A 57,671-nucleotide genomic window follows, 5' to 3' on the forward strand; every position below is an offset into this window, starting at 1 on the left:
TTGCCTTCCGAGCCGCTGTTGCAATAGAAGAAGTGGTTGAAGCCGGCGGGCGTCACTTCCGCGAGCATCGCGGAGAGTTCGATCACCGGCGGATGCGTGGTCTTGAAGAACGTGTTGTAGAACGGCAGCTCCTGCAGCTGGCGATACGCGGCGTCGGCAAGTTCCTTGCGGCCGTAGCCGACGTTCACGCACCAGAGGCCGGCCATCCCGTCGATCACCTTGTTGCCGTCCGAGTCCCACAGGTAGACGCCGTCGGCTTTGACGATCACGCGGCTGCCCGTGCGGTTGAGCGCGCCCATGTCCGAGAACGGGTGGATGTGGTGCGCGGCGTCGAGCGCGCGAAAATCGGCGGTCGAGCGCGGCGAAATAGCTTCGTTACGATCGGTCATGTTTTCTCCGTCAAACAGCGCCGCACGCTCACACGTGCAGCAGCAGATGCCTACGTTCCCACGAGCTGATCACGCGGAAGAACGCTTCGTATTCGGTTTCCTTCAACGCCAGGTACGCCTTCACGAACTTGTCGCCGAGAATGCCGGCGAGCGGCTCGCACGCGGCCATCAGCGAGATGCCTTCCTCGAGATTGCGCGGCAGCTGGTACGGCAGGTCGTAGCCGTCCGATGCGATCGGCTCGGTCGGCGCGAGCTGCTGCATCATGCCGAGATAGCCGGCGGCGAGCGTCGCCGCGAACGCGAGGTACGGGTTGCAGTCGACGCCCGGAATCCGGTTCTCGATGCGCCGCGCGACCGGCGTCGACTGCGGAATCCGGAACCCGACCGTACGGTTGTCGTAGCCCCACTGCACGTTGATCGGCGCGGCCATGAAGCGCGACAGGCGGCGGTACGAATTGATGTACGGCGCGAAGATCGGCATCAGCGCCGGCGTGTACTTCTGCAGCCCCGCCAGATAGCTGTGGAACAGCGGCGACACGGCGCCGTTTTCGTCGGCGAACAGATTGCGCCCGGTGCGCAGATCCGCAAGGCTCTGATGAATGTGCATCGCGGAACCCGGCTCGTTTTCCATCGGCTTGGCCATGAACGTCGCGTACATGTTGTGGCGCAGCGCGGCCTCGCGCACCGTGCGCTTGAACAGGAACACCTGGTCGGCCAGCGACAGCGCGTCGCCGTGCATGAAGTTGATCTCCATCTGCGCGGCGCCGACTTCGTGAATCAGCGTCTCGATATCGAGGCCCTGCATTTCGCAGTACTCGTAGATGTCCTCGAACAGCGGATCGAACTCGTTGACGGCCTCGATCGAATACGACTGGCGGCCCGTTTCCGCCCGCCCCGTACGACCGACCGGCGGACGCAGCGGCAGGTCGGGATCGGCGTTCATGTCGACCAGATAGAACTCCAGCTCGGGCGCGACCACGGGCTTCCAGCCCTTCGCCTCGTACAGGTCGAGCACGCGCCGCAGCACGTAGCGCGGCGAGATCTCGACCGGCGAGCCGTCGAAATGCACGCAATCGTGGATCACCTGAGCGGTCGGATCGACCGCCCACGGGATCAGGCAGATCGTCGACGGATCGGGCACGCACACCATGTCGGGATCGGTCACGCCGGTCAGCGTGCCGTCCTCCGGATAGTCGCCGGTGACGGTCTGCACCATCACGGCCTGCGGCAGGCGCATCGATTCGCCGGATTCGAATTTGTTGCGCGGAATGATCTTGCCGCGCGCGATGCCGGCCATGTCGGGAATGATCGCTTCGACTTCGGTGATACGGTGCTGTCGCAGGAATTCGCTCAGTTCGGCTTGCATGATCGGCCTCGTTCAGTCGATGTCGGATGCGGCCGGCGTCGCGCCGCCGGCCGCATGAATACGGTGCGTCATGTGCGCGCGGCACGCCGAGCCGAATGCCGCGAAGATGTCGCGCGACAGCGACTGCTCCGCGTAGCGCCACTCGGGATGCCACTGCACGCCCAGCGCGAACGCGCGCGCGCCGCGCACGCTGACGGCCTCGACCAGTCCGTCGGGCGCGCTCGCCTCGATCGCGAGCCCCGCGCCCAGGCGCGCGATACCCTGGTCGTGCAGCGAATTGACCGTCGCCTCGTGCGCGCCGCGCGCGATCCGCTGCAGCAGGCCGCCGGGGGCGAACTGCACGACGTGCGCGGGACCGTACTGCCGTTCGAGCGGATCGTCCGACCGTTCGCGATGGTCGTCGAAGCCGGTCGTCGCATGCAGCCGCTGATGCAGCGTGCCGCCATACGCGACGTTCAGCTCCTGCATGCCGCGGCAGATCGCGAGCACGGGCACGCCCGCGTCGATCGCCGCGCGGATCAGCGGCAACGCGGTCGCATCGCGCGCCGGATCGTGCAGCGTGTCGGACGTGCTCGCGGCGCCGCCGTAATGATGCGGCTCGACGTTCGAATAGCTGCCGGTCAACAGCAGCCCGTCGACGGCCGCGACGATCGCGTCGGCCGGCTGCCGCGCGCCGAGCGCGGGCAGCACGAACGCCAGCGCGCCGGCGCCGTCGACGACGGCGGCGAGGTACTTCTCGCCCGCCGCATGGTTCGGATGCGCACCGCGCAGGATGCGGTCGGCGGTAACGGCTACGATCGGTCGCGCACGCATCGGCGTCTCTCCGGTGATGGCGCGCGACACGCTTGCGCGCACAACGATGCAGGTTCGCGGGTGCCCCGCACGCGCGCGCCATCGCGAAACGCAGGCGCATTCGCAAGCGCATACGCGAGCCTGCCGCGCGGAAACTGCGGCAACAGGCGGTGCGGGCCGGGACGGAAGCGGAACGGGACGCTAGGGCAACAACGATGCGCTGCCGTCGCACTGCACCGCGCTGAACACGTGCGCGGTCACGAGATTGAAGCGGCGCGGGCCGCGATCGGAAATGGCGAAGAAGCGAGGCTCGCGTAACGGGGCGGCGCGCGTGCCGCGATCAGCATGCCGGTTCGGCCCGGCCTGAGGCGGCGCGCCCGCCGACGGACTTCGCGTCCGGCGTATCGAAGGGCTGGCGGCTTTCACGATCGTACTCGACTGACTGATGAAGGCAGGACACGTGTCGCAATGCCGCGTGGCGGCACGTGAGCAAGATGTCTTGCGCGCATTCCGGCGCAGTCCGGCCATCGTCGATGGCCTCGCCGCCGGTACGCGCGTGACGACTTCCTGACATTCAGCTTATATCACTTAAAAATTGCGTCAAATTTTCAGGTGCCGATGACGCCATCGGTCAGACGAGAAAAAACGGCATCGACCGCGCGGATCGATGCCGTTTTGTGCATTGCACCGGCTTGCCTGCTACGTGTCGACGGGGCGGGACGCACGGTCGCGCCGCGCCGCCGCATGCAGGCGGCCCGTGCTCAACGATGTGCGAGTGCGGTTTCGACGAGCGTCTGCAGCAGCGGCACGATCCGCGCGGCACGCGCTTCGTCGTACGTGTACGGACGCGTCTCTTCCATGTAGGTGATCTGCGACAGTTCGAGCTGCACGGCCTCGACGCCGGTATCGGGCACGCCATAGTGACGCGTGATGTAACCGCCCTTGAAGCGCCCGTTCGCGACGGCCGTATAGCCGCCGTGCGCGAGCACGCGCGCGGCCAGCGCCTCCGCGAGGCCGGGCGCCGCGCTCGCGCCGCTCGACGTGCCGAAGTTGAAGTCCGGCAGGCGGCCGTCGAAGAAACGCGGCACGTGCGAGCGGATCGAATGCGCTTCCCACACGAGCACGCGGCCGTGTTCGCCCTTCAGGCGCGCGATCTCGCGTTGCAGCGCGTCGTGATACGGCAGCCAGTAGCGATCGCGGCGACGCATGATCTCGTCGTTGTCGGGCAGCGCGTTCGCCGGATACAGCGGCGCCTTGTCGAACGTATCGACGGGCACGAGCCCCGTCGTGTCTTGCCCCGGATACAGGTTCTCGTTGTCGGGCGGACGGTTCAGGTCGACGACGTAACGCGCGTGCGACGGCACGAGGATCGATGCGCCGAGATCGGCCGCGAAGCCGTACAGCCGCTCGAGATGCCAGTCGCAATCGTCGACGAAACGCGCGTCGGGCGTCATCGTCGCGGCGATGTCGTCGGGGATGTACGTGCCTGCGTGCGGAATCGAGATCAGCAGCGGCAGCGTGCCCTGCTTCAGCGTGAATACAGCCGGTTGTTCAGTCATGTCGCATCACCGTGTAAGAGTCTGCCGGCGCACGCATGCGGCGTGCGCCGGTTGCCGCGCATCAGCGCAGCAGTTGCGCCAGCGCGGCGCGGTAGTCGGCATACGCGGCGGCTTCGTCGCGATGGCGGCGGCCGCTCACGACGCGCTCGCCGCCCGTGTAGACGTCGAGCACCGGCGTCTCGCCGTGCTCGGCGAACACGACGCCCGACAGCCATGCCGCGCTGTCGTGCTCGGCAATCGCCGGATGATCGGGATCGAGCACGAGCCAGTCGGCGCGACAGCCCGCGCGCAGCGCACCGACGCGTCGCCCGCTCGCCTGCGCGCCGCCCGCGAGCGACGCATCGAACAGGCGATCGGCGACGTGCGCCTGCGACTCGCTCGCCAGCACGTTGCGCGCGCGGTGCACGAGCCGCTGCCCGTATTCGAGCAGGCGCAGCTCCGAGCGCCACTCGACCGATGCGTGGCTGTCCGAGCCGACGCCGATCACGCCGCCCTGCGCGAGATAGTCGACCGCCGGGAACACGCCGTCGCCGAGGTTCGCTTCGGTCGTCAGGCACAGGCCCGCGACCGCGCGACGCTTCGCGAGCGCCGCCGTCTCGGCCGCGTCGACGTGCGTCGCGTGCACGAGGCACCAGCGCGCATCGACGTCGAAGCGATCGAGCAGCCATTGTACGGGGCGTGCACCGTAGGCGCGGACGCAGTCGTCGACTTCGGCCGTCTGCTCGGCGATGTGGATATGCACCGGCGCATCGTCGGGCAGCCCTTCGAGCAGCACGCGCAGCCCATTCTCGGACACCGCGCGCAGCGAATGCGGCGCGACGCCGTAGCGCAGCCCACCGTGTTCGGGCGCCGCGCGACGCATCGCGTCGAGCAGTTCGAGCACGCCGTCGGGCGTGTTGATGAAGCGGCGCTGGTCGTCGCGCGGCGGCTTGTTGCCGAAGCCGGCGAACTGGTACGACACGGGCAGCATCGTGATGCCGATGCCGGCCGCGCGTGCCGCATCGACCACGCGCGTGCCGAGCTCCGCGATCCGCGGATAGCGCGAGCCGTCCTGCGCATGATGCACGTAGTGGAATTCGCACACCGACGTGTAGCCGCACTTGAGCATCTCGACATACAGCCAGCGCGCAATCGCCGCGAGCGCGTCGGGCGTGATCTTCAGTGCGAAGCGGTACATCAGGTCGCGCCAGCTCCAGAAGCTGTCGGCGGGATTCGCGCGGTATTCGGTGAGCCCGGCCATCGCGCGCTGGAACGCGTGCGAATGCAGGTTCGGCATGCCGGGCAGCACCGGCCCGGCCGCGCGCGCGACACCTGCCGGCGCGTCGGCGTCGGGCGTCACGTCGGTCAGCGTGCCGGTTGCGTCCCAGCGCAACAGCACGTTGCGGCGCCAGCCATCGGGCAGGTAGGCATGGTCCGCGAACAACAGGGTATCGGTCATGGCGAGTCCTTATCGACCGGCTCGAGCGCGTCAGCGTCTCGTCCGGCCCGGTGCCGCGGCCGGCAGGCGCGCGCGTCGCGCCCAGCGCCCGCCTCGCGGCGATCGACCGGAGGGCGCCGTGGTGCGCCGGGTCCGGTCCCATGCAAAACGTCGGCCGGACCGGGCCGTCACGACCCGGCCCGCGCCGTCGCGAAACTTATCCGTTCATCCGGCGAAACACGGTCGTGCCGCCGCGTACGACCTGCTCGCACAGCGGCCGGCCGATCCAGTACGCGAGCTCGGCCAGCGAGCCGACCGACCAGACGGCGAAATCGGCCTGACGACCGACTTCGAGCGCGCCGTGGCGATCCGCGCGGCCCAGCGCCGCGGCCGCGTGGCGCGTGACGCCCTGCAGCACCTCGGGCACCGTCATGCGGAACAGCGTGCAGCCCATGTTCAGCGTCAGCAGCAGCGATTCGAGCGGCGACGTGCCGGGGTTGTGGTCGGTCGCCAGTGCGATCGGCACGCCGTGCTTGCGCAGCAGCTCGATCGGCGGCAGTTGTGTTTCGCGGATGAAGTAGTACGCGCCGGGCAGCAGCACGGCGACCGTGCCGGCCGCCTTCATCGCCTCGACACCGGCTTCGTCGAGAAATTCGAGGTGGTCGGCGGACAGCGCGCGGTAACGCGCGGCGAGCGCCGTCCCGCCCGCATTCGACAGTTGCTCCGCATGCAGCTTCACCGGCAACCCGCGCCGCGTCGCGGCGTCGAACACGCGGTCGGTCTGCGCGAGCGAAAAGCCGATGCGCTCGCAGAACACGTCGACCGCGTCGACGAGCCCTTCGTCGGCCAGCGTCGGCAGCATCCGGTCGCATACTTCGTCGATGTACGCGTCCGCGCGCCCCGCATATTCGGGCGGCAGCGCGTGCGCGCCGAGAAAGGTCGTGTAGACCGTGACGGGGAAGCGCTCGCCGAGCTGGCGCGCGACGCGCAGCATCTTGCGCTCGCTCGCGAGGTCGAGCCCGTAGCCCGACTTGATCTCGATCGCGGTCACGCCTTCGGCGAGCAGCGGCTGCAGGCGCGCGGCGGCCTGCACGAACAGCGTCGTCTCGTCGGCCGCGCGCGTCGCGCGCACCGTCGACACGATCCCGCCGCCCTGCCGGGCGATTTCCTCGTAGCTGACGCCGGCGAGGCGCTGCGCGAACTCGTCCGCACGCGTGCCGCCATACACGAGGTGCGTATGGCAGTCGACGAGGCCCGGCGTCACCCACGCGCCGTGCAGGTCTTCGCGCCGCCAATGCGCATAGCCGTGCGGCAGCGCGGACAACGCGCCGAGCCACGCGATCGCGCCGGTTTCGTCGACGGCGATCGCCGCGTCGTCGATCGTCTCGTCGGGATGGCCATGCGGACACAGCCTCAGGTGATGCCAGACAGTCGGTTTCATGCGTTCAGTCTCGTTCGCCGACGGTGAGCGAGACGGCGAGCAGCGCGCCGCTTCCGCTCACGACGACGTCAAACGCACGCCGCGGCCCGTCGAGCCGCAACGTGTCCATTTCCTGCAGTGCGTGGTGCGCGCCGTCGATCTCGACGCCGACCGCACCCGTCGCGCAGAACAGCAGTACGGTGTCGGCGCACGCGATGCGGTGCATGCCCTCGGGCCACACGTCGACCGACCCGCGCGCGGCCGAACGGCGCGTCATCAGGTTGAAGTCGCGCGTCGCGCCGTCGTGCAGCGTCGCGTCGATCGCCGTCTCGCCCGCGAAATCCGCGCGGGCGAGCGGTGCGTCGAGCACGTGCCGCGTGCCGCCCGCTTCGGCGAGCGTCATGCCCGCGCCGGACAGCAGCACGAGCGTGCGATCGACGCCGTCGAAACGCGAGAACGGCCCGGCCGTGCCGACGTCCGCGACGCTTACGCGCCATGCGAACGCATCGAGCGCGGCGCCCACGGGGAACGCGCCGATCTCGCGCGTCACGCCGCCGCCGTTCTTCCACGGCGACGCAACGAGATCCGCTGCGCGGATCATCGTTGCGGTCACCGGCGCCTGATCCAGCGCCGCCATGCTCAACGACCGAGCATCGGCAGCTTCAGGCCGGCTTCGCGAGCCGTCTGCTGCGCGAGTTCGTAGCCGGCATCCGCATGGCGCATCACGCCGGTCGCCGGGTCGTTCAGCAGCACGCGGCCGAGACGCTCGTGCGCGTCGGCGGTGCCGTCGGCGACGATCACGACGCCCGAGTGCTGCGAGAAGCCCATGCCGACGCCGCCGCCATGGTGCAACGACACCCACGACGCGCCGCCCGCGGTGTTCAGCAACGCGTTGAGCAGCGGCCAGTCGCTGACGGCGTCCGAACCGTCCTTCATCGATTCCGTCTCGCGGTTCGGGCTCGCGACCGAACCGGTGTCGAGGTGGTCGCGGCCGATCACGATCGGGGCCTTCAGTTCGCCGTTCTTCACCATCTCGTTGAACGCCTGGCCGAGGCGGTAGCGATCCTTCACGCCGACCCAGCAGATCCGTGCCGGCAGGCCCTGGAACGCGATGCGCTCGCGCGCCATGTCGAGCCAGTTGTGCAGGTGCGGATCGTCGGGGATCAGCTCCTTCACCTTCTGGTCGGTCTTGTAGATGTCTTCCGGATCGCCCGACAGCGCGACCCAGCGGAACGGGCCCTTGCCTTCGCAGAACAGCGGGCGGATGTACGCCGGCACGAAGCCCGGGAAGTCGAACGCGTTCTCGACGCCCATTTCCAGCGCCATCTGGCGGATGTTGTTGCCATAGTCGAGCGTCGCGGCACCGCGTTCCTGCAGCGCCAGCATCGCGCGGACCTGCACGGCCATCGACTGCTTCGCGACCTTCACGATGCTCTGCGGATCGACCTTCTGCGCTTCGCGCCATTGCGCGACGGTCCAGCCCTGCGGCAGGTAGCCGTTGATCGGGTCGTGCGCGCTCGTCTGGTCGGTCACGCAGTCCGGCGTGATGCCGCGCGTGACGAGTTCCGCGAACACGTCGGCCGCATTGCCGAGCAGGCCGACCGACACCGGCTTGCCGGTGCGCTTCGCTTCGTCGATCATGCCGAGCGCTTCGTCGAGCGTCGTCGCCTTCTTGTCGACGTAGCGCGTCTTCAGGCGGAAGTCGATACGCGTCTCGTCGCACTCGACCGCGATCATCGAGAAGCCGGCCATCGTCGCGGCGAGCGGTTGCGCGCCGCCCATCCCGCCCAGGCCGCCCGTCAGGATCCAGCGACCCGACGGATCGCCGTTGAAGTGCTGGTTCGCGACCGAGAAGAAGGTTTCGTAGGTGCCTTGCACGATGCCCTGGCTGCCGATGTAGATCCAGCTGCCGGCCGTCATCTGGCCGTACATCATCAGGCCCTTGCGATCGAGCTCGTGGAAGTGATCCCAGTTCGCCCAGTGCGGCACCAGGTTCGAGTTCGCGAGCAGCACGCGCGGCGCATCCTTGTGCGTGCGGAACACGCCGACCGGCTTGCCCGACTGGATCAGCAGCGTTTCGTTCTCCTCGAGATCCTTCAGCGACGCGAGGATCTGGTCGTAGCACTCCCAGTTGCGCGCCGCGCGGCCGATGCCGCCGTACACGACGAGCGCGTGCGGATGCTCGGCGACTTCCGGATCGAGGTTGTTCTGGATCATCCGGTAGGCCGCTTCGGCCAGCCAGGTCTTGCAGGTTTTCTCGCTGCCGCGCGGCGCGCGGATCGTGCGCGTCGGATCGAGGCGGGGATCGATGTGTTTCGGATGGTTCATGACGACTGCTCCCGAAGGAAAATGAATATCAACAAGGAATCAGAAATGCCCGGTGAAGCGATAACGGCTGCCGGGATGCCACAGATTCGCCACCGAGGCGACGACGCCCTGCGACCAGGTGCGCCGATGTAAAACCAGACACGGCTCGACGTCGTCCATCCGCAGCTGCTCGCGCCGCTCCGGCGTCGGGGCCGCCGCTTCGATCCGGTACTCGACGCGCTGCAGCGGCGCCGCGCGCATCAGGTACAGGTTCGGCGTCGTGTTCGTGAAATCCTGCGCGGCGTAATCCGGCGCGACCGCCGGATTCACCCATCGTTCTTCGAGCTGCACCGGCTCGCCGTTCTCGAAGTGCAGCACCTGCGAATGAAACAGCTTCGTGCGCACGGCCACCTGCATCTCGTCGGCGAGCGCCTCGTCGGCGCGGATCGTGTCGAGCCCGAGCACGCTCGCGCGATACGCATGCCCGCGCGCGCCGACTTCCTCGGAGATGCTGCGGATCGCCACCAGCGTCGACTCGTACTTCGGCCGCGCGACGTAGGTGCCGGCGCCCTTCATCCGCGTGAGCACCTGCTCGGCCGTCAACTCGCGCAACGCGCGGTTGACGGTCATGCGCGCCACCTTGAACTCGCGCGCCAGCTCGTTCTCGGACGGCACCTGGTCGCCCTCCTCCCACTCGCCGGCGTGGATGCGGGCCAGGATGAAGTCCTTGATCTCCTGGTAGACCGGCGCGCTCATCGGCTTACTGTTCCGATGCGAACGAGAACGGCGCGACCTTCGCGAACGCGCGCTCGCCGACGAGCTTCGCGATCACCGCGATGTCCGGCGCGAAGTAGTGGTCGAGTTCGTAGTGCGCGACCTTGCTGCGGATGATTTCCATCACCGGCGCGAGCTTCGGGCTCGTGTGGTACGGCGCGCGCAGGTCGACGCCCTGGGCGGCGGCCAGCAGTTCGATCGCGAGGATGTGCTTCGTGTTGTCCGCGATGTCGGCGAGCTTGCGCGCGGCGAACGTCGCCATCGACACGTGGTCTTCCTGGTTCGCGGAAGTCGGCAGCGAATCGACCGACGCCGGGTGCGCGAGCGTCTTGTTTTCCGACGCCAGCGCGGCCGCCGTCACGTGGGCGATCATGAAGCCGGAGTTCACGCCGCCGTCCTTCACGAGGAACGGGGGCAGGCCCGACAGCGTCGCATCGATCAGCAGCGCGATGCGGCGCTCGGCCAGCGCGCCGATTTCCGCCGCGGCGAGCGCGAGGTTGTCGGCCGCGAACGCGACGGGCTCGGCGTGGAAGTTGCCGCCCGACAGCACTTCGCCGGTATCCGGGAAGATCAGCGGGTTGTCCGACACGGCGTTCGCTTCGACCAGCAGCACGTCGGCCGCATGGCGCATCTGGTCCAGGCACGCGCCCATCACCTGCGGCTGGCAGCGCAGGCTGTACGGATCCTGCACCTTGTCGCAGTCGCGGTGCGACTGGTTGATCGGCGAGCCTTCGAGCAGTTCGCGGTACGACGCGGCCGCGTCGATCTGGCCTCGATGGCCGCGCAGTTCGTGGATGCGCGCGTCGAACGGCTTCACCGAGCCCGCTGCCGCGTCGACCGACAGCGCGCCCGCGACGAGCGCGGTGCGGTACAGGTCCTCGATCGCGAACATGTTGTCGAGCGCGAGCGCCGTCGACGCCTGCGTGCCGTTCAGGAGCGCGAGGCCTTCCTTCGCCTGCAGCGTCAGCGGCGCGAGGCCCGCGACGCGCAAGCCCTCGAGCGCGCTCGCCCGCTCGCCGCGGATGAACACTTCGCCGACGCCGAGCAGCACGGCCGACATGTGCGCGAGCGGCGCGAGGTCGCCCGATGCGCCGACCGAGCCCTTCACCGGAATCAGCGGCAGCACGTCGGCGTTGAACAGCGTGATCAGCGCATCCATCACTTCACGGCGGATGCCCGAGTGGCCGCGGCCGAGACTCGACAGCTTCAGCGCCATCAGCAGGCGCACCGACGAGCGCGCCATCGGCTCGCCGACGCCGACCGCGTGCGACAGCACCAGGTTCTTCTGCAGCAGTTCGAGCTGGTCGTGCGGGATGTGGGTGCTCGCCAGGCGGCCGAAACCCGTGTTGATGCCGTAGGCCGGCTCGCCCTTCGCGGCGATGTCGGCGACGGCCTTCGCGCCCGCGTCGATCTTCGCGAAGCTCGCCGGGTCGAGCTTCAGTTGCACGGATTCGCGAGCGATCCGGCGCAGTTGCGGGAGGGTCAGGTGGCCGGGGGTCAACGTAATCATGTGAGCAATCCTGTCTAGACAAGTTCGGAATGGATTGAAGTGTAGCCACGTCAACTTGTCTAGACAACCCGTTTTTCGCCGATTTCGACTCGGGAGTTTCCCTGATGCCCGACAGGCCCGCCGGATTGGCCCGGCAGGCCCGGGTATTAACATATGTTGCAATTATTTTGTCTTTGGCAACATACGAATCACCATTCGCTCCGGAGACCGCCATGCCCTTCCCGTCACGATTCGCCGCCCGCGTCGGCCGCTCCCTGCTCGTCGCCGCGTGCGCGCTCGCATGCGGCGCGCCCTTCGCCGCCGAGCCGCCGTCCGGCACGCTCGAGAAAGTCCGGCAGGCCAACCTGATTTCGATCGGCCATCGCGAAACGTCGGTGCCGTTCTCGTATGTCGATGCGGGCGGCAAGGTCATCGGCTTCTCGCAGGACCTGTGCGATCGCGTGATCGCCGCGGTGAAGGCGCGCACCGGCAAGCCCGACCTGCAGGTGCGCTTCATTCCGGTCACGTCGCAGAACCGCATTCCACTCGTGCAGAACGGCACCGTCGATCTCGAATGCGGCGTGACGACCAATCTCGCCGCGCGCCATGCGCAGGTCGCGTTCTCGACCACCTTCTTCGTCGCGACGACGCGCCTGCTCACGCGCACGAACTCGGGCATCCGCGACTTCCCCGATCTCGCCGGCAAGACGGTCGTGACGAACCAGGGCACGACGTCCGAACGCCTGCTGCGCAAGATGAACGAGGAAAAGAAGATGAACATGCAGATCATCAGCGCAAAGGACTACGGCGAAGGACGCCTCACGCTCGAATCGGGCCGCGCGGCCGCGTACATGATGGACGACGTGCTGCTCGCGGGCGTGCGCCAGCTCGCCGCGAAACCGGCCGACTGGCAGATCGTCGGCACGCCGCAATCGTCGGAAGCCTACGGGTTCATGCTGCGCAAGGACGATCCGCAGTTCAAGGCGCTCGTCGACGGCGTGCTCGTGCAGTTGATGAAAAGCGGCGAGATCAACGCGCTGTACGACAAATGGTTCATGAAGCCGGTGCCGCCGAAGGGGCTGGCGTTCGACTTCCCGATGAGCGACGCGATCAAGGCGCGCTATGCGGCGCCGAACGACGCGCCGCTCGAGTAAGCGCCGCGCGTCGACACCGGCTTACGCGCGCGTCCACGCGACGCACGCCGCGTAGCCGGGCGCCGCGTCGAGCCACGCCGCGTCGAACGCCGCGACGCCGGCGGCGGGCGCGGCCGGCTCGACGATCGTCGTCGCGGGCGTCGTGGCGTCGCGCGGCGGCACGACCGCGAACGCGCGCAGCCCGCCGACGATGCCGGTACCGAGCGCCTTGAGCAGCGCCTCCTTCGCGGACCACACGCGCATGAATTCGCGCTCGCGCGCGCCGGGCGGCAGGCCGTCGAGATACGCAACCTCCGCGGGGGCGCACACTTCGCGCGTCAGCGCGCGCCAGTCGGCCGCGCGGTTGCAGGCCTCGATATCGACGCCGACGCGGCCCGCCGGCGCCCACGCGATCAGCGCATGATCGCCTGCGTGCGACACGTTGAAGTCGAGCGACGCGCGATGCGAGCGGTCCAGCGACGGCCGCCCCGATGCGTCGACGACGATCGCGACCGCGTGCGCGGCGATGCCGAGCGCCGCGCCGAGCACGTCGCGCAGCGCGGCGCGCGTGGCCGCACTGCGTACCGCATCCTCGTGCCGCAGGAAGCGCGCGGCGCGTGCGCGCTCGTCGTCGCTCAGCGCCGCATACGCGGGCGACACGAGCGGCACGCGCCAGTCGAAATCGACGCGCGCGATCCGCACGCCGGCGCGCGTCGCGGCGGGCGGCACGTCGAGCGCATGCACGCGCCATGCGCGCGGCGTTGCAACGGAAGAAGCGGAATCGGACGGAATGGACATCGGCGCGCGGCAACTCGCTGGGCTGTAAGACGAAACGTCCGATGTTAATCGATCGCGCCGGCATGCGGCCGCTGCCGCTGCCGCCGGATCGGAAAGCAAACGGGGCTAGCGGGTTGCGTTCGCCGTATACGCCGGGTCATCCGTTCGCGGCCCTGCCCGGCGCACCGCTGCCCGTCAGCCGTCCGCGCGACGCCGGGTGGAGCGCATGCACGGCGCCCGGCGCATCGGCAGGCAGCACGCCGTGTTGGAGCCAGTACGACGCGACGGGCCACAGCGTGTCGGTGAAGCGGCTGTGGAAAAACGCGAAATGGCCGATCGCCGCGACGCCGATGTCGGCCGGCGCGATCCGCAGATGCGTGACGTTGCTGCCCGTGTAATAGCCGACCAGCCGCTCGATCGCGTCGACCGTGCCGAACGCGTCGTCGTCGAGGCCGATCGCGAGCATCGGCGCCGACAGCCCCGCGAAGCGCGCCGGCAACGCGGCGCGACTCGCCGCGCCGTCGTCGAGCACGCTGCCGATGTAGCCATCCTCGAAGCGCGGCCGCGAACGCGCCCACGACAGCGCGACCCCGCGCGGCGTGTCCTCCATCCAGCCGAGCCGCTTCGCGGGCACGTAGCCGAACACGGCCGCGAGCGCGGGCATCGCGACATGCCACTTCCACCACATGCGGCGCCGCTCGGCGGGCAGGTAATCGCGCCAGTACGCATACTGCGCGCCGACGGTCACCACGTGCCGCACGTGCACGTTCGATGCCGCGAGGCCGAGCACGCAGCCGCCGATGCTGTGCGCGACCACATCGAGCGGCTGGCCCGCAAACGCGTCGCGCGCGTAATGCAGCGCGGCCTCGCAATCGAGCCGCCCCCAGTCGAGCCAGGTCGCGCGCAGCTTCGCGAGCTGCGCCGGGCGCGACCCGCCGATGCCGCGATAGTCGTAGACGAGCACGTCGCGCCCCTGCGCGAACAGCCAGGCCGCGAAACGAAAGTAGTAGTCGCAGCGCACCGACGTCGCGCAATTGACGACCGTCACGGGCCGCACGCCGCCGCCGCGATGGCGCCAGACATGGCCGCGCAACGGGTAGCCGTCGGCCGCGCGCAGCGTCACGGGCTCGGGCGGCAATGCACCTGCCGCGCGACCGCCTGGCGCCGCACCGCTTTCCTCGTTCGAATTCGTCATCGTGTCTCCTGTCGGTCCGAGTCGGCGCTTGAGCGCTTACCTGGACCCCATGCATCGCGGTCGTCCCAGTTGGCGCTGCAGCGCTTACCGGGTTCTCGTACGGGGCGGTCGCCCTTGTTAGCGCTTCGGCGCTTACTGGAATCCCATGCTTCCGGGTCGGTCCGGGTCGCCGCCTCGGCGCTTGCTCGGCCCCGCTTCCACGATCGACCCGCCTCCATTGAACTTGACGCGTGCCGCGTTCTCAACCAATCTTACTGCTCCGTTCGCATGAGCCGCACGCATGTCAACGCCACTCGTCCGTCTCCCGTCGCTCGATCTCGTCCGCGGTTTCGTCGCCGTCGGCCGCCGCATGAGCATCACGCTCGCCGCGCAGGACCTGTGCGTCACGCAGTCGGCGGTCAGCCGTCAGGTCCATGCGCTCGAAGCGCATCTCGGCGTGACCTTGCTGCAGCGTGGCTACCGGAAGATCGCGTTCACGCCGGAAGGCGAGCGGCTGTTCCGCGTCGCCGATGCGGCGCTGCACAGCCTGCAGGACACCGTCGCGTCGCTCGCCGCCGTGCGCGAGCGCCAGCCCGTGACGATCACCGCCAGCATCGGCGTGACCGCGCTCTGGCTGCTGCCGCGGCTCGGACGGTTGCAGGCGCGGCTGCCCGCGATCGACCTGCGCGTCGCCGCGAACGACAAGGTACTCGATTTGCGCGCCGAAGGCATCGACCTCGGCATCCGCTACTGCCCGCGCGACCGTGCGCCGGCCGGTGCGCTGCGCCTGTTCGACGAGATCGTCGTGCCGGTCGCGCATCCCGCGCTCGCCGCGCGGCCGGTCGCGAGCGCGGCGGCGATCGCCGATCACGTGCTGCTCGAATTCGACGGGCCGCCGCAGCCGCAACTGCAGTGGCACGCGCACCTGCACGCGGCGGGGCTCGGCGACGCGCGCCCGAAAGGCGTGTTGCGCTTCAACCAGTACGACCAGGTGATCCAGGCCGCGATCGCGGGCCAGGGCATCGCGCTCGGCCGGCTCGCGCTCGTCGCGCCGATGCTCGCCGACGGCCGGCTCGCGGTGCTCGGGCCGCACACGCGGACGCGATCGGAAACGTACGGCTACTGGCTGTTCCAGCACGATCCGGCCCCGCGCCGCGAAGTCGCCGACGTGCGCGACTGGATACTCGCCGAAGCGGCCGAATGCGACGCGGCGATGCACTCGCACGATACGACGTCGGCTTGAGCCGGCGGTGCGGATGCGCGCGAGCGCAGACGACGGCCGCCCGCTTCGCATTCCTGTTGCGCATGCCAACCTGACCGAATGATCGCTTGAGCGGCGGCCGCCCCGCTCGTCTAATCGGGATCGAGCGCGGCCGTTTCGCCGCGCGCCTTCATCCGGAGACACGCATGACCCCGATCGAACAGGAAGTCCGGCGTCGCTGGCTGCCCGTGCTGGCAGGCGGTCTGATCATGGGCGCCGCGCTCGGCATCCGCCACGTGCAGGGCCTGTTCCTCGCGCCCGTCTCGCTCGACCACGGCTGGTCGCGCGAAGCGTTCGGGCTCGCGCTGGCGCTGCAGAACCTGATCTGGGGCGTCGCGCAGCCGTTCACCGGGATGGTGGCCGACCGCTTCGGCTCGGTGCGCGTGATCGTCGCCGGCATGCTGCTGTACGCGGCCGGGCTCGTCACGATGGCGCAGGCTGCGTCGACCGGCCTGTTCACGGTCGGCGCCGGGCTCGTGATCGGCGTCGCGCTGTCGGGCTCGGCGTTCGCGTCGATCTACGGCGCGCTGAGCCGCCTGTTCCCGCCCGACCGGCGCGGCTGGGCGCTCGGTATCGCCGGCGCGATCGGCGGGCTCGGCCAGTTCTGCATGGTGCCCGTCGCGCAGGAACTGATCGGCGGGATCGGCTGGCGGCACGCGTTCGTCGCGCTGGCGCTCGCCGCCGCGCTGCTCGCACCGCTCGCCGTGCTGCTGCGCGACCGGCCCGCTCAGGCGGCCGGCGCCGCAGCCGGCCCCGACCAGTCGATCGGCGAGGCCGTGCGCGAGGCGTTCGCGCATCGCGGCTTCTGGCTGCTGAACGCGGGCTTCTTCGCATGCGGCTTCCAGCTCGCGTTCATCGCGACGCACCTGCCCGCCTACCTGCTCGACCACGGCCTGCCGGCGCGCCACGCAAGTGTCGCGCTCGCGCTGATCGCGCTGACCAACGTGGCCGGCACCTACGCGTGCGGGCAGCTGGGCGGGCTGCTGCGGCGCAAGTACGTGCTGTCGGTGCTGTACCTCGTGCGTGCATTCGCGATGACCGCGTTCGTCGCCGCGCCGCTGTCGCCCGCGAGCGTCTACGGGTTCGCGGCCGTGATGGGGTTCACGTGGCTCGGCACGGTGCCGCTGACGAACGGCGTGATCTCGCAGGTGTTCGGTGTGCGCTACATCGCGACGCTGTTCGGCTTCGTGTTCTTCGGGCACCAGCTCGGCAGCTTCTTCGGCGTGTGGCTCGGTGCGATCGTGTACGACGCGACGCATTCGTACCTGCCGCTGTGGATCGGCTCGATCGCGCTCGGCGTGCTCGCGGCGTTGCTGCACCTGCCGATCGACGACGCGCGCGTCGCGCGCCCGGCATCGGGCCGCGCGGCGTGGGCATGATCCGCGCGGCACTGGCGGCCGGCACGCTCGCGTTCGTCGCGTGGTGCGGCGCGGCCTACTTCGATGCGGGCGTCGTGTACGCGCTGCTCGAGCACGTCGCGTTCTGCAATTGAGGCGGCAAACCGGGGCGAGCGATCAGCGGCGCTTCGGCAACGCCGCCAGCGCATCGAGCGCCCGGGCGCGCGCGGCCGCGTGCTCGACGAGCGGTGCCGGGTAGTCGACGCCGAGCCGTACACCGGCCGCCTCGAGCGCCAGCGGCGACGCTTCCCAGGGCGCATGGATCGACGCATCGTCGAGGCCGGCAAGCTCGGGCACCCAGCGCCGCACGTACGCGCCGTCCGGGTCGAACTTTTGCCCCTGCGCGACCGGATTGAAGATGCGGAAATACGGCGCGGCGTCGGCGCCGCAGCCGGCCACCCACTGCCAGCTCGCCGCATTGTTCGCGGGATCGGCGTCGACCAGCGTGTCGCGGAACCATGCTTCCCCCGCGCGCCAATCGATCAGCAGATGCTTGACGAGGAACGACGCGACGACCATCCGCACGCGGTTGTGCATCCAGCCGGTCGTCCACAGCTCGCGCAGGCCCGCATCGACGAGCGGGTAGCCGGTCCGCCCGCGTTGCCATGCACGTAACGCCGCAGGATCGGCGCGCCACGGCATCGCATCGAATTGCGCGCGGAAATTGTCGGTCGCGAGCGCCGGGAAGTGATACAGCAGCATGTAGCTGAATTCGCGCCAGCCGAGCTCGCTCAGGAATTTGTCGGCGTGCGCCGCATACGCCGCGCCGCCCGCACTCGCGACGCCTTGCACCGCATGCCACAGCTGCCGCGGCGACACGTTGCCGAAGCGCAGGAACGGCGACAGCCGGCTCGTCGCCGGCCGATCGGGCCGGTCGCGCGCGTCCGCATAGCCGGCGAGCGCGGTCGTCACGAACGTGTCGAGTTGCGCGTGCGCGCCGGCCTCGTCGGGCGCCGGCCACGCATCGCGCAGGCCGCCGGCCCAGTCCGGCGCATGCGGACGCAACGCGAGTGCATCGAGCGTCAGCGCGCGGTCGCGCAGGGCCTTCGGCCACGGATGAAACGCGATCCGCCCGGGTGCCGGCAGCGGCGCGGCGACCGTGCGATCGCGCCGCGCCGCGCGCCAGTACGCGGTAAACACCTGATACGGGCCGCCGCTGCCCGTCAGCACCTCCCACGGCTCGTTCAGCAGGCTGCCGTTGCTGCTCTCCACCGTCACGCCGCGCGCCTTGAGCGACGCCTTCAGCGCCGCGTCGGCGTCACGCTGCGGCTGCGCATAGCGGCGGTTCCAGTACACGGCCGCCGCGCCCGTGTCGCCGACGACGCGCTCGATCTCGCGCGGCGCGTCGCCGCGCAACAGCAGCACGCGCCCGCCCTGCCGCGCGAGCGCGGTGTCGAGCCCTGCCAGCGACCCGTGCAGCCACCAGCGCGCCGCACCGCCGAGCGCAGGCCCGGCGCCGGCTCCCGTGTCGTCGACGAAAACGCAGACGAGCGGCCGGCCGGATGCGACCGCGCGCGTCAGCGCGGGCTGATCGGTCACGCGCAGATCGTCGCGGAACCAGACGATCGCGGGGGCAACGGACGACTGGGCGAGCACGGGCAGGCACCTCGATGGCGAAAGCAAAAAGAGACGCGTATTGTCGCGGCTGCGCCGCACGGTGTCGACGCCGGCCGTCACCGCCGGCGCGTCACGCCGACACCGCGTGCGGCCGCACGATCGGCTTCGATTCGATGGAAGTCGCACTGCCGGAAGGCGGCACGCACGGCATGTTTCCGCGGCTGCGGTGCGTCGAGCGGTTTCTCGCACACCGCGCATCCGCACGGCTGGTGCAACGCCGAACGCATCGCATCGCGCTGCGGCCGCCCGACGGACCGACCGTACCGCCGGTGCGACCGACCGAGCGGGTCGTCACGATGGATCGCGTCAATCGAGCCGGAACGCGGCCTCGAAGCGCTCGGCAAACGCATCGAACTCGGCTTCCGGCAGATGGTTGATGCCGCCCGCGCGCTTGCGCCCGCCACCGGTCGAGAAGCCGCGGCAGAACTCGTCCGCGCCGATCGGCCGGCCGTCGGGCACGCGTACGCTGACGACGAGACCGCCGTCCGCGCGCGGCGACAGCACCGCGAGCGCCGCATGCGGCGCATTGCGCATCCGCTCGTTCGCGAGCATGCCGGTCGCGCGCCGCGCCCACGGGAGATCGGGCATCCGCACGAGCGTCGCGCCCGGCACCTCGCGCACCGGCACGAGCGCGCATGCGCGCGCCATGTCGTCGCGGTAACCGTCGCGCAGCGCGGCGAACACGGCCGTCTCGCGCACGAAATCGAGCGGATCGATGCACGGCAGCATCGCGTCGGCGAGCGCCGCCGGATCGAAATGCAGATCGCCGACGCACTCGCCGTATGCGTTGTAGTTCAGATAGCGGCCGAGCTCCGCGAGCATGCAACGCTCGGCTTCGTCGACGCCGTGCTCGCGCGCCAGCGCATCGCCGAGCGCCGGCAGTTCGTCGCCGAATGCCGCGACGATCGCCCAGCGCGCGTACCGGCCGCCGAGATGGCGGTTCACGATCGCGCTGGTGCAGACGTCGGCTGCCGTGTCGATATGCGCGTCGAAGCGCGGGTGGTCCGGCAGTTCGCCCGCAAAGTGATGATCGAAGTAACGGACCGTCGCGCCGTCGCGCAGCAGCCGCGCGCACGCGTCGCGATTCTGGTCGTGCGACACGTCGAGCACGGTGACGAGGTCGCCTGCGCCCGCGTCGATACGCTCGAGCAGCCTGATGTCGCGCTTCACGCCGGTCACGAGCGTGCCCTGCACGCGTTGCGCGAGCCGCAACTGCTGAAGCGCGCACAGGCCGTCCGCGTCGCCGTTGAACGCGAACACATGCCGCGCGTACTGGTTGTCCTGCATGATCGGTTGCTCCGTCGTCAAGGCATGAAATCGCCGCGGTTTGCGGCGAGCGTCGCGCCCGTCGCCGGGTTCGCACGCGACGTATTTTGCCGCAACCGCGAGCGCATCCGTCGATGGAACGTAGCCGCCCTCCGCTGCAAACGGCTCGCGAGTCGCCTGCGCGTCGTTGAACGCGCTCGCGCCGTGCTTCTGCCCTTCATATGCGGGGACGACCTCCCGCGAAGGCTTCGCTCGTCGCGCCGGTAACCGGCTCTATGTCATACGTCATCAGACGTTAGCGGCGGAACATCTCTAGTCGGAAATTTCGTCATTATCGGGAAAATTTCCGGGTAAACCCGCGACGCCATCCCCGATACTCCGGCGTACCATGTCATACGACGACGTACTACACAAACCGCCACCCAGACGCCGACACGGGGCTGCCGCCCCGTCCGCCGCCCGACCGGAGACACCGTTGAACCCGCCCTCGTCCGCCCTGCCCGGCCGCGATCCGCTCGCGTCCGCCGTCTCGAAAGTGAAGTGGCACGTGCTGCCGCTCGTGCTGATCATGTTCATCGCGAACTACATCGACCGCGTGAACGTCGGCTTCGTCGATCGCCATCTCGAAGCGTCGATCGGCATCGGCGCGGCTGCGTACGGGCTCGGCGCCGGGCTGTTCTTCGTCGGCTATGCGCTGTTCGAAGTGCCGTCGAACCTGCTGATGCAGCGCTACGGCGCGCGCGTATGGCTGGCGCGGATCATGGCGACGTGGGGCATCGTCGCGGCCGCGATGGCGTTCGTGTGGAACGACACGTCGTTCTACGTGCTGCGCTTTTTGCTCGGCGCGGCCGAGGCCGGCTTCTTCCCCGGCGTCGTGCTGTACCTGTCGCAATGGCTGCCGCCGCAGGAGCGCGGCAAGGCGATGGCGATCTTCCTCGGCGGCTCTGCGTTCGCGTCGGTGCTGTCGGGGCCCGTCACCGGCGCGCTGCTGTCGATCCGCGGCTTCGGCCTCGAAGGCTGGCAATGGATGTTCCTGATCGAGGGGCTGTTCTCGGTTGCACTGTGCGGCGCGAGCTGGCTGCTGCTGAAATCGCATATCCGCGACGCGACGTGGCTCACGCCCGCGGAACGCACGGCGCTCCAGAACGCACTCGACGACGAGCGCGCCACGCGCGACGTCCGCTCGAACGTGCCGGTGCGCGCCACCACGCTGCTGCGCGATCCGCAGATCGTGCTGTTCTGCTTCCTGTACTTCTCGATCCAGCTGACGATCTACGCGGCCACGTTCTGGTTGCCGACCATCATCCGCAAGATGGGTGGCCTCACCGATTTCCAGGTCGGCCTGTACAACACGATTCCGTGGATGATCGCGATCGGCGCGATGTACGGCTTCGCGGTGCTGTCGTCGAAGTGGAAGCATCCGCAGCGCTGGCTCGCGTTCGCGCTCGTGCTCGCCGCGTGCGGGCTGTTCGCGTCGACGTCGCCCGATCCGGTGTGGTCGTTCGCGTCGATCTGCTTCGCCGCGCTCGGTTTCAAGGCGGCGGCGTCGCTGTTCTGGCCGATCCCGCAGGGCTATCTCGACACGCGCGTGGCCGCGGCCGTGATCGCGCTGATCAACTCGGTCGGCAACCTCGGCGGCTTCGTCGCGCCGACGGCCTTCGGCTATCTGAAGCAACATACGGGTTCGATCACGGGCGGCCTGTATACGCTCGCGATCGCTTCGCTCGTCGCCGCGGTCGCCGCGCTGTTCGCGCGCACGCAGCGGCGCAGCGATCCGCCGCGCGGCCGGCCGGCCGACGATTCCCTCACGCACGCCCCGATGCTCCGCCATGCCGAACACTGACCGCCTGACCGTCGTCGTCTCGAATGCCGCCGACGGCGACCTCGCCACGTTCTCCCTCGCCGGCGACGGCACGCTCGCGCCGCTCGCCCGCTATCCGGCCGCCGACGTCGCGATGCCGATCGCCGTGCAGGCCGACCGCACGCGACTCTACGTCGCGACGCGCGGCGAGCAGCCGACGATCGTCGCATTCCGCGTCGCCGCCATGGGCGCGCTCGCGCGCATCGGCACGACCGCGATCGATGCGAGCCATGCGTACCTGTCGCTCGACCGCAGCGGCCGCTGGCTGCTCGGCGCATCGTACGGCGGAAATTCGCTGAGCGTCTACGATGCGGCACGCGTGCGCGACGGCGACGGCGCGCCGCTGCAAGTCGCGGGCGGCATCGCGAACGCGCACGCGGTGATCGTGTCGCCGGACGACCGTTTCGCGTACGTCAGCTCGCTCGGCTCGGACCGCGTGTTCGGCTTCGCGCTCGTCGAGGACGCCGCCGGCCTGCGCGCGGTCGAACACGGCGAAACGCGCGTGCCGGCCGGCTTCGGTCCGCGCCACCTGCGGTTCGCGGATGACGGCCGCACGCTGGTCGTCGTCAGCGAATTCCAGGGCACGCTCGCGACCTTCGCCCGCGACACCGACACCGGCCGGCTCGGCGACGCACGCGTGAGTGCACGCCACCCGGCCGTCGCCGACCTCGCGCAAGGCCATGCGCGTCCGCCCGCCCCCGCCGAGCCGTCCGTGTGGGCCGCCGATCTGCACCTGACGCCCGACATGCGTTTCGCATACGTCAGCGAGCGCACGTCGAGCCGGTTGCTCGGCTATCGCCGCCACGAAGACGGGTCGTTCGAGCCGACGCACGCGACGGCCACCGAAACCCAGCCGCGCGGGTTCGCGATCGATCCGTCGGGACGCTGGCTCGTCGCCTGCGGCGAACGGTCGGAACACGTGGCGGTGTATGCGATCGCGCCGGACGACGGCACGCTGTCGCTGCACGCGCGCGTGCCGGGCGGCCGCGGCGCGAACTGGATCGCGATCGTCTGAAGGCAGGAAGGCTTGAAGAAGCATCGGCGCGCGAGCGGGAGCCGGCACGCCGATGCCGGTGCGGCGTTCAGCGTCGCTCGCTCGGCGCAACGCCCGTCCAGCGCTTGAACGCGCGCGTGAAATTGGCGCGGTCGGTATAGCCGACGCGCGCCGCGATCTCGTCGACCGGCAACCGTGTGCCTTCGAGCAGCCGCAGCGCGTCGCGCAGCCGGATCTCGTCGAGCAGCGCCGAATAGGTCGCGCCGTATGCGGCGAGCTTGCGCTTGAGCGTGCGCGCCGACACGTACAACTCGCGCGCGACGTCGTCGACCGACGGATAGCCGCCTTCGTCGCAGATCAGCAGGTTGCGCACGCGCTCGACGATGCTCTCCGCATAGCCGAGCCGCGCAAGCTCCGCCTCGCACTGCTGGACGATCATCTGCGCGGTCTGCGCGTTCGCGGTGCCGATCGGCTCGTCGAGCAGCGCGGCGTCGCAGCGGATGCGGTTCGCGCTCGCATCGAAATGGCAGCGCGGCAGCCGCGCGCGATAACGCTCGAACCACGGCGGCTCGGGCCATTCGAAATGGAGTTCGGCACGCGACTGCAGCGTGCGCCCCGGCGTCGGATACAGCAGCGAATTGAACAGGATCGCGGTCTCGACCAGGAAGTTTTCCATCGCGAACTGGCGCAGCCGGCCGAGCGGAAACGCTTCGAGCACGTCGATGTCGACGATGCCGTCGAGCTGCGCGAGCCGCACCGAGAAAAACGGCACGCGCGTCGGCAGGTAACGGATGCCGAGCGCGATCGCCTCGCCGAGCGTCGCGCAACTCATCAGCCCGAAGCCGATCAGCCCCGCTTTCGTCAGGCTGCTGCGCAAACCGATCTCGATCGCGATCGACGGATCGTCGGTCGCATCGAGCAGGTTGAACACGATCGTCGCCTGCTGCAGCGGCGTGATGCGCGCATCGGGCTGCGCGAGCCGGTCGCGTTCGACGCCCGAGCCGGCGAGAATGCGGCCGCCGTCGATGCCGCGCTCCTCGGCCAGCATCAGCATGAACAACGCATACGCGGACGACACCGTCGCCTTGTTCAACTGGCGCGCGGCATCCGGAACGGACGGGACCATGCGGCTCACTCCGGGCGGTTTCGGCGGATTGTAGCGTCGCTGGCCCGCAATGACACCGCGGCGGCACTCTAGCCGCGTACCGGCGCCTCGAACGCGGATTGCCGGCCAACGTGGCCCGAAATGACACCGCCATTGGCACCGCCGGCCCTCGCATGCGCGCCGGCACGCGCCTATGCTTGTCACATCGGCATTGCGCCCTACTCTTTCCGCACGGATTCCGGTCGATGAGCCCACCCGCACGAACCGTCTTTCGAAACGACGCCGACAAGGTCGCGTACGTCCGCCGCGAAGTCAACGCCGCGAGCGACGCGATCCGCGCGCGCTTTCCGCTGCTCGACAACCAGAATCTCGTCGGCGCGACCGTGATGGCCGCGTCGGTGAGCGCGATGCTCGCGATCGCATGGCTGTATGCGCGCGGCGCGATCGCATGGTACGTCGCGCTGCCGCTCGCCGCGTTCGTCACGTCGCTGATCCACGAGCTCGAGCACGACCTGATCCACCTGATGTACTTCAAGAAGACGCCGTGGGCGTATCACCTGATGATGGCGCTGTGCTGGCTCACGCGACCCGGCACGATCAACCCGTGGACGCGCCGGCGCATGCACCTGCATCACCACAAGGTGTCGGGCGGCGAATCGGATCTCGAGGAATTCGGCATCACCAACGGCGAGCGCTGGGGCGTGAAGCGCCTGCTGATGATCGCGGACGGCATGCTCGCCGTCGTGCTGCGACCGGCCGCGATGCGCCGCAAGGTGAAGCAGTACGTGGCCGCGCAGCCGGTGCAGGATCCGTCCGAGCGCCTGCAGTTGCGCGTCGAGCAGGTGTCGTCGTACATGCCGGTCGGTCACCTGTACTACACGCTATGGCATGCGTTCGTCGTCTATCACGTCGGCCTGTTCGCGCTGCATGCGTGCGGCTACGCGGTAACGGTGCCGGCCGTCGTCGAGCACGTGATGCGCGTCGTCGATTTCCTGGCGGTGGTGTGGCTCGGGCCGAACTTCGTGCGCAGCTTCTGCATCAACTTCGTCAGTTCGAACATGCACTATTTCGGCGACATCGATTCGCGCAACGTGATCCAGCAGACGCAGGTGCTGAACCCGTGGTGGATGCTGCCGTTCCAGCTGTTCTGCTTCAATTTCGGCAGCACGCACGCGATCCATCACTTCGTGGTGCGCGACCCGTTCTACATCCGGCAACTGACCGCGCGCACCGCGCATGCGGCGCTGCGCGAAGTCGGCGTGCGCTTCAACGACGTCGGCACGTTCGCGCGCGCGAATCGCTGGGGCGGCTATCGCCCGTCTCGCGGCACGCACCGCGCGCAAGCCGACGCGTAACGCCGGCGCCGCGCATCAACGCATCGGCGCTTCATCGATCGCCGATCGGCGGCATCGGTCCCTGCCCGCGGATCCACGACCAGTTCGCGAGCTCGGCCATTTCCTTGTCGCCGCGGCTGTCGCCGTACGCGAACAACTGCTGCGGCGGCCGGTCGCCCCACCAGCCGCGCAGCCGCACGACCTTCTGCGGCCCCCAGCAGTTCTCGCCGTCGAGCCGCCCGGCGAAGACGCCGCGCTCGAACGCGAGCCGCGTCGCCAGCACGGCGTCGAAGCCGGCCGTCTTCGCCCACTTCTCCAGATACAGCGACGGCGACGCACTGACCAGCACGACTTCATGCCCGCGCGCGCGATGCTCGCGAATGCGCTCGAGCATCTCCGGACGCACGAGGCTCGGCAGGCAGGTGTCGACGAACCTGCGCGCCTGCGCATCGAGCGCTTCTTCGCGGATCGGCCCGAACGCGAACGACGCGAACTTCGCCTTCGCGTCGCCGCGCGACAGCAGCCCGGCCTTCATCGCGACGATCCACGGCAACGCCCGCAGCCCGGCCCACGCGAAACGCGGCGTGCCGACCGCATGGCGGACGAAATGGCGAAAGCTGTCGGTAGTCGTGATGGTGCCGTCGAAATCGAAGGCGGCGACGATGCGGTCGGTCATGGAAAATCGGCGGGAAAGCGATGAGATGCCCGGGAAGATAGCAGACTCGCGGCCACCCGCGCGAAACCGTCGCGCCCGACACGAGACCGCACGCGCCGACGCGCATGCGTCCGTATCGTGCGCTCAGCGCGACGGCCGCGCGGCCAGCGCCGCCGGCAGCACGACGTTCATCAGGTGATCGGCGCGCGACAGCAGGTCGGTCACGCGCTCGTCGAGCCCGCGCAGTTGCGCCGGCTGCATCCGGATCTGCTGGACGGCCTGCCCGACGATGTCGCGGCGGTCGAACAGCGCGCGCTCGACGCCCGCATCGTCCGGCGCCCGCACGACGTCCGACACCGCGCTCAACGCCGCGAGCACGACCACGAGGTTCTCCTCCGCATGGCGGACCTCCGCGGCGAGCGCCTCGGTACGGCGCGGGAAAAAACCGAGCGACTGCTTGAGCGCGCCGAGCGCCGCGCGGTAGTCGACATGACCGGACGCCGCACCGAACCAGCGTTCGAACATGCCGGCCTTGCGTGTCGCCTGCGCGAGCAGCCCCGCCATCATGTCGGCCGCGCCGAGTTCGTTGAATTCGCGTGTCGTCGCCGCGACGGCCTCGACGAGGTTGCCGGCCGTCTCCAGCGCGCCGTCGCCGATCGTCGCGACCGTCGCGAGCTTCAGCGGCACCAGTTGCCGGATATGCCGCTCGATGCGCGGCGCGTAATCGGGATAGAGATGGGGAAAGCTGGCCTGCGCGGCGCGGAAGCACGCTTCGAGCTGCGGGTGATTCGATTCGCCGAACAGCGCGCGGCCGACCGCATCGGCGGGCGCCGTGCGCACGGCTTGACCGGACGCGGGCGCCGGCCCGAAGTCGAGCGCCCGAGGTGCCGGTCGCGCCGGCGCACGCGCGACCGACGCACCGGGCGCGGCCAGCGCGTCGAACGCGAGACGCCCGGGCGTGCGCTCGGGCGTCGTATCGAACTCGAGCCGCTTCGGCTCGTCGGACGGATTCGTCATCGCCGCTTCCTGCCCGGCGCGGCGGAGTGCCGCGCGCCGGGCTCCCGCCAGTCAGACCGCGCCGCCGTACGCGCGGACGAAATCGCCGAGGCCGCGGTTGTAGCCTGCACCGACCGCCTTGAACATGAAGTGGCCGTCGCGACGATAGAAGCTGCCGACCTGCACCGACGTCTCCATCGAGAAGTCTTCCTCGAGCGCGTACTTCGCGATCACCGCGCCCGACACCTCGTCGGCGATCTGGATGTAGCTGTTGCGAACCTGCCCGAAATTCTGGCGGCGCGCTTCGGCCTGGTCGATCGTCACGACCACCGAGATTTCCTCGACGTCGGCCGCGAGCTTCGTCATGTCGATGAAGATCACTTCGTCGTCGCCGTCGCCGCTGCCCGTGCGGTTGTCGCCGCTATGCACGACGCCCAGGCACTTCGACGAAGGCATCCCGCGCTTCGGGAAATCGTCGCCCGGCTGGATGAAGGTTTCCTTGCGCTCCATCGTGCGCACTTCGCTGTTGTAGAACACGAAATGCTGATCCGAGATCAGTTTCGGATTGCTCTGCGCGTCGTACTTGCACAGGAACACCGACACGTCGAGATCGAAATCCGTGCCCGTGTCCGTCGCGTTCGCGTCCCAACCGAGACCGATGCGGAATTTCTGCGTGCCGGGCGCTTCCTTCGACAGGTTGACGCGACCGCCCTTCGACAAATTGATCATCTGAACCTCTTCTGCTGGAACCGCCGTTGCGCCGGCGGCGATGCCGGGCCGCCCGCGGCGGCCCCTCGTTGATGGTTATCGCGCCGCATGATGCGTGCTCACTTGCCCGCCACCGCGGCGCGGTCTTCCTTGCGCTGCACGACGATCGACGACCATACAGCCGCGGCGATCATCGCCGCGCCGATCAGGCCCGTGACGACCTCGGGCACCTCGAATTTCACGCCCAGGAACATGATCGTCGCGAGCGCGCCGATCGCCCAGAACGCGCCGTGCTCGAGAAAGCGGTACTGCGCGAGCGTGCCCTTCTTCAGCAGCACGAGCGTCATCTCCCGGATGTAGGCCGCGCCGACGCCGAGGCCGAGCGCGATCAGGAAGATGTTGTTCGACAACGCGAACGCGCCGATCACGCCGTCGAAGCTGAACGACGAATCGAGCACTTCCAGATACATGAAACCCGCGACGCCTTCGCGCACCACGCGCGTGCCCGTGTCCTCGCCGCCGACCAGGTCGCCCACGCCGTGCGCGATCACGAAGCCGATCACGCCGAACGCGCCCGCGAGCAGGAAGCTCACCTGCTCGGCCGCCGGCACGTAGAACGACGCGACGATCACGATCGCGAGCGTCAGCGCCACCTCCAGCGCGGTGATGCGCCCGAGATGGCGCATCGGGCCTTCGAGGAAGCCGATCCAGTGCTCGTCCTTCTCGGTGTCGAGCATGAACTTGAAGAACACCATCAGCAGGAACGCGCCGCCGAACGCCGACACCTCGTGATGCGCGGACGTCAGCACCGCCGCGTACTTGTCCGGCGATTCGATCGCGAGCGTCAGTGCATCCCACAGGCCGATGTGGCCGATCACCGCGACGATCAGCAACGGGAACACGAGCCGCATGCCGAACACCGCGACCGGCAGGCCGAACACCATGAAGCGGTTGCGCCACTTCTCCGACCAGTTCTTCAGCACCGATGCGTTGACGACCGCGTTGTCGAGCGACAGCGAAATTTCGAGCACGCACAGGACCGCGACGATCAGCATGTCCTTCACGCCGCCGAGGAAATAGGCCGCGATCAGCGCGAGCGCCGTGAGCGACAACGGGATCTTGAAGTCTTTCAACATGATGGGGTAATCGAGTTCAGAAAAATGGGCTGGCGGGGCGCGCTTGCTTCGCGCGCACCCAGTCGCAGAATTCCTGCGTGATCAGTTGTTCGTAGATCTGTTCGTCGCTGAGGTCGAGCGATTCGAGATGCAGGAAGCCGACGTTCGGCATTTCCTCCGCGACTTCCGCGAGGAAGTCGAATTCGCTCGGATCGCCGACGCCGACGAGCGACCAGTACAGCGGAAAATGCTGCGATTCGGCCAGCAACTGGCGCACGCGCTTGCGGTCGTTCTTCGGGTTCTGCCCGTCGGTGACGAACAGCACCCATGCGGGCAGATGGCCGTTCACGGGCGCCGAAGCGGCCGGCGCGGACGTGTCGTCCGCCCCACCGAACAGCCGGCTCAGGAAGCCGCGCTTTTCCTCGCGCTTCGGCTCCGGCGCGCGGAAGAAGAAGTCGACGATGTCGTTCATCACCGGCGCGTACTGCGTGCCGCCCCACTTGTCGATCCGTGCGTTGAGCACATGATCGGAAATGTACGAGCCGTAGTTGTCCGGCGTCGCGGTCGGCAGGCGATCGTAGCCTTCGGTGAAGGTCCACGTGTCGACTTCGCCGTTGTCGTCGAATTTCAGTGCGATGCCGAGAATCCGGTCGTGCGTCTCCTGGATCACGCCCGACTGGTACAGCGGCTTCGCGGAGCCCGAAATGTCGAGCGCCGCGCCGACGCGCACGACGGGCGGCTTCAGGATCTGACGTTTTTCGAGGACGATCGCGACCTTCGCCGCGCGTTTCTCAAGCGTAATCATGCGATGTTCTCTCGGTTCTCTTAGTTGTGCTTCGGAGCGAATCGGGTGATCAGGTCCTGTTCGAGCTGGCGCAGGCGCGGCGCGTCCTGCTCGCGCTGGCGTTTGCCGTCGGCGATGATCTGCGTGATGTCGTCGAACGCGCCGAACAGCTGCTGCTGCGCGTATTCGAACGTGTCGGTCGAGATCGCCGGACGCTGGCCGAGCTTCGCGACTTCCTGCGCGTTCCGGCGATTCAGGTCGGCCTGCGCGCGGATCGCCTCGTCGGCCGCGTCGTACGTCGCGTTCGCGAGCGCCGCAGCGCGCTTCGTGCTGAGTTGCTCGAGATAGAGCGCGAACGCGTTGGTCCACGCGGGGATCAGCACGGTCTTGATCGTCATGAACTTCGACGTCAGCATGCGTTTCTGGTCCTGCTCCATCCGGATCTGCGGCGCGAGCTGCTTCGACATCAGCATCGCGCGATCGAGGTCGTCGAGCTTGCTTTCGAGTGCATCGACCTTGCGCTTCACGTCGAGCAGGCGCTGCGCGGCGAATGCATCGTCGGCCGGCTGCTGGCCGGCCGCGAGATGCGCGCGCAGCGTCGCGAGCGCCGTTTCGCCGTGCGCCTTCGACTGCGCGAGCTCCTGATGCAGCGCGTAATTGTCGTTGTACATCCGCTCGAGCTCGTCGATGCCGGCCTTCTGGCGCTGCGCATGGTTTTCGAGCTCGACGACGAGCGTGTCCATCCGCTTGCTCACCGACTCGTATTGCGACAGCAGCTTCTCCTTGGTCGAGCGAAACAGCCGCGTGACCTGCGGGAGCAGCCCGCCCTTGTCGGCGCCGCGCGGGTCGAGCCCCTTCGCGGTCGCGATCAGCTCGTTGAGCTTGTCGCCGAACTGGTCGGCATCCGACGCGCGGACGCTCGCGAGAATCTGCTGGGAGAAGGCGGCGATGCGCGTGCCCTGCGTCGCGCCGAGCTGATCGATCTCGTCGACGGTGATCAGGCGCGCGTGCTCCGTCGGCTGCGCTGCCGGCACGACGACGTTGGCGACGGCGGCCGGCACGGCGACGGGTGACGAAGACGAGGTGGACGGACGATCGCTGACCGCATCGGATTTGTTGTCGTCGAATAGCGGCTTCATGTGGCTACCACGTTTCCTTTTCTGCTTTTTGCTACGTGTTGTCGTGCGCGCGAGGCGCGCTTACGCGATTGCCGTCGTGCTCTCTCACGGGCGGCAGACGGACAATAAGGGGCGACGGGGCGGCACGTCAAGCCGGGCAACTCTTTCAATCACCATACGATATGTAAGACATGCGATAGGAATTCCGACACGGCCTCGGGACCCGTGTCTTGATGGAGCGCGAATCCGGATTTCCTCGTGCACATCGGCAAAGAGAAGCTGAAGGTATTTTGAAATAATCGGCTTCTCGCTATTCCGCTGATTGTTACAGATTGCTTAACGCAACCCCTTACGTCGCGTCCTAGTCCGAATAGCCTTGCGACGTCGGGCGCGCGTCGTGACGGCGGCCCCACCACGGCAAGTACGCGTTGTTCCCTCCGCGTGCGCGGAACCACTCCTTGTCGGGATCGATCGGCGTCAGCTTCGATGGTGCGACGACGACCACGGCCGTCGGACGCTCAGCGTCGGTCGTGCCCGCCACGAGCACGTTTCCGCCGAGATGTTTTGCGCGGCCGATCGCGAGCGCCACATCGGTCAGCGCCGCGCCGGCCCCCATGTCACCGAGCAGTGCCGACGTGTTGAAGGTCGCGCCGCGGAGGTCGCTTTCCGGCACGGCTTCCGCGAACCCTTGCAAAAGGGACGCGGCTCTTGCCGACGCGGCGGCGCTGCCCTTGCCTGCGTCGTGGATAACGTAGTTCAGCGACGAGACCGTGACGCCCGCATTGGCTGCGGCTGCGTCGATCGTCGACTTCCATGCCGGCACCGCGCGGCTGCCGCCCTGCTTCGCGTCGAGATCCTTGGCGCCGCCTTGCGCCGCCTTGCCGATCCATGCCAGCGGTTCGCGCTCGGTCTTCAGATCCGGGCCGGCGAGGAACAGCACCACCATGTTCTCGTTGATCTGTTCGTCGTGCGGGGGAAAACTGGGTGCGTCCCAGTTCATCACCCACACGCTTTTGTCGGGATGCGCGGCCAGGTAGTCCAGCGCCGCGTTCAGCGACGTGAAGCCGGCATTGCCGTGGCCCGACGTCACGTGTACGTCGGGCGGCGTATCGCGGATCCATAGATTTTTTGCGGAGGGGTTGCCGATTTCGTACATGTTTACCATTTCGTCGCTCAAGAACGCTCCGGCAACGACCGGGTCGAGCCGACCGGCGGGAAGTGCAAGCTCGACACGCACCCCGGCCAATTCACGCCACTCACGCTTGTACTTCGAGCCGATGGTGTAAAAATAATCGGGGTTCATCACGTAGCGCGTCCGAAACAACACGAGAAGTTCGCCGACGTATTTTTCATAGAACCCGGCAAACGACTCACGTCCCCGGTTGCCATCCGCGACGATGGATATCGCTTGCAAGGTCGAGTATTTCACGGGGTTGGTCCGGACCATATCGTCGTTGGCATTCGGCTTCACCAACCCGAGCGTCCACAGCAATTGCCACTCGGTCGGATAGTCACGACGCTGCAGCGGATTGAGCCATGCAAGCCCGACAACTTGAGCAACAAACGGCGCGGCAGACGCACCTTCGACGGATTGCGTCGATGCAGCGCGCGTCTCAACCCGCAGTGGCGAGCACGACAAGAGTGTCGCCATCACGATCGAGACGCACCCGATACGTCTGGCAAGAGTGAAACAGAGCATGAATACCCCGATCGAACCGGCCAACCCCACGCGCCGATCCGCAAATTCATTCCCGTCCGGACGACGCTAGACTCGAAATCAGCGTCGCACCGCACGATGTCTTGTGTCCATCGAATGCAGCCGGTTTCCCGTCGACGATGACCTGCGGATCGCCTTCGGCGATAAAGCAGGCCTGATGGCCCGCGATCGGGCAGACACACGTGTCACCGAGCCGGGCGACCGGCCGCCCCATCACTTCGCTGACAGCACTGCCGGTCACGACCTGACCGCCGTGGCTCGTTGCGTCGCCGACTCGAATGATGCCGCGCATGCGCGTTCCTTATTCCGAATAGCCTTGCGATGCCGGACGTGCGTCGTGACGGCGCCCCCACCACGGCAAGTACGCGTTGTTCTCGCCGCGTGCACGGAACCAGTCCTTGCCGGCGTCGATCGGCGTCAGCTTCGAAGGCGCGACGACGACCACTGCCGTCGGATGCTCCGTGTCGGTCGTTCCGGCCACGAGCACATTGCCACCGAGGTGATTCGCTCGGCCGATCGCCAGCGCCACATCGGTCAGCGCCGCGCCGGCGCCCATGTCACCGAGTAGCGCCGATGTATTGAAGGTCTGCGTACGGAAATCGTATTCGGGCAATACTTCCGTCAGCGTCTGCGACAGTGACGCAATGCGTGTCGATGCAGCATCGCTGCCCTTGCCCGCGTCGTGCACGATGTAATTCACCGACGACACCGGCACGCCTGCATTACTCGCCGCCGCATCGATCGTCGACTTCCATGCCTGCACCGCGCGGCTCGCTCCTTGCTTTGCCTCGAAATCCTTGACGTTGCTTCGTGCAGCCTTGCCGATCCAGGCCAGCGGTTCACGCTCGGTCTTCAGGTCGGGACCGGCGAGGAACAGCACCACCATGTTCTCGTTGATCTGTTCGTCCTTCGGCGGGAAACTCGGTGCGTCCCAGTTCATCACCCACGCGCTTTTGTCCGGGTGGGCGGCCAGATAGTCCAGTGCCGCGTTCAGCGACGTGAAGCCGGCATTCCCCTGCCCCGATGTCACATGCACATCCGGCGGTGTGTCGTGGCTCCATAAATTTTTAGCCGACGGATTGCCTATTTCGAAAAAATTAACAATCTGATCTCGCAAATGCGACGACGCCAGCTCAGGATCGAGTCGACCAGAGGGGATTGCCAGTTCGACATGCATGCCAGCCAATTCTCGCCACTTCTTCTGGCTATCCGATCCAACAGTGTAAAAATAATCTTCATTCGTGAAATATCGAGTCCGAAAAAGTACCAGCAACTCATTGACATACTTCTTATAGAACCCGGAAAACGATTCACGCCCCCAGCGGCCATCGGCCACGATAGAAATCGGTTGCAATGTTGAGTATTTTTTGGGATTGACCCGAACCATGTCATCGTTGACATTCGGCTTTACTAGGCCGAGCGTCCACAATATCTGCCACTCGGTGCTGTAATCCTTGCGCTGCAGCGGGTTCATCCAGCCAAGCCCGACGACCTGAGCCACGAATGGTCTGGACGCCCCGGCTCCGGTGACTGGAACCGCCTTCTCGTCCAATGAAGCCGCAACTGCTCGCGGGCCCGCAATCACCGTTGTAAATGCAAATACCATGATTGCTACAAGTCCTGGAACCAGGACTAACCGCTTCATCAAAGTTCCCATGCTCAACAATGCTCCTGTCCGCTCATCAGACGCAACCAATATCAAAACCGATACACCCAGCGCAAGAAGCAATGCACCGCCGGCGACTCCGAATCGACGCGGCCATGTAGCAATGGCCGATCTCATAAAATGCCTCCAAGCTTCAGGAAAAATCCGCCATCTCTTTCGTCGTGTATCTTGGAAGGCATTTTTGCATGATCATCCTTAACAACCCAATCCTGCAAAAATAATTTTTCACATTTCCCAGTTATAATATATTCCGCCATCTTACCATTTTGGCCCTCATCCCCCAAACCATTGGCAAATCGCCAATCGGCCTGAATCCTGATTTCCTCCAAATCCGTTTCAGTCAGATAACAGAGCCCAATTGCCACATCATAAGCCAACGCCTTCTCAGCATGGTCCTTGTTGGTCATGATGGTCGAATGGTTCGTTGGATTATTCTTGTCCCCGCCGTTCAGAATCTGAAATATCTCGTTGTTCCGCCATTCGGTATAGTCAGCGCTCGCTGCCCCCGGATTGTCCTCCCCAACCACATTTCCGAACTTGTCCACCCATCGACGGTTTCCGGATCTCCGCGCTTCCATCCGGAGAATGGAATGATCCTCATACCGCTGCGCAGCTTCGGACGCCGCATCCCCCTGCGCCTTCAGCGCATCACCCTCAGTCTTGAATTTTTCTGACTTCGCGTCGAAGTTGTCATACGGATCGTCATCGCGCTTGTTCTCCTTGTTGGCGTCACGCGCAGCCGACGGCGGATCGTAGCTCTCGTTGAAGCTCCCTTCCTCGATCGGTTTCCCTTGCGCATCGCAAGCGCCCGACGGTTTGTCGTAGCGAAACGCCTTCGGGAGAAAGCGCGTTTCCCTGTCGAGCATCGGTGCCGTGATCGGGATTTCCCAGTCTTTTGGCGGATCGGCATTGACCTTCATATCGGTCAAATTGAACAGATAGAGGGCGGGACTCGTTATCAGCGTCATGAACTTCGGGAACAACCCTTCATTGGAATGCATGCCTCGTCCAAGACCATACCGCGCGGGCGGTGATGGCGGATACCAGAAGCCTTCCTTCTGGTTCTTGTCCTTGCGCCAGTCGTCCTGCCAATACCGATAGAGCTTGTTCTCTCCGCCCACCTCGAAATTCGACGCGAATACGCGTTGGGAGAAAACACCCCACCCGTTCGTCGCACTGATTTCATCGATACTCATCCCGCGCCAGCCGATTCCCTGAACGGTCAAGGCGGAAATAACCTGATCGTGCGGGCAGCAGTACAGCGTCACTCTCCCGTAGGTGTTCTTCTGGTACAGCCCATGCGCCTCCCGGTCCTTGGCTGCGCTATACGGTTTGCCCCCGTTCTTCGACGGTCTCGCATTTTCCATCGCCCGATCGAGATCCTCCGCAGGCATCTCGAGCTCGGCCCGGGCACGCAGGATATCGAAGTACGCTCTCAGCGTTTCCTTGCGCGCGACATAGGTCTCGCGCCCCACGTGCCCGTTCTTGTCGCGCACCCCGCGCTGGGCCCATGAGTCGGTCATGTTGGCCTCGACGAGACTGTACGGGGGATTGGCGAGCACATAGGTGTCGGCGACGCAACGCCCTTTCTTGCCCCACTGATCCGTCACCTCGGGCAACCGGTCACCGAGAAACGCCGCGGCGAGACCGATCATGTTTCCCTGGCTGTGGCACACGATCGTGATCGGCGCGTCGGCCTGTCGCTTGCGGATCGATTCGACCAGGCGTGCCAGCCGCAGTGCGCCAAGCACACCGTAAGTGCGCGGTGGCGTGGAGTAGATTTTTCGATTGCCGACGCCGTTCATGTGCTGGACGGTCAGCCACAGAAAAAGCCGATCGTTCAACCCGTCGTTCCACAGATCCGGCAAACTCGTACACCCGCCCGCGAACGGACCACCGCCCCAGTAATTCTTCTCGTTGAGCATGATCTTGTCGCCATACTCCTTCAGCTCCTCCGCATTCGCGGCATAGCCCCACCGAAAATGGATGACGGGCGAAAAGGACGGATCGGGCTTGATGTACGTCTTCGACGACATGTCCGGATTCAGGAAACCGTCTGGCGTCAGGCTTTCGATATAGCTGACCGGCGTCATCTGCCCGGCCACCGGCCCCCAATGGAACAGCTGATCGTCATAACGCCCCATGCGCCGGTTCAATCCGGCACACAGCCCCTTCTCGGCCTCCTTGAACCATTCCCCTTCCGAATTCACCCCGTGCACGAAAATGACGACGCCCGGCAGTGGCATCTGCATCACGCACTCGAGGTCGTTGCGGTTGAACAGCATCGTCCCTGATCCACCGCCCACCGAAGTCTGCGACGGGTCGTCCGTCGACGGTTGCCCGCCCGGGTTCTGCGCAAAGTTGTAGTTCGACATGTTGTTTTTCTTGAAGACTCAGCTCAGGTTCTCGACTTGAAAAAGCGAACCGCCAATTGTTCGAACTGGTCGCTGCTGACCGGCGCCAGCTTGCCCTGCGCGTCGGTCTTCCCCTTGATCAATTCGCCCGACGCCTTTCGCACCTCGGCTTCCATGCCCTCGACCGGCTGCCCGTCGGTGGCCCGGACCAGCTTCGGCACCCGCCCCAGCGAGCCCTGGTCGAACTTCGGAAAATCGGCGCTCATGCTCGCCGGCCCGGCCCAGGTATGGGACGCCGACTTGACGGTGAAACTCCCCGGACATCCGAGCTCGATATCGCCGCCCTGCAGCTTCAGATACGCGCCGCCCGACGTCACGAACACGACCTGCTCGCTGGCCATACCCGCGAGCTTGCCGCCGCCCGCCGTCATCTGGATGTTCTTCGCCGAATCGATCTGCGTGTCGTCGTTCTGGCTCTGCAGCGCCACCTTCCCCTGGTTGGCGATCGCCGATACGCCGTCGCTGTGCGCGAACATCGCGACGCCATGCCCGGCCTGCAGGTTGATCCGCTGCCCGCTCGTGTACTGAAGATGGTTCTGCGCGACGACGTCGACGTTGCCGCCCGCGTGGGTCGTCACGGTCTTCGGGGTCGCCATGCTGATGCCGGCCGGCGCGGTGATGCCGATGGCCGCCATCGACGCGCCTGACGACTCGCCGCCGCCGGACGCCTCGCCATTCGGCCAGCCTTTCACCGTGGTCATGAGCGCATCGTGCGGTTGCGTATCGGGCGCCACGCCCTGATGCTGGCCCGCGTAGTCGCCGAGACTCTTGAACAGTTCGACGCATTCCTGCATCAGTTGCAGATACTCGTCCCGAGCGAGGTGGCCGTCGCTCGCGCGAAGCCGCTCCCAGGCCGAAATCAGCATCGCCTTGCCGCTGCGAATCGCCACGTGCGCATCGCTGCGCAATTCGGCGCCCTCGCCGCGCGCCGCCCCCTGCCCGTTGTCGCGCGGCTGCGTCAGATAGCCGAGGTTCAGCTGACTGTACGCATGCTCGCTCGCCAGCTGGCTGCTGATCTGCCCGGGCGTATCGTCGAAGCGGATCTGGTTGTACCGCTGCCCCTTGATTTCCTTCGTCTTCGTGCCGGAAAGATAGCGGTTGCCCGGCAGCGCGCCGGTATGGCTGAAGGTCGCCGGCATGTTCGGCCCGTTGGCCAGTACACCCATCACGACGAGCCGGTCCGGATCGCCGCCGATATGACCGATCAGCACTTCCATGCCGACGCGCGGCAACGTATTCGCGCCGAAACTCGGCCCGGCGAGCGCGCAGGCGACGCGTACCGGCGCACTGTCGGACGGCGTACCGCTCGTGCCGGCACCCTGTGCATGCGCATGATCGTCGGCGCTCAACCCCTGGATCCGCACGCGGATGCGGCCCATTTCGTCGCAGAACACTTCCTCGCCCTGCGGCCCGACGACGACCGCCGTCATCGGATGCACGGGCGGCAGATCGACGTGGGGATCGTAGGCCGGCGTCAGCGGCACGCCGCGCCGCACGCACGAGAACGTGTTCTCGTAGCGCCTGTCGTTTTCGTCGCCCGGCTTGCCGCTCACGTCGGTCGGCACCGCGTCGAACAGCACGCGGCTTGCCGCGAACAGCGATTGCGCGCGCTCGTTCAGTTCCTTCGGCAGGTTGTTCCGCACGCAATGATGAAGCGACGTGACGACGAACTGTCGCTGTTCGGCCGACAACATGTCGAGTTGCGGATGCTCCGCGAGTGCAAACCAGTGACCGACGGCCAAATCGCGCACATTGCTCACGCCGTCGACGGATTCGGCGCGCAGTTCATGCGCCAGCATCCGGTCCTTGCCGATCCGGTCGAGATCGGACGACGAATCCCCGGCATGCGGGATATCGATGACGACGTCGGCCAGCAAATGCCCGAGGTCGTTGCCGCCGTCGCCCTGATCGACGATCGTCGCCTGCTCGGTTTGCGACATCCGGCCGCTCTTGTAGTCCCACGTCGGCCGGACGATCTTGCCCGGGATCAATCGGCGGCTCGTCGCCCACAGCGTGATCGAGTCGCGCTCTTCGGTGGCGGCGTCGCGGTGGTAGCGGACGGTGCCGGCGGCCGTCTGCGGCAACTTCATCGAGTCGTCGGCAAAGACGAGCGTGTGGACCGGCGTGTCGTGCGCATTACCGCTCGCCCGCTCGCCGGCCTTGCCCGCCTTGACGAAGACGGTCGCCCCCTCCCGTCGCAACAGCCGCCGGATGAAATGCGCATCCGACTCGTTGACCTGCCTCGTGAGTTCACGCGCGGGGTAACGCTCGGCTTGCAGACCGGACAGGTCGAACTCGAATGCGCCCGCGAGCGCCGAGCTGCGCTGGCGCCATTCCTGAAGCAGCACCCCCAGGATGTCGGGCAGGCTCTTGGACCGGAACAACCGCGAATTGGTCCGCCGCTCCATCACGGACAGGACGTCGCGAATCGTCAGCTGGTAGCAGGTCAGCGAACCGTCCGATTGTCCGGTGCGAACGTCGGTGACAATGCCGTTGATGGTATGGAGACGCCCGCGATCGGTCGTCATCTCGACGGAGACTGGCAGCCCGATGAAGCTGCGGATCGGCAGATCGGCCCGTGCCGACACGCAGGTCAAATGCCCGTCGATACCGGTCATCAACCCTTCGCGGATATCGGCATACTGGAGCGCAAGTACTTGCTCGAGCGTTTTCTGGGCGGGCCCCCAGTTCATGCGAACCGGCCGATTGTTCTGATCGACCACCCCCGACGCAAACGTGCGCAGCAATTCGGCTGTATTCACAGCGTGACTCTCAGGATTTTGTTTGACTTCGTTGTTCGGCGAGCAATCACGCCCGCTGGTCCGCCCTGGGAGTGCCGCCCGTCTGATTTTCGGCGAGCATAGCAAATTTGTCAGGTTGGTGACGGCTTTTTGACAGGATTTAGAATCTTTTTTGCAAAGCGCCAAACGGGCTCAACCCTTCACATTCTTTCGAAACGGGCCGGTCCCGTCCCGTGCCCCTCGATCGTCGCTCCGGTGTCGTTCCCGTATGTGCCCCGCCTCTCCAATACGGGCCGAACGAACGGCACCACTACGTCACGAATCGTGACATCCCCTCGCCTGTCGATACCGACGAACGTCGCGCCGAAACACCGACCGTCGGCCACGTCATGCGTCCTGATGGCACGGCGCCAAGCCGCTTCCCCGCTCCGTCACCGCGTCAATGCACGGCCTTGAGATACAGCGCAACGTACCCCGCGAGCATCAGCAGCAGCGATCCGCTGATCCGGTTCAGCCACTTCTCGCCGGCCGCCTTCCATACGCGAACCGAATGCACGCCCAGCAGCGCGTAACCGGTCATCCCGATTACATCGATGGCGACGATCGTCGCCGCGAGCATCGCGTACTGCGGCGCGATCGCATGCGACCGGTCGACGAATTGCGGCAGCAGCGCGGACATGAACAGGTAGTACTTCGGATTGCTCATCGCGACGAAAAAGCTCTTCAGAAAAGCGCTCCGGCGATCGGGCGTCGCGGGCACGCAAGGCTGTGCAGCCGCGGCCCCGCGGCTCGACATAAGCATCCGGATGCCGACATACGCGAGCCACGCCGCACCGAGCAGCTTCAGCGTCACGAACGCCGTTTCCGACGCGTCGAGCAGCACGCCGAGGCCGAACCCGACCAGCGCGACGAGCACGACGTCGGCGGTGACGGCGCCGAGCATGCCGACCATCGCGTGACGCAATCCGTAGCGCGAACCGTTGCTCATCGCGAGCAACACCGTCGGGCCGGGCGTCGCGACACCGACGGACAGGATCAGCGCAAAGGCGAGCAAGGCGGAGAGCGACATGGCGTGGCGTTCCTTTTGAAGAGAGCGGTACGGACGGCATCGGCATGATCGGCCGACAGGCCGCAACCGATGCGTACGTTTGTTACGACGAATACGGATTTAGCATGATCGCATGTCCATCCCGACGCCTGCCCGGCGGATGAGCGCCGTCGTCGGCGAGCGGCACCCGGTTATCTCAAATAGTGGACTGATCTTTCCGTAAACGACAATGATTCTCGTTTACGTTAGACTCCGCCGCTCGACAAAAACACGTCCGCGACAGTACGGACGCGTCACGCCGCCCGGATTCCGACTCGCCACCCCGGGATGGATCACCGACCACACCCGATTTGCGTTCCATGTCGACACGTTCGTTACCCGTCCGGCGTCTCACGCCGATTGCCTTCGGCATTGCGCTCGCCTGCACCTTCCCGGCCGCCGCCCGGGCCCAACAGGCCACTTCCGCCGCCAACGCCGCACCCGACGCCACCGTGCTGCCGTCGATCAACGTGACCGGCGCGGCCGAGCCGCTGCCCGGCGACCTCGCCCCGACCTACGCCGGCGGCCAGGTCGCGCGCGGCGCGGATTTCGGCGTGCTCGGCCGGCAAAAGGCGAGCGACGTGCCGTTCAGCATGACCACCTACACGTCGAAACTGATCGAGGACCAGCAGGCGCGCACGCTCGCCGACGTGCTCGACAACGATCCGGCCGTGCGCAGCGCCTCCGGCTACGGCAACTTCTCGCAGGTCTTCGTCATCCGCGGTTTCGAGCTCGCCGGCGACGACGTGTCGCTGAACGGCCTGTACGGCGTCACGCCGCGGCAGCTCGTCCAGACCGATGCGGTCGAGCGTGTCGACGTGTTCAAGGGCGCGAATGCATTCCTGAACGGTGCATCGCCGAACGGCTCGGCGGTCGGCGGCGGCGTGAACCTGCAACTGAAACGCGCGGACGACAAGCCGCTCACGCGCGTCACCGTCGACGGCGCCACGTCCGGCTCGCTCGGCACGCATGTCGACATCGGCCGCCGCTTCGGCAGCGAAGGCCAGTTCGGCGTGCGCGTGAACCAGTCGGTCAGCGGCGGCGACACCGCCGTCGACGACGAGCGCCGCCGCAGCAACGTGACGGCGGTGTCGCTCGACTGGCGCGGCGACAAGCTGCGCCTGTCCGGCGACTTCCTGTATCAGCGGCAGCGGATCGACAACGGCCGCCCGGTCGTGCTCGTCAGCGGCAATCAGTTGCCCGCCGTGCCGTCCGCGACGCACAACTATGCGCAGCCGTGGAGCTTCAGCGAACTCGAGGACACGGTCGGCATCGTGCGCGCCGAGTACGACTTCCTGCCCGCGTGGACGGCCTACGTATCGGCCGGCGCACGCCATACGAACGAGCACGGCGACTATTACACGCCGACTTACTCGTCGTCCGGCACGACCGGCTCGCGCCTGAGCGTGCCGCACAAGGAAGATGCGCAGTCTGCCGAAGCCGGCGTGCGCGGCCGCTTCACGACCGGCCCCGTGTCGCACTTCGTGACGGTCGGCGCGTCGTTCATCCGCATCGACAGCCAGTCCGCGTACACGATGTCGAACGCGTTCCCGACGACGCTCTACGATCCGGCGCCGCTCGCGCCCCCGCCAACCGCCTACGCAGGCGGCGACATGAACGATCCGGGCACCGTCACGAAGACCTGGCTGCGCAGCCTCGCGGTATCCGATACGCTCGGCTTCCTCGACGACCGCGTGCTGTTCACGATCGGCGCGCGGCGCCAGTCGATCTCGGTCGACAACTTCGACTACACGGGCGCGGTCGCCACCACCTACAGCGACGCGATCACGACGCCGGTGTTCGGTCTCGTCGTGAAGCCGTGGCGCAACGTGTCGATCTTCGCGAACCGCAGCGAAGCGCTCGCACAGGGCGAGATCGCGCCGAACACCGCACGCAACGCGGGCCAGGCGCTGTCGCCGTACCGATCGAAGCAATATGAAGCCGGCGTCCGCTACGACACCGACAAGTACGGCGCGTCGCTTGCGCTGTTCCAGATCGAGAAGCCGATGGCGTACACCGATCCGGCGACGAACCTGTTCGGCGCCGACGGCACGCAGCGGCACCGCGGCATCGAGACGGCCGTGTACGGCGAGCCGTGGAAAGGCGTGCGGCTGATCGCGGGCGCGACGTATCTCGACGCGACGCTGCGGAACACGGCGGGCGGCGCGAACGACGGCCACCGGCCGATCGGCGTGCCGTCGTTCCTGCTCAACGCGGGCGCCGAATACGACGTGCCGATGCTGAACGGGCTCACGCTGACCGCGCGCTGGATCCACACGGGGCCGCAGTACCTGGACGTCGCGAACACGATGTCGATCCGGGCGTGGGACCGCTTCGATCTCGGCGCGCGTTACGCGACGGACGTGTTCGGCAAGAAGACGACGTTCCGTGCAACCGTGCGCAACGTCGCGAACAAGTCGTACTGGTCGTCGACGATCGGCGGATATCTGACGCAGGGCGACCCGCGCTCGGTGTGGCTGTCGGTGACGACGGATTTCTGATGGGCGCCGAAGGGAGTGGCGGGCAGCCGCCAGAGTTTGCTATACTCTCGGTCTTCCGGAGAGATGGATGAGTGGTTTAAGTCGCACGCCTGGAAAGCGTGTATAGGTTAATCGCCTATCGGGGGTTCGAATCCCCCTCTCTCCGCCAGTATTCAATGCCCGCGCCAGCGGGCATTTTCGTTTCCGGAGAAAAGCAGGCCGATGGTTCGGCGGCGGGATTCGAACGGATTCGCTTGCAATCGAATCCGCGGAATCCGCGGCCAGCGCTTGTGCGGGCGAATCGCCCTCTCCTCGCCAAAAGCACGAAGCCAGCCGATTTCCTGAGAAGTCAGGGGGCTTTCCATTCGGCACGTCGACACCCTGCTCCCGCCTGCGCTCACGGATGCCGAATGTAATCCACCAGCGCCCGCGTATATTCATCCGGCCGCTTGTCGCACAGACTCACCGCGATCGCCACCGCGAACCCCGCCGGCACGCCGAACACGCCTGAGCTGATCGGCTCGATCCCGAACCACGCGCGCCCGGCGAACCCGGTCAGTTGCGTGAAGAACGGATAAGTCGACACGATGTAGTACACGCACACCGCCAAGCCCGTCACCATCCCGGCGATCGCGCCGCGCGTCGTCGTGCGTTTCCAGAACACGCCCAGCACCAGCACCGGAAAGAAGCTCGACGCCGCCAGCGAAAACGCGGCGCCGACGAGAAACAGGATCTTTCCGGTATTGAGCGACGCGACATACGACGCGAACAGCGCCACCCCCAGCAGCAGCACCTTCGAGATCGTCACGCGCCGCTGGCTCGTCGCATCGGGCGCGACCATGCAGTAATAGACGTCATGCGACAGCGCGTTCGCGATCGTCAGCAGCAGCCCGTCCGCGGTCGACAGCGCCGCGGCCAGCGCACCGGCCGCGATCAAACCCGACACCACGTACGGCAGCCCCGCGATCTCCGGCGCGGCCAGGACGACCATGTCCGGCTGCATCTGGATTTCCGACCAGTGCACGATGCCGTCGCGAATCACCTCGACGACGCTGATCAGGTCGGGTTCGAAGTGATGCCATTGCGTGACCCACGCCGGCAATTCGGCGAACGGCCGCCCGACGAGATTCGCGAGGATCTCGTACTTGATCAGCACCGCGAGCACCGGCACGCTCAGGTAGAACAGCGCGATGAAGAACAGCGTCCAGCCGACGGAGCGCCGGGCGGACGCGACCGACGTGGTCGTGTTGTAGCGCGTCAGGATGTGCGGCAGGCTCGCGGTGCCGAGCGACAGGCACAGCAGCAGCGCGAGGAAATTCCGCTCGCGCGGCTTGCGTTCGTCTTCGCTCGCAGCCGGAAACGGCTCGTGCATCGGCACGGGCGGCTCGGCACGCGCGAGGAGGTCGTCGCGCGCCTGTGTCCACGCCACGCGCGCCGCCGCCGGATCGCGCGGGAAATCGGCCAGCTCGCGCTCGAGCTGGCTGATCTCGCGCAGCGGCCCGTTGTGGCGCCGCAGGTCGGCAAGCCGGTCGACGAGATGCCGGCGCGCGTCCGCATGGGACGCCGGCAACCGGTCGAGCCGCGTCTGGATCTCCGCGGCTTGCCGGCGGTACGCATCGCGCACCTGCTGCTCGTCGCGCGCGTCGCGCACCTGCGCCTCGCGCGCCGCGACGCGCTCCATCAGCTTGCCGTAATTGAACTGCGGCACGGGCCCGAGGCCATTCTTCATCGCGATCAGCGACACCGGAATCAGGATCGCGCTGATCAAGATGATGTACTGCGCGACCTGCGTCCACGTGACCGCCCGCATCCCGCCGAGAAACGAGCACACGAGAATGCCCGCGAGGCCGCAGAAGATGCCGATCGCGAAATCGACGCCGATGAAGCGCGTCGCGATCAGGCCGATCCCCTGGATCTGCGCGACCAGATACACGAACGAACACAGGATCGCCGCACCGGCGGCGAGCGCGCGCACGGCCGTGCTCGAAAAGCGCGTGCCGAGAAAATCGGGAATCGTGTAGCGCGCGAGCTTGCGCACATACGGCGCGAGCAGGAACGCGACGAGGCAGAACCCGCCCGTCCAGCCCATCACGTACGCGAGCGCGTCGTAACCGGTGGCGTAGAGCGAGCCGGCCAGGCCGATGAACGACGCGGCCGACAGCCAGTCGGCCGCCGTCGCCATCCCGTTGAACGCGGACGGCACGCGCCGCCCGGCCACGTAGTACTCGACAAGGTCGGACGTGCGCGACAACAACCCGATCACCGCATACACGGCGATCGGCACGAACAGGAACACGTAGCCGATCCAGACGCCCGAGCCCGTCGCGCGCTCGATCCGCCACATCAGCAGCACGAACCCGAGAAACCCGAGCGTGTAGAGCGCGTACGCGCGTATCAGTCGATGCGTCAGCATGAATCAGCGCCCGCCGCTCGCAGGGCCGGCGCGTGCCGCATGCTCGTCGTACGCGCGGCGCAGCGTACGGTCCGCGCGTTGCATCAGCCCGATGTAGACGACGATCAGCACGAGGTAGACGAGAATCGCGCCCTGTGCGCCGACATAGAACGGCAGGCTGAAACCTGCGAAACGAACGCCGGCGAGCGCGGGTCCGAAGAACGGCACGATGAACGACACCGCGAAGCCGATCACCATCAGCACCGCGATCAGCGCGACGTTGAAGCGCCAGTAGCGTGCGTGCGCACGCGCGAGCGGCGCGGGAACGGGAGGTGGCGCGGCAGGCGCCGAACGGGTCGGAACGATCATGCCGTTATGTAGCAAAAAGCCCCTGCGCGGGCAATCGGGACTGCCGCGCAGGGGCTCGCGCGCATGACGCGCAACCGTGTGCTCAACGCACTTCGGTGAGCTGCTCGAGGATGGCCGGATTCTCGAGCGTGGACGTGTCCTGCGTGATCGCCTCGCCCTTCGCGAGCGAGCGCAACAGGCGCCGCATGATCTTGCCCGAGCGCGTCTTCGGCAGGTTGTCGCCGAAGCGGATGTCCTTCGGCTTCGCGATCGGACCGATCTGCTTGCCGACCCAGTCGCGCAGCGCCTTCGCGAGCGCCGCGGCTTCGTCGCCCTCCGGGCGCGAACGCTTCAGCACGACGAACGCCACGACCGCTTCGCCGGTCGTGTCGTCCGGACGGCCGACCACCGCCGCCTCGGCCACCAGCTCGTGCGACACCAGCGCCGATTCGATCTCCATCGTACCGAGCCGGTGGCCCGACACGTTCAGCACGTCGTCGATCCGGCCCATGATCGTGAAGTAGCCGGTCTCCTTGTCGCGCACGGTGCCGTCGCCAGCGAGATACAGCCGACCGCCGAGCTCCTCGGGGTAATAGCTCTTCTTGAAGCGCTCCGGGTCGCCCCAGATCGTGCGGATCATCGCCGGCCACGGGCGCTTGACCACGAGAATCCCGCCTTGCCCGTTCGGCACGTCCTGGCCCGTCTCGTCGACCACCGCGGCCGTGATGCCCGGCAGCGGCAGCGTGCACGAGCCCGGCACGGTCGGCGTCGCGCCCGGCAGCGGCGTGATCATGTGGCCGCCGGTCTCGGTCTGCCACCACGTGTCGACGATCGGGCAGCGCTCGTGGCCGACGTGCTTGTGGTACCACATCCACGCTTCCGGATTGATCGGCTCGCCCACCGTGCCGATGATGCGCAGGCTCGACAGGTCGTAGCTCTTCGGATGCACCTTGTCGTCGGCTTCGGCCGCCTTGATCAGCGAGCGGATCGCGGTCGGCGCGGTGTAGAACACGGTGACCTTGTGATCGTCGATCATCTTCCAGAACCGGCCGGCGTCCGGATAAGTCGGCACGCCTTCGAACACGACCTGCGTGCCGCCGCACGCGAGCGGGCCGTAGGTGATGTACGTATGGCCCGTGACCCAGCCGATGTCGGCCGTGCACCAGAACACGTCCGTGGGCTTCCAGTCGAAGGTCCACTTCATCGTCTGCGCGGCCCACAGCAGGTAGCCGCCCGTGCTGTGCTGCACGCCCTTCGGCTTGCCGGTCGAGCCCGACGTATACAGGATGAACAGCGGATGCTCGGCGCCGACCCAGGTCGGCTCGCAGCGCTCGGATTCGCCGTCGACGAGCTCGTGCATCCACAGGTCGCGCTCGGCATGCCAGTCGATCTTGCCGCCGGTGCGGCGATAGACGATCACGCTCTTGACCGCCTCGCAGCCGCCCATCGCGATCGCCTCGTCGGCGATGCTCTTGAGCGGCAGCGTCTTGCCGCCGCGGGCCTGCTCGTCGGCGGTGACGAGCGCGACCGCGCCGACGTCGACGAGCCGCTCGTTGAGCGATTTCGCGGAGAAGCCGCCGAACACGACCGAGTGCGTCGCGCCGATGCGCGCGCAGGCCTGCATCGCGACGATGCCTTCGATCGACATCGGGATATAGATGACCACGCGATCACCCTTGCCGATGCCGCGTTTCTTCAGCGCATTCGCGAAGCGCGACACGCGTGCGAGCAGGTCGGCGTAGGTGACGCGGGTGACGGTGCCGTCGTCGGCTTCGAAGATCACGGCGACGCGCTCGCCGTTGCCGGCTTCGACGTGGCGGTCGAGACAGTTGTACGACGCGTTCAGCTCGCCGTCCTCGAACCACGTGTAGAACGGCGCGTTGCGCTCGTCGAGCACCTGGGTGAACGGCTTGTGCCACGCGAGGCCCTCGCGCGCGAGGCGCGCCCAGAAGCCTTCGTAATCCTGCTCGGCCTCGGCGACGAGCGCGCGATAGGCCGGCATGCCGGAAATGGTCGCCGTCTTCTCGAGCGCCGCGGGCGGCGCGAACTGACGGGTTTCGTGAAGAACCGATTCAATCGCAGACATCGACTACCCCTTGGTGAACATGAATCCTCTGCATGGCGGCGCGATCGTGCACGCCGCGCGTCTTGGCCGGCGCTCGCGCGCCGCTGTCTCCCACCCACCCGCACGCGGCCGCGACGGCCTGCGCACGATGCTGCACCGCACCACATCACGCGAACGCGACCTGCGGCCCGGCAGTGTCCACGATAAGCGCTCCAACTTACCCGTCACTTACGCGGCATGGCCGCTTCATGCGCCGGGCGGCGCCGCATCGAGGCCAGCTTTACGCTGTTACAACCGCGACCCTACAATCCTAACTGAACTCGCCTTTCGGATTCCAGCTTGAATCGCTACGCCCTCTTTCTCATCCTGTCGATGCTGTTCGTCGGCAGCAACGTCGGTATCGGTAAATCCATCGTTGCATTCGTCCCCGTCGCCATCCTCGCCACGCTGCGCTTCGTGATCGCGATCGCCGTGCTGTGGCCGCTGTTCAGGCCCGTGAAGATGCGCGCGGTCAAGCGCGGCGAATGGCTGAACCTGTTCCTGCAGGCCTTCTTCGGCACCTTCATGTTCACGCTGCTGATGCTCAACGGCGTGCAGCGCACGAGCGCGGTGGCCGCGGGCGTCATCACGAGCACGATCCCGGCGATCGTCGCGCTGTTCGCGTGGTTGATCCTGCGTGAAAAGCCGAACGGCCGTGCGCTCGTGTCGATCGCGCTCGCGATCGCCGGCGTCGTGACGATCAACCTCGCCAACGGCGGCGCGGCCGGGCACGGTGCGCACAGCGACGCGTCCGGTTCGCTGACCGGCAACCTGCTGATCCTCGGCGCGGTGTGCTGCGAATCGATCTACGTGATCCTGTCGCGCCGGCTCACGCAAACGCTCGCACCGATCGACATCTGCGCCTATACGCACCTGTTCGGCCTGTTCCTGATGCTGCCGCTCGGCGCGACGGCGCTGTGGCGCTTCGATTACGCGAGCGTGCCGGCCGGCACCTGGGCGCTCGTCGTCTGGTACGGCCTGTCGGCCAGCATCTTCTCGTTCTGGCTGTGGATGAAGGGCATCCGGCACGTGCCGGGCAGCCTGGCCGGCGTGTTCAGCGCGGTGCTGCCGATCGCCGCGGCCGCGTACGGCATCGCGTTCCTCGGCGAGCGCCCGACGCTCGCGCACGGCATCGCGCTCGCATGCGTCGTCACCGGCATCGTGCTCGCCAGCCTGCGTGTGAAAAACGTGCCGGCCGCCGCCTCGTGATCCGTCCCTCGCAGTACCGGCGCGTCGCTGCAGCCGCGCCGGCCGACGCGTTACAATAGCGCGCCTTTTCAAGATTACCCCCGATACCTGCGCCCCGCGCCCGTACTCCGACATGTCCGCCCCGCATTCGCCCGGCCGCCTTGGCCGTCGCCCGCTTCGTCCGCTTCCCGCGCTGATTTTCATGAGCCGCTGGCTCCAGGTTCCGCTTTACCTCGGCCTGATCGTCGCGCAGGCCGTCTACGTGTTCCTGTTCCTGAAAGAAGTCTGGCACCTGCTGTCGCATGCGACGGGCCTCGACGAAATCAGCGTGATGCTCGCGGTGCTCGGCCTGATCGACGTCGTGATGATCTCGAACCTGCTGATCATGGTGATCGTCGGCGGGTATGAAACGTTCGTGTCGCGCCTCGGCATCGAGGGCCATCCCGACGAGCCCGAATGGCTCGACCACGTGAACGCGGGCGTGCTGAAGGTCAAGCTGTCGATGGCGCTGATCAGCATTTCGTCGATCCACCTGCTGAAGACCTTCATCAACCCCGACCAGCACACGACGCACGCGATCATGTGGCAGGTGATCATCCACGTGTCGTTCCTCGTGTCGGCGCTCGTGATGGCGTGGGTCGATCGCCTGACGACGCACACGCATCCGGCCCATTTCCACGAGACGCATGCGCCAGCGGCGTCCCGACCGGCGGCCTGAACCGTCGGCCAACCCTTCCCCACTGTCCCCACAGAGTCTCAGCCATGACCGTCATCAAACAGGAAGACCTGATCCAGAGCATTGCGGATTCGCTGCAGTACATCAGCTACTACCACCCGCTCGACTACATCCAGGCCCTCGGCCGCGCGTACGAGCTGGAAGAGAGCCCGGCCGCGAAGGACGCGATCGCGCAGATCCTCACGAACAGCCGCATGTGCGCGGAAGGCAAGCGTCCGATCTGCCAGGACACCGGCATCGTGACGATTTTCGTGAAGGTCGGCATGGACGTGCGCTGGGACGGCGCGACGATGGGCCTCACCGACATGATCAACGAAGGCGTGCGCCGCGGTTACACGCACCCGGACAACGTGCTGCGCGCGTCGATCGTCAATCCGCCGGAAGGCGCCCGCAAGAACACGAAGGACAACACGCCGGCCGTGATCCACTACGAGATCGTGCCGGGCGACAAGGTCGACGTGCAGGTCGCGGCGAAGGGCGGCGGCTCGGAGAACAAGTCGAAGTTCGTGATGCTGAACCCGTCCGACTCGATCGTCGACTGGGTGCTGAAGACGGTCCCGACGATGGGCGCCGGCTGGTGCCCGCCCGGCATGCTCGGGATCGGCATCGGCGGCACCGCCGAGAAGGCGATGCTGATGGCGAAGGAATCGCTGATGGAGCCGATCGACATCCAGGAAATCATCGCGCGCGGCCCGAAGGACTGGGTCGAGGAACTGCGCGTCGAGCTGCACGAGAAGGTCAACGCGCTCGGCATCGGCGCGCAGGGCCTCGGCGGCCTCGCGACCGTGCTCGACGTGAAGATCATGGCGGCGCCGACGCACGCGGCCTCGAAGCCGGTCGCGCTGATTCCGAACTGCGCGGCCACGCGCCACGCGCACTTCGTGCTCGACGGGTCGGGCCCGGCCAAGCTCGAAGCGCCGTCGCTCGACGCCTGGCCGAAGGTACAGTGGGAACCGAACACCGAAACCAGCAAGCGCGTCGACCTGAACACGCTGACGCCGGAAGAAGTCGCGAGCTGGACGCCGGGCCAGACGCTGCTGCTGTCGGGCAAGATGCTCACCGGCCGCGACGCCGCGCACAAGCGCATCGCCGACATGCTCGCGAAGGGCGAGAAGCTGCCGGTCGACTTCACGAACCGCGTGATCTACTACGTCGGCCCGGTCGATCCGGTGCGCGACGAAGTGGTCGGCCCGGCCGGCCCCACGACGGCCACGCGCATGGACAAGTTCACCGAGACGATGCTCGCTCAGACGGGTCTGATCTCGATGGTCGGCAAGGCCGAGCGCGGGCCGGTCGCGATCGATGCGATCAAGAAGCACAAGGCGGCCTACCTGATGGCGGTCGGCGGCGCGGCCTACCTCGTGTCGAAGGCGATCCGCGGCGCGAAGGTGCTCGCGTTCGAAGACCTCGGCATGGAAGCGATCTACGAGTTCGACGTGCAGGACATGCCGGTGACGGTGGCGGTCGATTCGTCGGGCACGTCGGTGCACCAGACGGGTCCGAAGGAATGGCAGGCGAAGATCGGCAAGATCCCGGTCGCTGCCGCTTAAGCGCGATCGAACGAAAGGCCGGACGGACGTCCGGCCTTTTTACTTCTCATTCTCATTATTGTGCGCGGCCGGTTGTTCGAGGCTGATTCTCATTACACGCAAAAGGCAGGCCCGACAAGGCTTCGAGGCTTGGCTTTTCTCGTTCGAGCGATTATCGTTCGGTTTCTGAAGCCCCACTGAACAAGGAACAGCCATGCAAGGCGACAAGAAAGTCATCGAATATCTGAACGCCCAACTGAAGAATGAACTCACGGCGATCAACCAGTACTTCCTGCATGCGCGCATGTACAAGCACTGGGGCCTCGACAAACTCGGCAAGCACGAATACGACGAATCGATCGGCGAAATGAAACACGCCGACTGGCTGATCGAGCGCGTGTTCATGCTCGACGGCCTGCCGAACCTGCAGGACCTGCACAAGCTGCTCGTCGGCGAGGAAACCGAAGAGATCCTGAAGTGCGACCTGAAGCTCGAGCAGATCTCGCAGTCCACCTGCAAGGAAGCGATCGCCTACTGCGAATCGGTGCGCGACTACGTGTCGCGCGAGATCTTCGAGAAGATTCTCGACGATACCGAAGAGCACATCGACTGGCTCGAAACGCAGATCGACCTGATCGGCAAGGTCGGCCTGCAGAACTATCAGCAAACGATGATGGGTTCGGCCGAGTAATCGCGCCACCCGCCAGCCCGCCGCCCGCCCGACGATGACGAACCCGTCCGCCGCTACCGCTCCGCACGCCACCGCCCCTGTCGGTATCTTCGACTCGGGGCTCGGCGGCCTGTCGGTGCTGCGCGCCGCGCGCGCGCATCTGCCCGACGAATCGTTCGTCTACGTCGCCGACTCGCACCACGCGCCGTATGGCCCGCGCGACGAGGCATTCATCACGGAACGCACGCTGGCGATCGGCGAGTGGCTCGCCCGCGAAGGCGCGAAAGCGCTCGTCATCGCGTGCAACACGGCAACGGCACGGGCGATCGCGGCCATCCGCGAACGCCTGTCGATCCCGCTCGTCGGCGTCGAGCCCGGCATCAAGCCGGCCGCCGCGCTGTCCGCGACCGGCGTCGCGGGCGTGCTCGCCACGCAATCCACGTTGAACAGCCCGCGCTTCCAGGCGCTGCTCGACCGCTACGGCGCGGGCCGTCGCTTCATCTGCCAACCCGGCCACGGGCTCGTCGAGGCGATCGAACGCGGCGACACGAACTCCCCCGCGTTGCGCGCGCTGCTCGAGCGTTACATCCACCCGATGCTCGACGACGGCGCCGATACGCTGGTACTCGGCTGCACGCACTATCCGTTCTTCACGGAAACGATTCGTAACCTTGTGGGCGAGCGCCTGACGATCGTCGACACGAGCGATGCCATCGCGCGCCAGCTCGCGCGGGTGCTCGACGAACGCGGGCTGCGCGTGCCGGCCGGCACGCACGCCGCGCCGCCGCGCTTCTGTTCGACGAGCGACGGCCTGCAACTGCGCGCGCTCGCGTCGACGCTGCTCGGCCTCGATGTGCCGGTCGAATCCGTCACCATTTCTTCGCCGAACGCGCACGCCTGCGCGACCGCCTGACGCGGGCCGGCAGGTCCGCTCTTCCCTGCTTCGCCACACCCGCCGCTTCAAGGGTCCGATGGTTTTAAAAAAAGCCGACCCAGGCTTGTCAACGCCTGCAAAATTAATGATAATAATTCGCATTAACGTTAGCTATCGCAACTCATCATGATCGTCTGCGTGTGCAAGTCTGTTTCCGATCGCAAGATTCGCGCGTCCCTCGCCGAGGGCGTGAACTCTTTCGATGAACTCCAGTTCGAGCTCGGCGTGGCCACGTGCTGCGGCAAGTGCGAGGAGTCCGTACGCGACCTCATGGCCGAGCAAGGCGTCTGCGCGAGCCGGTGCGGCGTCGAGCATCATGCGCATCCGATCCCGGTCACGTTCTACGACCGCAAGGCGGCCTGAGCGACACCGAGCGTGCGCATGCGGCCAGGCCGCATTTTTTGTTGTGACCGTCAGCAAGCCACCGTCTGCGCGAGCCAACGGCTTACCTGCCAAGGAGCCTGTGATGGAATTGCTGATCGGATTCGTAACCACCGTTTGCATCTCGCTGCTGATCTTCCGCAAGTGATGCCGATTCACCCGCCGCGCCCCGGGTGCGGCGTCGTTCTTTCAAGCTAACATGCAGGCTTCGCATCTCGCTCCTGCCGGCGCCATGCCGGCTGCACCACGTATGAATTCCCGAGTGATCGTCGTCGCGGTCGGTGTGCTTGCCGCACACGCGATCATGCTCACGGCCGCGTGGCTCCATCGCAACGCGCCGCCGCCGAAATCGGTCGAGGTCCAGACGATCACCGCGCAGCTCATCACGCCAGCACCGATCGCGCAGCAGGTCGCGGCCGAGTCGATCCCGCAGCCCGCGCCGCCGAAGCCCGTGCCGCGCGTGAAGCCGAAGGTCGAGCCGAAGCCGGTGCAGAAAGCGGCGAAGCCGACCCCGCAACCGGTTGCGCCGTCGCCGGCCCCGTCGCCCGTCCCCGCTCCCGCCGCCGATCCGACACCGGCTCCGGCCGCGCCCGCTCCCGCGGCACCGGCCGCCACGCCGGCCCCGGCGCGCGAAACGATGCAGGTCAGCGCACCGAAGAACGTGCCGACGCTCCAATGCAACTTCGTGAAACCCGACTATCCGTCGATGTCGCGCCGCCGCGGCGAATCGGGCACCGCCTATGTTCATTTCGTCGTCGGCGTGACCGGCAAGATCGAAAGCATCGATCTGCAAAAGAGCAGCGGCTATCCGCGCCTCGACGATGCCGCCCTCGACGCGATGCGCTCGACCACCTGCCGTCCGTATGTCGAGAACGGCCAGGCGATCCGCGCCGCCCGCACGCAGCCCTACAGCTTCGGGCTCACCGACTAACCTGCCTCATCCGGAAGATTCAAAGGAAACAAAAATGCAAAGCTACGGTATCGCGCACGTCTGGGCGCAAGGTGATTTCGTCACACGCGCGATTGCGATCACGCTGCTCGTGATGTCGGTCCTGTCGTGGATCGTGATCATCGTCAAAGGCTGGAACGTGATCCGCCTGAATCGCCTCACGAAGAACGCCGAACAGGCATTCTGGCATTCCGACAATTTCGACGACGGCATCAAGAAGCTCGGTCTCGCCGCCTCGACGCCGAACGACAACCCGTTCCTCGCGCTCGCGCTGTCGGGCAAGGAAGCCGCCGACCACCACCATCAGACGCAGCCGCACCTGCACGATCGCATGGACGTATCGGACTGGGTCACGCGCTGCCTGAAGGACACGATGGACGAAGGCATTTCGCGCATGCAGAGCGGCCTCGCGATCCTCGCATCGGTCGGCAGCACGGCGCCGTTCGTCGGCCTGTTCGGCACGGTCTGGGGGATCTACCACGCGCTGCTCGCGATCGGCGCCACCGGCCAGACGTCGATCGACCAGGTCGCGGGCCCGGTCGGCGAATCGCTGATCATGACGGCCTTCGGCCTGTTCGTCGCGATTCCCGCCGTGCTCGGCTACAACGCACTGACCCGCGCGAACAAGGGAGTCGTCAGCAAGCTGCGCCGCTTCGCGCACGGCCTGCACGCGTACTTCGTGACGGGCGCGAGCCTCGCGTCGTCGTCGACGCGCGACGGCCTGCGTCTCGCATCGCGCGCCGCCAGCTGAGACGAGGTGATCCATGGCCATGAACACCGGTTTCAGCGACGATGACGACGATGCCGTGATGAGCGAGATCAACATGACGCCGCTCGTCGACGTCATGCTCGTACTCCTGATCATTTTTCTCGTGACGATCCCGGCGATGCAGCATGCGGTGAAGATCGACCTGCCGCACGCCAGCAGCCAGCCCGTCGACGAAAAGCCGCAGACCGTCGACGTCGCGATCCAGGGCGACGGCACGATCCTGTGGGACGACCACACGGTCACGCGCGAACAACTGCAGGCACGCATCGCGGAAGCCGCGAAACGCACGCCGCAGCCGGAATTGCACCTGCGCGCGGACCGCAAGGTGGCGTACGAGCACGTCGCGGAAGTGATGTCGGATGCGCAGGCAGGCGGCTTGACGAAGCTCGGCTTCGTGACGGAGCCCGGCGCAAAAGCGAAGTAACGTGCACACGTCCCGCCGCCGGTAGTAACTGGCGCACCTAGCCGGGCGTCCCTAACCGGGCGTCCCTAACCGGGCGTCCCCAACCGGGCGTCCCCAAAGTAAAAGGCCTTCATCGCCAGATGAAGGCCTTTTTTCATGCGCACGCGGGCGCCTTCGGGCGGCGGGCTCTTCGGCGGTATCGGTTGCGCCTCGAGCAACGCAAATGCGACTCTGCCGTGGTCTGCACGGACTGCGCGTTCTGCCCTATCTGGCTCACAATATATGCGGCCACCTGATTTCGCTCAGAACTTCCTTCACGAAATGGGATTTCAATATAGGCCCGCCCGTCCGCGCATTCAAGGTTCCGGCGATTGAAACTTGCGATTGCAGGCGACGCTTCAATGACAAAACAAATTTGCGTCGTCGTGGGCGCCGTGTTCAGGTCGCCGAAACATCGGCCGCCGCTTCCTTCTTCGCGCGCTCGGGGCAACCCGGCTCCTTGTACGCGCCATGGTCGAGCTTCTCGACCAGGTAATCGACGAACGCACGTACCGCCGGCGGCATCCCCTGTCGCGATACAAACACCGCATACAGCTGCGGCACCGGCAGCGTCCAGCCGGGCATCACCGGCGACAGTTGCCCCGCGCGTAGCGCGTTGCCGTACATCATCTCCGGCAGCGCCGCGATGCCGAGGCCATCGAGCACGGCTTCGCGGATCGTCATCAGGTCGGCCGTCACGAGCCGCGGATCGTGCTCGTGCACGTGGCGCGTTCCGTCCGGCGCGATCAGATTGAATACGTGCCGGCCGTCGACGCTCGGCGTATCGAGCGTCTCGAAGCCGGTCAGGTCGTCCGGCGCCAGCGGCGGCGCATTCTGGCTCAGCAGGCTCGGCGCGCCGACCAGCATCTGCTCGGTGCGCCACAGCGGCCGCACGACGATGTTGGCGTTCTGCGGCGGCTCCGAGCGCACGCGCAACGCGACGTCGATCGAATCCTCGAACAGGTCGATCACGCGATTCGTCACGCGCACATGCACTTTCACCTCGGGATAGCGGCGCAGGAATTCGGGCAGGATGCGCGACAGCATCGTCTGCGACAGCGTCACCGGCACGCTGACGCGCACCGAGCCGCGCGGCGACGCGCGCAACTGCTGCACCGCATTCATCGCGGCCCTCGCTTCGGCGAGCATCGCCTGGCAATGCTGGTAGAACAGCTCGCCCGCCTCGGTCAGTGCGAGCTTGCGCGTCGAACGCTGCAGCAGGCGCACGCCGAGCGCCGCCTCGAGCTCGGTCAGGCGCCGCGACAGCCGCGATTTCGAGATGCCCAGCACGCGCTCGGCGGCCGAGAAGCCGCCATGTTCGACGACCTGCGAAAAGTACATCAGGTCGTTCAGGTTATGTGCATCGATATTCATCTCATCGTTCCAATTTCAGAACAATCCATTGCGAACCGCCGCGAATCGCGCGGTAAAACGCCCCATATAATAGCGCCATGTTTCAAAAATAACGCTATTCCGATGATGTCGAGGGCTTCCCATGACCACCGCTCGCTCGCTTGATCGCACCTACCCCGCGCTTCGCACCATCGAAGGCGGCGGTTTCGTGGTTCACCGCCCGTTTCCGACGCGGCTGCTGATGGATTTCGATCCGTTCCTGCTGCTCGACGAAATGGGGCCCGTCGACTACGCCCCCGGCGAAGCCGTCGGCGCGCCCGATCATCCGCATCGCGGCTTCGAAACCGTGACCTACGCGCTCGACGGACGTTTCCGTCATCGCGACTCGTCCGGCCATGCCGGCACACTCGGCCCCGGCGACGTGCAGTGGATGACGGCCGGCGCCGGCGTCGTGCACAGCGAGATGCCGGACCCGGCGTTCGCTCAGGCAGGCGGGCGCTCCCACGGCTTCCAGCTGTGGGTCAACCTGCCGCGCCGCGACAAAATGATCGCGCCGCGTTACCAGGAGATCCCGGCTGCCCGCATTCCGACCGCGACGTCGCCGGACGGCCGCGCGCACGTGCGCGTTATCGCCGGCGAAGCGTTCGGCGTACAGGCCGCGATCGAGACGCGCACGCCGATCCTCTATCAGCACTTCACGCTGGCGCCCGGCGCAACGGTCACGCAGCCCGTGCCGGCCGGTTACCGCGTGTTCGCCTATCCGATCGACGGAACGGGCCTCTACGGGCCCGACCGGCAGGCTGTCGACGCACGGCGCATGATCGTCTACGGCGACGACGGCGACGCTGTCACGTTCGCTGCCGGCGATACGTCGCTCGACCTGCTGCTGATCGGCGGCGTGCCGCTCAACGAGCCGATCGTCCGTTACGGCCCGTTCGTGATGAATACCGAGGAAGAGATCCG

49 protein-coding genes and 1 tRNA gene (1 of these 50 running past the window's edge) are annotated in these 57,671 nt (G+C 66.9%); 18 read left to right on the top strand and 32 right to left on the bottom strand.

The annotated features are described in order from the left end of the window. From WS95_RS26295 to hutH, 10 genes are all read right to left on the bottom strand, one after another. A partial coding sequence (locus WS95_RS26295) for an aminotransferase class III-fold pyridoxal phosphate-dependent enzyme (protein WP_156444588.1) occupies positions 1-389 on the bottom strand: 389 nt, incomplete at its 3' end. Positions 390-417: 28 nt separating this feature from the next. Next, positions 418-1,755 (bottom strand): glutamine synthetase family protein, encoded by a 1,338-nt coding sequence (locus WS95_RS26300; RefSeq protein WP_059826970.1) that lies wholly within the window; start codon positions 1,753-1,755, stop codon positions 418-420. 12 nt (positions 1,756-1,767) lie between these two features. Further along, entirely contained in the window at positions 1,768-2,568 is an 801-nt protein-coding gene (locus WS95_RS26305) for a gamma-glutamyl-gamma-aminobutyrate hydrolase family protein (protein ID WP_059827025.1), read from the bottom strand. Between the two features lie 740 nt (positions 2,569-3,308). Continuing rightward, on the bottom strand, positions 3,309-4,106 hold the full coding sequence (gene hutG / locus WS95_RS26310; RefSeq protein WP_059826972.1) for an N-formylglutamate deformylase: 798 nt from the start codon (positions 4,104-4,106) through the stop codon (positions 3,309-3,311). A 61-nt stretch (positions 4,107-4,167) separates the two neighbouring features. After that, positions 4,168-5,544 carry a formimidoylglutamate deiminase gene (locus tag WS95_RS26315; protein WP_034207785.1) on the bottom strand — a complete coding sequence of 459 codons (1,377 nt, stop codon included), beginning with the start codon at positions 5,542-5,544 and terminating at the stop codon, positions 4,168-4,170. Positions 5,545-5,740: 196 nt separating this feature from the next. After that, positions 5,741-6,964 carry an imidazolonepropionase gene (gene hutI, locus WS95_RS26320; RefSeq protein WP_059826974.1) on the bottom strand — a complete coding sequence of 408 codons (1,224 nt, stop codon included), beginning with the start codon at positions 6,962-6,964 and terminating at the stop codon, positions 5,741-5,743. Positions 6,965-6,968: 4 nt separating this feature from the next. After that, positions 6,969-7,580 carry a HutD/Ves family protein gene (locus WS95_RS26325; RefSeq protein WP_059826976.1) on the bottom strand — a complete coding sequence of 204 codons (612 nt, stop codon included), beginning with the start codon at positions 7,578-7,580 and terminating at the stop codon, positions 6,969-6,971. Between the two features lie 2 nt (positions 7,581-7,582). After that, the gene (hutU, locus tag WS95_RS26330) at positions 7,583-9,271 is read right to left on the bottom strand and encodes a urocanate hydratase (RefSeq protein WP_059791395.1); all 1,689 of its coding nucleotides are present in this window, start codon (positions 9,269-9,271) and stop codon (positions 7,583-7,585) included. A gap of 39 nt (positions 9,272-9,310) precedes the next feature. Further along, positions 9,311-10,006: a histidine utilization repressor gene (gene hutC / locus WS95_RS26335; protein WP_034207789.1), complete on the bottom strand. Its 696-nt coding sequence runs from the start codon at positions 10,004-10,006 to the stop codon at positions 9,311-9,313. A 4-nt stretch (positions 10,007-10,010) separates the two neighbouring features. Beyond that, positions 10,011-11,534 carry a histidine ammonia-lyase gene (hutH, locus tag WS95_RS26340; RefSeq protein WP_059782096.1) on the bottom strand — a complete coding sequence of 508 codons (1,524 nt, stop codon included), beginning with the start codon at positions 11,532-11,534 and terminating at the stop codon, positions 10,011-10,013. 212 nt (positions 11,535-11,746) lie between these two features. Between hutH and WS95_RS26345 the strand changes: the two genes are divergently transcribed. Next, positions 11,747-12,667, top strand: coding sequence for a glutamate/aspartate ABC transporter substrate-binding protein (locus WS95_RS26345; protein WP_034207791.1), 921 nt, complete (start codon positions 11,747-11,749; stop codon positions 12,665-12,667). 21 nt (positions 12,668-12,688) lie between these two features. Here the strand turns inward: WS95_RS26345 and WS95_RS26350 are convergent, their stop codons facing one another. Continuing rightward, positions 12,689-13,444 (bottom strand): 4'-phosphopantetheinyl transferase family protein, encoded by a 756-nt coding sequence (locus WS95_RS26350; protein WP_059826978.1) that lies wholly within the window; start codon positions 13,442-13,444, stop codon positions 12,689-12,691. A 136-nt stretch (positions 13,445-13,580) separates the two neighbouring features. After that, a complete protein-coding gene (locus WS95_RS26355) occupies positions 13,581-14,618 on the bottom strand; it encodes an alpha/beta hydrolase family protein (RefSeq protein WP_059826980.1) in 1,038 nt (345 codons plus the stop codon). A gap of 280 nt (positions 14,619-14,898) precedes the next feature. Between WS95_RS26355 and WS95_RS26360 the strand changes: the two genes are divergently transcribed. Both WS95_RS26360 and WS95_RS26365 read left to right on the top strand, forming a co-directional pair. Continuing rightward, positions 14,899-15,840 carry a LysR substrate-binding domain-containing protein gene (locus WS95_RS26360; protein ID WP_059826982.1) on the top strand — a complete coding sequence of 314 codons (942 nt, stop codon included), beginning with the start codon at positions 14,899-14,901 and terminating at the stop codon, positions 15,838-15,840. A gap of 164 nt (positions 15,841-16,004) precedes the next feature. Beyond that, on the top strand, positions 16,005-17,237 hold the full coding sequence (locus WS95_RS26365) for an MFS transporter (RefSeq protein ID WP_059826984.1): 1,233 nt from the start codon (positions 16,005-16,007) through the stop codon (positions 17,235-17,237). Between the two features lie 135 nt (positions 17,238-17,372). Here WS95_RS26365 and WS95_RS26375 read toward each other — a convergent pair whose 3' ends face one another. Together WS95_RS26375 and WS95_RS26380 are read right to left on the bottom strand one after the other, a co-directional pair. Continuing rightward, positions 17,373-18,851, bottom strand: a complete 1,479-nt coding sequence (locus tag WS95_RS26375) for a cryptochrome/photolyase family protein (protein WP_179950232.1) — start codon at positions 18,849-18,851, stop codon at positions 17,373-17,375. Between the two features lie 327 nt (positions 18,852-19,178). Then, on the bottom strand, positions 19,179-20,159 hold the full coding sequence (locus WS95_RS26380) for a hypothetical protein (RefSeq protein ID WP_059827028.1): 981 nt from the start codon (positions 20,157-20,159) through the stop codon (positions 19,179-19,181). Positions 20,160-20,613: 454 nt separating this feature from the next. Between WS95_RS26380 and WS95_RS26385 the strand changes: the two genes are divergently transcribed. After that, entirely contained in the window at positions 20,614-21,981 is a 1,368-nt protein-coding gene (locus WS95_RS26385) for an MFS transporter (RefSeq protein WP_059826988.1), read from the top strand. Further along, entirely contained in the window at positions 21,968-23,014 is a 1,047-nt protein-coding gene (locus WS95_RS26390) for a lactonase family protein (protein WP_059826990.1), read from the top strand. The genes WS95_RS26385 and WS95_RS26390 overlap by 14 nt, the downstream gene beginning before the upstream one ends. A gap of 67 nt (positions 23,015-23,081) precedes the next feature. Here the strand turns inward: WS95_RS26390 and WS95_RS26395 are convergent, their stop codons facing one another. Beyond that, positions 23,082-24,119, bottom strand: coding sequence for an AraC family transcriptional regulator (locus tag WS95_RS26395; RefSeq protein ID WP_059826992.1), 1,038 nt, complete (start codon positions 24,117-24,119; stop codon positions 23,082-23,084). Between the two features lie 224 nt (positions 24,120-24,343). Here WS95_RS26395 and WS95_RS26400 point away from each other — a divergent pair, with 224 nt between their 5' ends. Then, on the top strand, positions 24,344-25,453 hold the full coding sequence (locus tag WS95_RS26400; protein ID WP_059782081.1) for a fatty acid desaturase: 1,110 nt from the start codon (positions 24,344-24,346) through the stop codon (positions 25,451-25,453). Between the two features lie 31 nt (positions 25,454-25,484). On the opposite strand, the gene WS95_RS26405 is transcribed toward WS95_RS26400, so the two are convergent. The 12 genes from WS95_RS26405 to WS95_RS26455 all read right to left on the bottom strand — a co-directional run bounded on the left by WS95_RS26405 (position 25,485) and on the right by WS95_RS26455 (position 40,415). Beyond that, positions 25,485-26,108 carry an HAD family hydrolase gene (locus tag WS95_RS26405; RefSeq protein WP_059826994.1) on the bottom strand — a complete coding sequence of 208 codons (624 nt, stop codon included), beginning with the start codon at positions 26,106-26,108 and terminating at the stop codon, positions 25,485-25,487. A gap of 123 nt (positions 26,109-26,231) precedes the next feature. Continuing rightward, positions 26,232-27,104, bottom strand: coding sequence for a hypothetical protein (locus tag WS95_RS26410; protein ID WP_059826996.1), 873 nt, complete (start codon positions 27,102-27,104; stop codon positions 26,232-26,234). Between the two features lie 51 nt (positions 27,105-27,155). Then, complete coding sequence (locus tag WS95_RS26415) at positions 27,156-27,812, bottom strand: TerD family protein (RefSeq protein WP_006482759.1); 657 nt, start codon at positions 27,810-27,812, stop codon at positions 27,156-27,158. Between the two features lie 98 nt (positions 27,813-27,910). After that, the gene (locus WS95_RS26420) at positions 27,911-28,927 is read right to left on the bottom strand and encodes a DUF475 domain-containing protein (RefSeq protein WP_059826998.1); all 1,017 of its coding nucleotides are present in this window, start codon (positions 28,925-28,927) and stop codon (positions 27,911-27,913) included. Between the two features lie 16 nt (positions 28,928-28,943). Further along, positions 28,944-29,711 carry a VWA domain-containing protein gene (locus WS95_RS26425; RefSeq protein ID WP_059827000.1) on the bottom strand — a complete coding sequence of 256 codons (768 nt, stop codon included), beginning with the start codon at positions 29,709-29,711 and terminating at the stop codon, positions 28,944-28,946. 20 nt (positions 29,712-29,731) lie between these two features. After that, a complete protein-coding gene (locus tag WS95_RS26430; protein ID WP_059827002.1) occupies positions 29,732-30,829 on the bottom strand; it encodes a toxic anion resistance protein in 1,098 nt (365 codons plus the stop codon). Positions 30,830-31,169: 340 nt separating this feature from the next. Continuing rightward, positions 31,170-32,531: a virulence factor gene (locus WS95_RS26435; RefSeq protein WP_257139950.1), complete on the bottom strand. Its 1,362-nt coding sequence runs from the start codon at positions 32,529-32,531 to the stop codon at positions 31,170-31,172. 22 nt (positions 32,532-32,553) lie between these two features. Next, positions 32,554-32,817 (bottom strand): PAAR domain-containing protein, encoded by a 264-nt coding sequence (locus tag WS95_RS34185; RefSeq protein WP_027784933.1) that lies wholly within the window; start codon positions 32,815-32,817, stop codon positions 32,554-32,556. 9 nt (positions 32,818-32,826) lie between these two features. Further along, on the bottom strand, positions 32,827-34,308 hold the full coding sequence (locus WS95_RS26440; RefSeq protein ID WP_179950233.1) for a virulence factor: 1,482 nt from the start codon (positions 34,306-34,308) through the stop codon (positions 32,827-32,829). Then, entirely contained in the window at positions 34,305-36,566 is a 2,262-nt protein-coding gene (locus WS95_RS26445) for a T6SS effector phospholipase Tle3 domain-containing protein (RefSeq protein ID WP_059827006.1), read from the bottom strand. The genes WS95_RS26440 and WS95_RS26445 overlap by 4 nt, the downstream gene beginning before the upstream one ends. 23 nt (positions 36,567-36,589) lie before the next feature. Further along, the gene (locus WS95_RS26450) at positions 36,590-39,367 is read right to left on the bottom strand and encodes a type VI secretion system Vgr family protein (protein WP_059827008.1); all 2,778 of its coding nucleotides are present in this window, start codon (positions 39,365-39,367) and stop codon (positions 36,590-36,592) included. Positions 39,368-39,785: 418 nt separating this feature from the next. Continuing rightward, positions 39,786-40,415, bottom strand: a complete 630-nt coding sequence (locus tag WS95_RS26455; RefSeq protein ID WP_059827010.1) for a LysE family translocator — start codon at positions 40,413-40,415, stop codon at positions 39,786-39,788. 338 nt (positions 40,416-40,753) lie between these two features. On the opposite strand from WS95_RS26455, the gene WS95_RS26460 reads away from it, so the two are divergent. Beyond that, positions 40,754-42,934 carry a TonB-dependent receptor gene (locus tag WS95_RS26460; protein ID WP_059827012.1) on the top strand — a complete coding sequence of 727 codons (2,181 nt, stop codon included), beginning with the start codon at positions 40,754-40,756 and terminating at the stop codon, positions 42,932-42,934. Positions 42,935-42,991: 57 nt separating this feature from the next. Then, a tRNA-Ser gene (locus WS95_RS26465) sits at positions 42,992-43,082 on the top strand. A gap of 4 nt (positions 43,083-43,086) precedes the next feature. On the opposite strand, the gene WS95_RS35175 is transcribed toward WS95_RS26465, so the two are convergent. The 4 genes from WS95_RS35175 to acs form a co-directional block, all read right to left on the bottom strand. Then, positions 43,087-43,278, bottom strand: coding sequence for a hypothetical protein (locus WS95_RS35175; RefSeq protein WP_156444590.1), 192 nt, complete (start codon positions 43,276-43,278; stop codon positions 43,087-43,089). Positions 43,279-43,310: 32 nt separating this feature from the next. Further along, a complete protein-coding gene (locus WS95_RS26470; RefSeq protein ID WP_059782066.1) occupies positions 43,311-45,326 on the bottom strand; it encodes a sodium:solute symporter family protein in 2,016 nt (671 codons plus the stop codon). A gap of 3 nt (positions 45,327-45,329) precedes the next feature. After that, entirely contained in the window at positions 45,330-45,674 is a 345-nt protein-coding gene (locus WS95_RS26475; protein WP_034207814.1) for a DUF4212 domain-containing protein, read from the bottom strand. Positions 45,675-45,756: 82 nt separating this feature from the next. Beyond that, positions 45,757-47,739 (bottom strand): acetate--CoA ligase, encoded by a 1,983-nt coding sequence (gene acs / locus WS95_RS26480; RefSeq protein ID WP_059827013.1) that lies wholly within the window; start codon positions 47,737-47,739, stop codon positions 45,757-45,759. 318 nt (positions 47,740-48,057) lie between these two features. Between acs and WS95_RS26485 the strand changes: the two genes are divergently transcribed. The 9 genes from WS95_RS26485 to WS95_RS26525 all read left to right on the top strand — a co-directional run bounded on the left by WS95_RS26485 (position 48,058) and on the right by WS95_RS26525 (position 55,337). Beyond that, positions 48,058-48,966, top strand: a complete 909-nt coding sequence (locus WS95_RS26485) for a DMT family transporter (RefSeq protein WP_059827015.1) — start codon at positions 48,058-48,060, stop codon at positions 48,964-48,966. Positions 48,967-49,078: 112 nt separating this feature from the next. Then, complete coding sequence (locus WS95_RS26490) at positions 49,079-49,663, top strand: TIGR00645 family protein (protein WP_059827017.1); 585 nt, start codon at positions 49,079-49,081, stop codon at positions 49,661-49,663. 44 nt (positions 49,664-49,707) lie between these two features. Then, positions 49,708-51,231 carry a fumarate hydratase gene (locus tag WS95_RS26495; RefSeq protein ID WP_034183495.1) on the top strand — a complete coding sequence of 508 codons (1,524 nt, stop codon included), beginning with the start codon at positions 49,708-49,710 and terminating at the stop codon, positions 51,229-51,231. 193 nt (positions 51,232-51,424) lie between these two features. Beyond that, a complete protein-coding gene (gene bfr, locus WS95_RS26500) occupies positions 51,425-51,901 on the top strand; it encodes a bacterioferritin (RefSeq protein WP_006478315.1) in 477 nt (158 codons plus the stop codon). Between the two features lie 34 nt (positions 51,902-51,935). Then, on the top strand, positions 51,936-52,793 hold the full coding sequence (gene murI, locus WS95_RS26505; RefSeq protein ID WP_059827019.1) for a glutamate racemase: 858 nt from the start codon (positions 51,936-51,938) through the stop codon (positions 52,791-52,793). A 147-nt stretch (positions 52,794-52,940) separates the two neighbouring features. Then, entirely contained in the window at positions 52,941-53,177 is a 237-nt protein-coding gene (locus WS95_RS26510; RefSeq protein ID WP_006482749.1) for a (2Fe-2S)-binding protein, read from the top strand. 217 nt (positions 53,178-53,394) lie between these two features. Continuing rightward, positions 53,395-54,126, top strand: coding sequence for an energy transducer TonB (locus tag WS95_RS26515; protein ID WP_059782061.1), 732 nt, complete (start codon positions 53,395-53,397; stop codon positions 54,124-54,126). Between the two features lie 34 nt (positions 54,127-54,160). After that, entirely contained in the window at positions 54,161-54,895 is a 735-nt protein-coding gene (locus tag WS95_RS26520; RefSeq protein ID WP_059827021.1) for a MotA/TolQ/ExbB proton channel family protein, read from the top strand. A gap of 13 nt (positions 54,896-54,908) precedes the next feature. After that, the gene (locus tag WS95_RS26525; protein WP_006478310.1) at positions 54,909-55,337 is read left to right on the top strand and encodes an ExbD/TolR family protein; all 429 of its coding nucleotides are present in this window, start codon (positions 54,909-54,911) and stop codon (positions 55,335-55,337) included. Positions 55,338-55,754: 417 nt separating this feature from the next. Here the strand turns inward: WS95_RS26525 and WS95_RS26530 are convergent, their stop codons facing one another. Next, the gene (locus WS95_RS26530) at positions 55,755-56,729 is read right to left on the bottom strand and encodes a LysR substrate-binding domain-containing protein (RefSeq protein ID WP_027784947.1); all 975 of its coding nucleotides are present in this window, start codon (positions 56,727-56,729) and stop codon (positions 55,755-55,757) included. A gap of 121 nt (positions 56,730-56,850) precedes the next feature. Here WS95_RS26530 and WS95_RS26535 point away from each other — a divergent pair, with 121 nt between their 5' ends. Further along, a protein-coding gene (locus WS95_RS26535) for a pirin family protein (protein WP_059827023.1) crosses the window boundary here: on the top strand, positions 56,851-57,671 show its 5' portion. It continues 52 nt past the right edge of the window; 821 of the gene's 873 nt are visible here — the first part of the coding sequence; it begins with the start codon at positions 56,851-56,853; the stop codon falls past the right edge of the window.

It is taken from the genome of Burkholderia sp. MSMB1826, assembly GCF_001526325.1.
Lineage (GTDB): Bacteria > Pseudomonadota > Gammaproteobacteria > Burkholderiales > Burkholderiaceae > Burkholderia.

Coding starts and splice junctions, on each gene's coding strand:
- WS95_RS26300 (WP_059826970.1), bottom strand. CDS start 1,755: ATGCAAGCCGAACTGAGCGAATTCCTGCGACAGCACCGTATCACCGAA.
- WS95_RS26305 (WP_059827025.1), bottom strand. CDS start 2,568: ATGCGTGCGCGACCGATCGTAGCCGTTACCGCCGACCGCATCCTGCGC.
- hutG (WP_059826972.1), bottom strand. CDS start 4,106: ATGACTGAACAACCGGCTGTATTCACGCTGAAGCAGGGCACGCTGCCG.
- WS95_RS26315 (WP_034207785.1), bottom strand. CDS start 5,544: ATGACCGATACCCTGTTGTTCGCGGACCATGCCTACCTGCCCGATGGC.
- hutI (WP_059826974.1), bottom strand. CDS start 6,964: ATGAAACCGACTGTCTGGCATCACCTGAGGCTGTGTCCGCATGGCCAT.
- WS95_RS26325 (WP_059826976.1), bottom strand. CDS start 7,580: ATGGCGGCGCTGGATCAGGCGCCGGTGACCGCAACGATGATCCGCGCA.
- hutU (WP_059791395.1), bottom strand. CDS start 9,271: ATGAACCATCCGAAACACATCGATCCCCGCCTCGATCCGACGCGCACG.
- hutC (WP_034207789.1), bottom strand. CDS start 10,006: ATGAGCGCGCCGGTCTACCAGGAGATCAAGGACTTCATCCTGGCCCGC.
- hutH (WP_059782096.1), bottom strand. CDS start 11,534: ATGATTACGTTGACCCCCGGCCACCTGACCCTCCCGCAACTGCGCCGG.
- WS95_RS26345 (WP_034207791.1), top strand. CDS start 11,747: ATGCCCTTCCCGTCACGATTCGCCGCCCGCGTCGGCCGCTCCCTGCTC.
- WS95_RS26350 (WP_059826978.1), bottom strand. CDS start 13,444: ATGTCCATTCCGTCCGATTCCGCTTCTTCCGTTGCAACGCCGCGCGCA.
- WS95_RS26355 (WP_059826980.1), bottom strand. CDS start 14,618: ATGACGAATTCGAACGAGGAAAGCGGTGCGGCGCCAGGCGGTCGCGCG.
- WS95_RS26360 (WP_059826982.1), top strand. CDS start 14,899: ATGTCAACGCCACTCGTCCGTCTCCCGTCGCTCGATCTCGTCCGCGGT.
- WS95_RS26365 (WP_059826984.1), top strand. CDS start 16,005: ATGACCCCGATCGAACAGGAAGTCCGGCGTCGCTGGCTGCCCGTGCTG.
- WS95_RS26380 (WP_059827028.1), bottom strand. CDS start 20,159: ATGCAGGACAACCAGTACGCGCGGCATGTGTTCGCGTTCAACGGCGAC.
- WS95_RS26390 (WP_059826990.1), top strand. CDS start 21,968: ATGCCGAACACTGACCGCCTGACCGTCGTCGTCTCGAATGCCGCCGAC.
- WS95_RS26395 (WP_059826992.1), bottom strand. CDS start 24,119: ATGGTCCCGTCCGTTCCGGATGCCGCGCGCCAGTTGAACAAGGCGACG.
- WS95_RS26400 (WP_059782081.1), top strand. CDS start 24,344: ATGAGCCCACCCGCACGAACCGTCTTTCGAAACGACGCCGACAAGGTC.
- WS95_RS26405 (WP_059826994.1), bottom strand. CDS start 26,108: ATGACCGACCGCATCGTCGCCGCCTTCGATTTCGACGGCACCATCACG.
- WS95_RS26410 (WP_059826996.1), bottom strand. CDS start 27,104: ATGACGAATCCGTCCGACGAGCCGAAGCGGCTCGAGTTCGATACGACG.
- WS95_RS26415 (WP_006482759.1), bottom strand. CDS start 27,812: ATGATCAATTTGTCGAAGGGCGGTCGCGTCAACCTGTCGAAGGAAGCG.
- WS95_RS26420 (WP_059826998.1), bottom strand. CDS start 28,927: ATGTTGAAAGACTTCAAGATCCCGTTGTCGCTCACGGCGCTCGCGCTG.
- WS95_RS26425 (WP_059827000.1), bottom strand. CDS start 29,711: ATGATTACGCTTGAGAAACGCGCGGCGAAGGTCGCGATCGTCCTCGAA.
- WS95_RS26430 (WP_059827002.1), bottom strand. CDS start 30,829: ATGAAGCCGCTATTCGACGACAACAAATCCGATGCGGTCAGCGATCGT.
- WS95_RS34185 (WP_027784933.1), bottom strand. CDS start 32,817: ATGCGCGGCATCATTCGAGTCGGCGACGCAACGAGCCACGGCGGTCAG.
- WS95_RS26440 (WP_179950233.1), bottom strand. CDS start 34,308: ATGAGATCGGCCATTGCTACATGGCCGCGTCGATTCGGAGTCGCCGGC.
- WS95_RS26445 (WP_059827006.1), bottom strand. CDS start 36,566: ATGTCGAACTACAACTTTGCGCAGAACCCGGGCGGGCAACCGTCGACG.
- WS95_RS26455 (WP_059827010.1), bottom strand. CDS start 40,415: ATGTCGCTCTCCGCCTTGCTCGCCTTTGCGCTGATCCTGTCCGTCGGT.
- WS95_RS26460 (WP_059827012.1), top strand. CDS start 40,754: ATGTCGACACGTTCGTTACCCGTCCGGCGTCTCACGCCGATTGCCTTC.
- WS95_RS35175 (WP_156444590.1), bottom strand. CDS start 43,278: ATGGAAAGCCCCCTGACTTCTCAGGAAATCGGCTGGCTTCGTGCTTTT.
- WS95_RS26470 (WP_059782066.1), bottom strand. CDS start 45,326: ATGCTGACGCATCGACTGATACGCGCGTACGCGCTCTACACGCTCGGG.
- WS95_RS26475 (WP_034207814.1), bottom strand. CDS start 45,674: ATGATCGTTCCGACCCGTTCGGCGCCTGCCGCGCCACCTCCCGTTCCC.
- acs (WP_059827013.1), bottom strand. CDS start 47,739: ATGTCTGCGATTGAATCGGTTCTTCACGAAACCCGTCAGTTCGCGCCG.
- WS95_RS26490 (WP_059827017.1), top strand. CDS start 49,079: ATGTCCGCCCCGCATTCGCCCGGCCGCCTTGGCCGTCGCCCGCTTCGT.
- WS95_RS26495 (WP_034183495.1), top strand. CDS start 49,708: ATGACCGTCATCAAACAGGAAGACCTGATCCAGAGCATTGCGGATTCG.
- bfr (WP_006478315.1), top strand. CDS start 51,425: ATGCAAGGCGACAAGAAAGTCATCGAATATCTGAACGCCCAACTGAAG.
- murI (WP_059827019.1), top strand. CDS start 51,936: ATGACGAACCCGTCCGCCGCTACCGCTCCGCACGCCACCGCCCCTGTC.
- WS95_RS26510 (WP_006482749.1), top strand. CDS start 52,941: ATGATCGTCTGCGTGTGCAAGTCTGTTTCCGATCGCAAGATTCGCGCG.
- WS95_RS26515 (WP_059782061.1), top strand. CDS start 53,395: ATGCAGGCTTCGCATCTCGCTCCTGCCGGCGCCATGCCGGCTGCACCA.
- WS95_RS26520 (WP_059827021.1), top strand. CDS start 54,161: ATGCAAAGCTACGGTATCGCGCACGTCTGGGCGCAAGGTGATTTCGTC.
- WS95_RS26525 (WP_006478310.1), top strand. CDS start 54,909: ATGGCCATGAACACCGGTTTCAGCGACGATGACGACGATGCCGTGATG.
- WS95_RS26530 (WP_027784947.1), bottom strand. CDS start 56,729: ATGAATATCGATGCACATAACCTGAACGACCTGATGTACTTTTCGCAG.